53 protein-coding genes, 1 pseudogene and 1 riboswitch (1 of these 55 cut by a window edge) are annotated in these 57,671 nt (G+C 49.8%); of the genes and pseudogenes, 36 read left to right on the top strand and 18 right to left on the bottom strand.

From position 1 onward, the window contains the following. The 10 genes in view from C2M34_RS10565 to C2M34_RS10520 are tightly spaced (at most 3 nt apart) and all read left to right on the top strand, a layout consistent with a single transcriptional unit that may run on beyond the window. Nucleotides 1–199: the 3' portion of a hypothetical protein gene (locus tag C2M34_RS10565; protein WP_105258740.1), read on the top strand. The gene continues 155 nt to the left of window position 1, outside the view; 199 of the gene's 354 nt are visible here — the last part of the coding sequence; its start codon lies beyond the left edge, outside the window; it ends in the stop codon at nt 197–199. A 2-nt stretch (nt 200–201) separates the two neighbouring features. Beyond that, nucleotides 202–2,463: a hypothetical protein gene (locus C2M34_RS10560; RefSeq protein ID WP_105258739.1), complete on the top strand. Its 2,262-nt coding sequence runs from the start codon at nt 202–204 to the stop codon at nt 2,461–2,463. Further along, nucleotides 2,450–3,700: an NAD(P)/FAD-dependent oxidoreductase gene (locus tag C2M34_RS10555; RefSeq protein WP_105258738.1), complete on the top strand. Its 1,251-nt coding sequence runs from the start codon at nt 2,450–2,452 to the stop codon at nt 3,698–3,700. Before C2M34_RS10560 ends, C2M34_RS10555 begins: the two co-directional genes overlap by 14 nt. Next, complete coding sequence (locus tag C2M34_RS10550; protein WP_105258737.1) at nt 3,700–4,269, top strand: DUF3261 domain-containing protein; 570 nt, start codon at nt 3,700–3,702, stop codon at nt 4,267–4,269. The genes C2M34_RS10555 and C2M34_RS10550 overlap by 1 nt, the downstream gene beginning before the upstream one ends. Beyond that, a complete protein-coding gene (locus C2M34_RS10545) occupies nt 4,266–5,486 on the top strand; it encodes a beta-ketoacyl-ACP synthase (protein ID WP_105258736.1) in 1,221 nt (406 codons plus the stop codon). Before C2M34_RS10550 ends, C2M34_RS10545 begins: the two co-directional genes overlap by 4 nt. Further along, nucleotides 5,479–5,934 carry an ApeP family dehydratase gene (locus tag C2M34_RS10540; RefSeq protein ID WP_105214172.1) on the top strand — a complete coding sequence of 152 codons (456 nt, stop codon included), beginning with the start codon at nt 5,479–5,481 and terminating at the stop codon, nt 5,932–5,934. The genes C2M34_RS10545 and C2M34_RS10540 overlap by 8 nt, the downstream gene beginning before the upstream one ends. Next, nucleotides 5,931–6,656 carry a 3-oxoacyl-ACP reductase FabG gene (fabG, locus tag C2M34_RS10535; protein ID WP_105201458.1) on the top strand — a complete coding sequence of 242 codons (726 nt, stop codon included), beginning with the start codon at nt 5,931–5,933 and terminating at the stop codon, nt 6,654–6,656. Before C2M34_RS10540 ends, fabG begins: the two co-directional genes overlap by 4 nt. Next, on the top strand, nt 6,656–7,873 hold the full coding sequence (locus tag C2M34_RS10530) for a beta-ketoacyl-ACP synthase (RefSeq protein WP_105201457.1): 1,218 nt from the start codon (nt 6,656–6,658) through the stop codon (nt 7,871–7,873). The genes fabG and C2M34_RS10530 overlap by 1 nt, the downstream gene beginning before the upstream one ends. A 3-nt stretch (nt 7,874–7,876) precedes the next feature. Next, the gene (locus C2M34_RS10525; protein ID WP_234398800.1) at nt 7,877–8,758 is read left to right on the top strand and encodes a MipA/OmpV family protein; all 882 of its coding nucleotides are present in this window, start codon (nt 7,877–7,879) and stop codon (nt 8,756–8,758) included. Between the two features lie 2 nt (nt 8,759–8,760). Next, nucleotides 8,761–9,189, top strand: a complete 429-nt coding sequence (locus C2M34_RS10520; RefSeq protein WP_105201455.1) for an excinuclease ABC subunit A — start codon at nt 8,761–8,763, stop codon at nt 9,187–9,189. A gap of 171 nt (nt 9,190–9,360) precedes the next feature. Here the strand turns inward: C2M34_RS10520 and C2M34_RS10515 are convergent, their stop codons facing one another. From C2M34_RS10515 to C2M34_RS10500, 4 genes are all read right to left on the bottom strand, one after another. Further along, on the bottom strand, nt 9,361–10,740 hold the full coding sequence (locus C2M34_RS10515) for a DUF2254 domain-containing protein (protein WP_105258734.1): 1,380 nt from the start codon (nt 10,738–10,740) through the stop codon (nt 9,361–9,363). A 34-nt stretch (nt 10,741–10,774) separates the two neighbouring features. After that, nucleotides 10,775–11,725: a Solitary outer membrane autotransporter beta-barrel domain gene (locus C2M34_RS10510; RefSeq protein ID WP_158681426.1), complete on the bottom strand. Its 951-nt coding sequence runs from the start codon at nt 11,723–11,725 to the stop codon at nt 10,775–10,777. 80 nt (nt 11,726–11,805) lie between these two features. Beyond that, nucleotides 11,806–13,404 carry an AbgT family transporter gene (locus C2M34_RS10505; RefSeq protein ID WP_105201452.1) on the bottom strand — a complete coding sequence of 533 codons (1,599 nt, stop codon included), beginning with the start codon at nt 13,402–13,404 and terminating at the stop codon, nt 11,806–11,808. A 135-nt stretch (nt 13,405–13,539) separates the two neighbouring features. Next, nucleotides 13,540–13,797, bottom strand: coding sequence for a DUF3081 domain-containing protein (locus tag C2M34_RS10500; RefSeq protein ID WP_105201451.1), 258 nt, complete (start codon nt 13,795–13,797; stop codon nt 13,540–13,542). A gap of 77 nt (nt 13,798–13,874) precedes the next feature. Between C2M34_RS10500 and C2M34_RS15930 the strand changes: the two genes are divergently transcribed. The 3 genes from C2M34_RS15930 (at nt 13,875) to C2M34_RS10490 (ending at nt 18,650) form a co-directional block, all read left to right on the top strand. Then, entirely contained in the window at nt 13,875–14,420 is a 546-nt protein-coding gene (locus C2M34_RS15930) for an MBL fold metallo-hydrolase (protein WP_234398799.1), read from the top strand. Then, nucleotides 14,417–14,839, top strand: coding sequence for a hypothetical protein (locus C2M34_RS15925; protein ID WP_234398798.1), 423 nt, complete (start codon nt 14,417–14,419; stop codon nt 14,837–14,839). The genes C2M34_RS15930 and C2M34_RS15925 overlap by 4 nt, the downstream gene beginning before the upstream one ends. Nucleotides 14,840–15,367: 528 nt before the next feature. Further along, a riboswitch (cyclic di-GMP riboswitch) is annotated at nt 15,368–15,454 on the top strand. 88 nt (nt 15,455–15,542) lie between these two features. Then, nucleotides 15,543–18,650 (top strand): NEW3 domain-containing protein, encoded by a 3,108-nt coding sequence (locus C2M34_RS10490; protein WP_199878787.1) that lies wholly within the window; start codon nt 15,543–15,545, stop codon nt 18,648–18,650. A 200-nt stretch (nt 18,651–18,850) separates the two neighbouring features. Here the strand turns inward: C2M34_RS10490 and C2M34_RS10485 are convergent, their stop codons facing one another. The 7 genes from C2M34_RS10485 to C2M34_RS10455 all read right to left on the bottom strand — a co-directional run bounded on the left by C2M34_RS10485 (nt 18,851) and on the right by C2M34_RS10455 (nt 29,030). Next, the gene (locus C2M34_RS10485; RefSeq protein WP_105258731.1) at nt 18,851–21,319 is read right to left on the bottom strand and encodes a hypothetical protein; all 2,469 of its coding nucleotides are present in this window, start codon (nt 21,317–21,319) and stop codon (nt 18,851–18,853) included. Between the two features lie 615 nt (nt 21,320–21,934). Continuing rightward, on the bottom strand, nt 21,935–22,744 hold the full coding sequence (locus C2M34_RS10480) for a thioredoxin domain-containing protein (protein WP_105258730.1): 810 nt from the start codon (nt 22,742–22,744) through the stop codon (nt 21,935–21,937). A 33-nt stretch (nt 22,745–22,777) separates the two neighbouring features. Continuing rightward, complete coding sequence (locus C2M34_RS10475; RefSeq protein ID WP_233999524.1) at nt 22,778–24,148, bottom strand: sigma-54 dependent transcriptional regulator; 1,371 nt, start codon at nt 24,146–24,148, stop codon at nt 22,778–22,780. A 301-nt stretch (nt 24,149–24,449) separates the two neighbouring features. Continuing rightward, a complete protein-coding gene (locus C2M34_RS10470) occupies nt 24,450–25,253 on the bottom strand; it encodes a DUF1338 domain-containing protein (protein ID WP_105201444.1) in 804 nt (267 codons plus the stop codon). 39 nt (nt 25,254–25,292) lie between these two features. After that, complete coding sequence (gene astD / locus C2M34_RS10465; protein ID WP_105258729.1) at nt 25,293–26,753, bottom strand: succinylglutamate-semialdehyde dehydrogenase; 1,461 nt, start codon at nt 26,751–26,753, stop codon at nt 25,293–25,295. A gap of 9 nt (nt 26,754–26,762) precedes the next feature. Beyond that, the gene (astA, locus tag C2M34_RS10460) at nt 26,763–27,797 is read right to left on the bottom strand and encodes an arginine N-succinyltransferase (RefSeq protein ID WP_105201442.1); all 1,035 of its coding nucleotides are present in this window, start codon (nt 27,795–27,797) and stop codon (nt 26,763–26,765) included. A 24-nt stretch (nt 27,798–27,821) separates the two neighbouring features. Next, entirely contained in the window at nt 27,822–29,030 is a 1,209-nt protein-coding gene (locus C2M34_RS10455) for an aspartate aminotransferase family protein (protein ID WP_105258728.1), read from the bottom strand. A 160-nt stretch (nt 29,031–29,190) separates the two neighbouring features. Here C2M34_RS10455 and C2M34_RS10450 point away from each other — a divergent pair, with 160 nt between their 5' ends. Next, nucleotides 29,191–29,619: an Lrp/AsnC family transcriptional regulator gene (locus tag C2M34_RS10450; RefSeq protein ID WP_105201440.1), complete on the top strand. Its 429-nt coding sequence runs from the start codon at nt 29,191–29,193 to the stop codon at nt 29,617–29,619. Here C2M34_RS10450 and C2M34_RS10445 read toward each other — a convergent pair. The 3 genes from C2M34_RS10445 to C2M34_RS10435 all read right to left on the bottom strand — a co-directional run bounded on the left by C2M34_RS10445 (nt 29,616) and on the right by C2M34_RS10435 (nt 33,748). Continuing rightward, nucleotides 29,616–30,488 carry a mechanosensitive ion channel family protein gene (locus tag C2M34_RS10445; RefSeq protein WP_105201439.1) on the bottom strand — a complete coding sequence of 291 codons (873 nt, stop codon included), beginning with the start codon at nt 30,486–30,488 and terminating at the stop codon, nt 29,616–29,618. The genes C2M34_RS10450 and C2M34_RS10445 overlap by 4 nt on opposite strands. Before the next feature lie 53 nt (nt 30,489–30,541). Beyond that, on the bottom strand, nt 30,542–31,450 hold the full coding sequence (locus C2M34_RS10440; RefSeq protein WP_105214140.1) for a hypothetical protein: 909 nt from the start codon (nt 31,448–31,450) through the stop codon (nt 30,542–30,544). Between the two features lie 144 nt (nt 31,451–31,594). After that, a complete protein-coding gene (locus C2M34_RS10435; protein WP_105201437.1) occupies nt 31,595–33,748 on the bottom strand; it encodes a M3 family metallopeptidase in 2,154 nt (717 codons plus the stop codon). A gap of 451 nt (nt 33,749–34,199) precedes the next feature. Between C2M34_RS10435 and C2M34_RS10430 the strand changes: the two genes are divergently transcribed. The 5 genes from C2M34_RS10430 (at nt 34,200) to C2M34_RS10410 (ending at nt 38,688) form a co-directional block, all read left to right on the top strand. Continuing rightward, nucleotides 34,200–35,375 (top strand): DUF418 domain-containing protein, encoded by a 1,176-nt coding sequence (locus tag C2M34_RS10430; RefSeq protein ID WP_158681425.1) that lies wholly within the window; start codon nt 34,200–34,202, stop codon nt 35,373–35,375. 50 nt (nt 35,376–35,425) lie between these two features. After that, entirely contained in the window at nt 35,426–36,580 is a 1,155-nt protein-coding gene (locus tag C2M34_RS10425; protein ID WP_158681424.1) for an ABC transporter substrate-binding protein, read from the top strand. Nucleotides 36,581–36,622: 42 nt separating this feature from the next. Then, entirely contained in the window at nt 36,623–37,678 is a 1,056-nt protein-coding gene (rluF, locus tag C2M34_RS10420) for a 23S rRNA pseudouridine(2604) synthase RluF (protein WP_105258725.1), read from the top strand. A gap of 10 nt (nt 37,679–37,688) precedes the next feature. Further along, nucleotides 37,689–38,276 (top strand): GDSL-type esterase/lipase family protein, encoded by a 588-nt coding sequence (locus tag C2M34_RS10415; protein ID WP_105201433.1) that lies wholly within the window; start codon nt 37,689–37,691, stop codon nt 38,274–38,276. A gap of 76 nt (nt 38,277–38,352) precedes the next feature. After that, nucleotides 38,353–38,688: a 5-carboxymethyl-2-hydroxymuconate Delta-isomerase gene (locus C2M34_RS10410; protein WP_105258724.1), complete on the top strand. Its 336-nt coding sequence runs from the start codon at nt 38,353–38,355 to the stop codon at nt 38,686–38,688. Between the two features lie 112 nt (nt 38,689–38,800). Here the strand turns inward: C2M34_RS10410 and C2M34_RS10405 are convergent, their stop codons facing one another. The 3 genes from C2M34_RS10405 to C2M34_RS10395 form a co-directional block, all read right to left on the bottom strand. After that, a complete protein-coding gene (locus C2M34_RS10405; protein WP_105201431.1) occupies nt 38,801–39,904 on the bottom strand; it encodes a glycosyltransferase in 1,104 nt (367 codons plus the stop codon). 266 nt (nt 39,905–40,170) lie between these two features. Further along, the gene (locus tag C2M34_RS10400) at nt 40,171–43,227 is read right to left on the bottom strand and encodes an efflux RND transporter permease subunit (RefSeq protein ID WP_105258723.1); all 3,057 of its coding nucleotides are present in this window, start codon (nt 43,225–43,227) and stop codon (nt 40,171–40,173) included. Next, entirely contained in the window at nt 43,228–44,313 is a 1,086-nt protein-coding gene (locus C2M34_RS10395; RefSeq protein ID WP_105201429.1) for an efflux RND transporter periplasmic adaptor subunit, read from the bottom strand. It lies immediately after the preceding gene. Nucleotides 44,314–44,435: 122 nt separating this feature from the next. On the opposite strand from C2M34_RS10395, the gene C2M34_RS10390 reads away from it, so the two are divergent. Together C2M34_RS10390 and C2M34_RS10385 are read left to right on the top strand one after the other, a co-directional pair. Further along, complete coding sequence (locus tag C2M34_RS10390) at nt 44,436–45,320, top strand: LysR family transcriptional regulator (protein ID WP_105258722.1); 885 nt, start codon at nt 44,436–44,438, stop codon at nt 45,318–45,320. After that, nucleotides 45,307–45,615, top strand: a complete 309-nt coding sequence (locus tag C2M34_RS10385) for an MGMT family protein (protein ID WP_325042614.1) — start codon at nt 45,307–45,309, stop codon at nt 45,613–45,615. The genes C2M34_RS10390 and C2M34_RS10385 overlap by 14 nt, the downstream gene beginning before the upstream one ends. A gap of 3 nt (nt 45,616–45,618) precedes the next feature. On the opposite strand, the gene trhA is transcribed toward C2M34_RS10385, so the two are convergent. After that, on the bottom strand, nt 45,619–46,245 hold the full coding sequence (gene trhA, locus C2M34_RS10380) for a PAQR family membrane homeostasis protein TrhA (protein WP_105201427.1): 627 nt from the start codon (nt 46,243–46,245) through the stop codon (nt 45,619–45,621). Nucleotides 46,246–46,550: 305 nt separating this feature from the next. Here trhA and C2M34_RS10375 point away from each other — a divergent pair, with 305 nt between their 5' ends. From C2M34_RS10375 to C2M34_RS15920, 15 genes and pseudogenes are all read left to right on the top strand, one after another. Beyond that, nucleotides 46,551–46,823, top strand: a complete 273-nt coding sequence (locus C2M34_RS10375) for a hypothetical protein (RefSeq protein ID WP_105214120.1) — start codon at nt 46,551–46,553, stop codon at nt 46,821–46,823. 471 nt (nt 46,824–47,294) lie between these two features. Beyond that, nucleotides 47,295–47,852 (top strand): sigma-70 family RNA polymerase sigma factor, encoded by a 558-nt coding sequence (locus tag C2M34_RS10370; RefSeq protein ID WP_234398811.1) that lies wholly within the window; start codon nt 47,295–47,297, stop codon nt 47,850–47,852. Next, a complete protein-coding gene (locus tag C2M34_RS10365; protein ID WP_105201424.1) occupies nt 47,845–48,534 on the top strand; it encodes a ChrR family anti-sigma-E factor in 690 nt (229 codons plus the stop codon). The genes C2M34_RS10370 and C2M34_RS10365 overlap by 8 nt, the downstream gene beginning before the upstream one ends. Further along, nucleotides 48,534–49,484: a YbgA family protein gene (locus C2M34_RS10360; protein WP_105258720.1), complete on the top strand. Its 951-nt coding sequence runs from the start codon at nt 48,534–48,536 to the stop codon at nt 49,482–49,484. Before C2M34_RS10365 ends, C2M34_RS10360 begins: the two co-directional genes overlap by 1 nt. Next, nucleotides 49,484–50,881, top strand: a complete 1,398-nt coding sequence (phrB, locus tag C2M34_RS10355; RefSeq protein WP_105258719.1) for a deoxyribodipyrimidine photo-lyase — start codon at nt 49,484–49,486, stop codon at nt 50,879–50,881. The genes C2M34_RS10360 and phrB overlap by 1 nt, the downstream gene beginning before the upstream one ends. Then, complete coding sequence (locus C2M34_RS10350) at nt 50,874–51,302, top strand: nuclear transport factor 2 family protein (RefSeq protein WP_105258718.1); 429 nt, start codon at nt 50,874–50,876, stop codon at nt 51,300–51,302. Before phrB ends, C2M34_RS10350 begins: the two co-directional genes overlap by 8 nt. Beyond that, the gene (locus C2M34_RS10345) at nt 51,299–52,006 is read left to right on the top strand and encodes an SDR family NAD(P)-dependent oxidoreductase (RefSeq protein WP_105258717.1); all 708 of its coding nucleotides are present in this window, start codon (nt 51,299–51,301) and stop codon (nt 52,004–52,006) included. The genes C2M34_RS10350 and C2M34_RS10345 overlap by 4 nt, the downstream gene beginning before the upstream one ends. Continuing rightward, nucleotides 52,003–53,259, top strand: a complete 1,257-nt coding sequence (locus C2M34_RS10340; RefSeq protein WP_105201419.1) for an NAD(P)/FAD-dependent oxidoreductase — start codon at nt 52,003–52,005, stop codon at nt 53,257–53,259. Before C2M34_RS10345 ends, C2M34_RS10340 begins: the two co-directional genes overlap by 4 nt. Before the next feature lie 58 nt (nt 53,260–53,317). Further along, nucleotides 53,318–54,031, top strand: a complete 714-nt coding sequence (locus tag C2M34_RS10335) for a DUF1365 domain-containing protein (protein WP_105258872.1) — start codon at nt 53,318–53,320, stop codon at nt 54,029–54,031. Beyond that, nucleotides 54,031–55,296: an SAM-dependent methyltransferase gene (locus tag C2M34_RS10330; RefSeq protein ID WP_105258716.1), complete on the top strand. Its 1,266-nt coding sequence runs from the start codon at nt 54,031–54,033 to the stop codon at nt 55,294–55,296. Before C2M34_RS10335 ends, C2M34_RS10330 begins: the two co-directional genes overlap by 1 nt. Further along, nucleotides 55,268–55,777 carry a DUF2878 domain-containing protein gene (locus C2M34_RS10325; RefSeq protein WP_105258715.1) on the top strand — a complete coding sequence of 170 codons (510 nt, stop codon included), beginning with the start codon at nt 55,268–55,270 and terminating at the stop codon, nt 55,775–55,777. The genes C2M34_RS10330 and C2M34_RS10325 overlap by 29 nt, the downstream gene beginning before the upstream one ends. A gap of 14 nt (nt 55,778–55,791) precedes the next feature. After that, a complete protein-coding gene (locus tag C2M34_RS10320; RefSeq protein WP_105258714.1) occupies nt 55,792–56,292 on the top strand; it encodes a chalcone isomerase family protein in 501 nt (166 codons plus the stop codon). After that, complete coding sequence (locus C2M34_RS10315) at nt 56,289–56,807, top strand: DUF3833 domain-containing protein (protein ID WP_105258713.1); 519 nt, start codon at nt 56,289–56,291, stop codon at nt 56,805–56,807. Before C2M34_RS10320 ends, C2M34_RS10315 begins: the two co-directional genes overlap by 4 nt. Nucleotides 56,808–56,929: 122 nt before the next feature. Beyond that, nucleotides 56,930–57,205: an HU family DNA-binding protein gene (locus C2M34_RS10310; RefSeq protein WP_105201414.1), complete on the top strand. Its 276-nt coding sequence runs from the start codon at nt 56,930–56,932 to the stop codon at nt 57,203–57,205. Between the two features lie 256 nt (nt 57,206–57,461). Continuing rightward, nucleotides 57,462–57,671 (top strand): annotated as a pseudogene (locus C2M34_RS15920) (transposase); the annotation flags it as partial.

Below are 57,671 nucleotides of genomic sequence, written 5' to 3'. Positions count from 1 at the left end.
GCTACCGGCATCTTTGTTAGAGAGCGCCTATTCATGTCAGCAACTCACGCCCATCACACAAGAGCTCAAAGGTCTGTTTAGCTACTTTATCAGTTGCCTGGATAGCCAAGAACGGGTGCGTTTTATTGGCTTGTATGAGCACAGCGGCACGGTCACTGAAATCAGCCTTAACTTTGAGCTCGGTGTAAGCCAAGAGTAGCTATGAAACATTGGGTTAGCCGCGCCTTGGTCCTGACTTTAATGCCTCTGCTGCTGGTAGCAGGCATCGCCTTGCTGTGGCAGCTCAAACCCATTGCCATTAAAAGCGATATGCTGGCCTTGTTGACACCCGTTTCAAATGAGCAAAGCCCAGGCAAGCAGGCTCAAGACTTTTATCGAGCCCAGCAACAGCTGCTTGGTGAGCAGCAACAGCGTCTGGTTTTTTCGCTGCAAGGTGCAAACAGTGCGCAAGCTTATCTAGAGTTGGCTCAGGGTTTGGCGCACGCTGGCCTTAAGGTGCAAGAGCAGCAGCCGCAGTTAACGCAAATTATCGACTTTTATGCGCCTTATCGCGGCGCTCTGATGAGCCCTGAATATGCTCAGGCCATTGCCGACCCCGCGCAATTTAATCACTACTTTCAGCGCCAGTTGGTGCAAACTGCCTCGCCCTGGTTAAGCCAGAGCCTGAGCCGGGATATGTCCTTGGCCACCTACAGCTTTGTCAGTGCCCTCAGTGGCGAGCAAGCCCTGACCCTGGTGGATGGTAAATTACAAGGTCGGGATGAGCAGGGTGAGCCGGTGTGGATTTTGCTGGCGCAAACGCATGAAAGTGTAAGCAGCATCAGTGCCACGGAGCGTACCGCCGCGGCCATAGATGAGCTTTTAGACCAGTTGCAACTAAGCTACCCCCAGGTGCAAGTGCGTTATTCCGGTTTACTGTTTCATAATGCCGAAAATGCCACTCAGGCAAAATGGGAAATGAACCGCTTTGGTATTGCCAGCGTTGTCTTGTTGTCTCTTTTTGTATTCTTGTCCTTGCGCGGTGCCTGGCCCTTGTGGGTGAGTATGCTGACGGTGAGTACCGCCATACTCAGTGGTCTTTTGGCGCTGTTATTGCTGCGCCAGGAGATCCATCTACTGACCCTGGTCTTTGCCACCACCTTGATTGGGGTCGCCATAGACTATGCGTTTCATGCCTTAGCGGACAAAGCCGCGCAGCAAGGCCGATATTCCCGTGCCCTTAAACGTGGCCTGCTGTTGGCGCTGTGTTCAACCGCCATCGGCTATTTGTGTTTTCTTAGCGCACCCTTGGTCTTGCTGCAAGATGTAGCCATCTTTGTGGTCGCCGGCTTAGTAGGTGCCTGGGTGTTTACCCGCTTCTGTCTGGCTCCTGTGGCCATGACCTTGAGTTTTCGTGCTTCTGTAGTATCGGGTGCCGATCTTGGCCTTAAGTGGCAAAGCCAGGCTAGATGCCACAGTGGCAAGGTCTACCTGGTCCTGGCGCTGCTGTGCGTGCTACTGAGCTGGTGGCGTATGCCTGCCAGTAATGACTCCATCGCCAGCTTTAATGCCAGCAGCGCCAAGTTGATGGACACCCAAGTTAAGCATCAGATGTATTTACAAGGCGCCGAGCCGATACAGCGCTTAATCCTTAAGGGCGAGGATGTGCAGCAGCTGCTGAGGCGCGAAGAGCAAGTTAGCGCCTGGTTGGAAGAGCAAGGTGCTCGGGCGCAAGGCCTTAGCCGTGCCTTGCCCAGTCTGACTCGTCAGCAGGAGAATGCAGCGGCCTATAATAAGGCGGTGGCAAGCGGCGTATTTATGCCATTGCAAGCCTTTAGCGGCCAAGCCATTGCACCGACGAGCGCAGCACTATTGGATTATGATGCCTTTGTCAGCGGCCCCCTCAATGAAGCCTTTAGCGATGTGGTGCACCTTGATGGCGCTGTCTATTCCCTGCTCAATGTCAGCTCCGTCAGTGCAGCGCAATTACAGCTCCTAGGTACCCATTATGATTATGTGGCGATTGTCGATGTGCCGGGGCAGCTCAGTGCCATGTTGGCGCATTTTCATCGTGGAATTCACCTTGCCTTATTATTGGCGGCAGTGGCCATTATATTGATTTTCGTATTTAGCTTTGGCTGGCGTCATGGCCTTAAAATGGCGGCTTGGTTGGCTTTGGCCACGGCGCTGATCGTCAGTGTGATTGCCCAGTTCAGCGCCATATCCGTGTTTCATACCCTGGGACTTATTCTGGTGTTGGCACTGGCAGTGGATTACTTTATTTTCTATCGTCAGGGCGGCCACAGTGCCCATACCCTGGTGGCAATTAGCCTGTCGGCACTGTCGTCGCTGGCGGTCTTTGCCATGCTGATTTTTTCCAAAACGCCTGCGATAAGCCAATTTGGTGGTGCCGTATTACTGGGGCTGCTGGTGGTTTACTTTTTGGCACCTTTAAGTATCGAGAATAATAATGACAAACAATGATTGTACAGTGGATGTAGTAGTGATAGGTGCGGGCCCATCAGGCGCCCTGGCCAGTGCCTTGTTACAGCAATTGGGTTGGCAGGTAAAGGTCTTGGAAGGGCAGCATTTTCCGCGATTTTCCATAGGTGAGAGCCTGTTACCTCAGTGTATGCACTTTCTCGCCGAGGCCGGCATGGACAAGGTGGTGGACGAGCATGCCGAAACTCAGGCATTTCAGTTTAAAAATGGCGCTGCCTTTCACTACCGTGGTACAGACACCCAAATCGACTTTACCGATAAATTTAGCCCGGGTCGCGGCACCACTTATCAGGTAAAGCGTGCTAATTTCGACAAGCTGCTTGCCGATGCCGCCGCCGCCAAGGGCGTGGATATCTGTTACGGCCATAGAGTGCAGACGATCACCGAGCAAGAGGATGGCATGCTGTTGACGGTAACTCAGGGCGAGGAGCAATACCAGCTGCATAGCCGCTTTGTCCTTGATGCCAGTGGTTTTGGTCGGGTGTTGCCGCGTTTATTGGATTTGGATAAGCCCTCAAGCTTACCATCGCGCAGCGCCTATTTTTGCCATGTTAAAGACGGCATCAAGGCCAGTCGCTTTGACCGTAATAAAATCCTTATTAGCGTGCACCCCGAGCACAGAGATATCTGGTATTGGTTGATCCCTTTTGCCGATGGTACTGCAAGCCTGGGCGTGGTGGGTGAGCCTCATCATTTTGATACCTCTATTATCAATGAGGACAATCTCTGGGCCAAGGTGAAGGCTGAGCCAAATCTGGCCGACCTGCTGGCTGATGCGCAAGCGGTTAACCCGGTGCAAACCCTGGGCGGCTATTCCGCCGATGTATCCAGCCTATACGGCAAACACTATGCCTTGCTGGGCAATGCCGGAGAGTTTTTAGACCCGGTATTTTCATCCGGGGTGACCATAGCGCTAAAATCCGCCTCCTTGGTGGCCCCGGTGGTCGATGCGCATTTGCGCGGTGATCAGGCGGACTTTGAAGGCGAGTTTTCTACCCCGCTTAAACGCGGAGTTGAGTGCTTTAAAACCTTTGTTAATGCCTGGTATGACACCCGCTTTCAGGACGTGATTTTCTATCCCGAGCAAAGCGATGAAGTGCGCCGTATGATCAGTGCTATCCTCGCCGGTTATGCCTGGGATGCGAACAACCCTTATGTGGTGCAAAGCGAGCGCCGATTAGATGTGTTGGCACAATTGTGCCAAATGGAGCCCTGTTAATGCGCTGCTTATGTCTGCTGCTACTTTTAGTGCTTAGCGGTTGCGCCAGTTACAGCCCCGTGGAGCCGGAGGTAAAGGATAAAGCCGTGATGTTCAGTGCCGAGGTTGGCTTAGCACTGAGCGCGCCGCCTTCTGAGCTGCTTAACAGTCAGTGGCAAAAGCGTATGTTTGTTACCAAGGCACAAACTCAGCAGGCTCTGCTGAGTCAAGTGGCCATCAATGGCGAAGGCGAGCTGCGTTTAGCCTTGATGAGCGCTGCCGGTTTACCCGTTTTTACCTTGAGCTACAACGCCGAGCAAGGCGTGGCGGCCCAGCGCTTTATTGCCGCCGAGGATATGGATCCAAGTTATATCCTGGCCGATATTCAACTGGTACATTGGCCTGTGGCCCAATTAAATAAACATTTAAAAGGGGCGCACTTGATTGAATATCGCCAAGGCGGCGAACTTATCCGCGAGCTGCGCCAAAATGATACCAGCTTGCTGGATATACGTTATGGCGGCGAGGTGATCATATTGAACAATAAAATTCATCACTACGAGATCCGCTTTGAAGAGGTGAAGCCATGAGGGCATGGTTAAATGATTTAGGCATAGTCAGCGCCTTGGGCACGGATAAGGCGCAGCATTTACAGGCGCTATCCAACCAGGAGTTAGCCGGCGATGCTATCACTCCCCTAACACAGGGCAGTGGTTTACATTACGGTGACCAAACGGATCAGCAAGACCCTTATGTGGGCCTGGTGCAGGCAATTCCTTTAACTGCCAAGCAGCGCAATAATCGCCTTATAGACCTTGCGTTGCAGCAATTGGCACCGACGCTGGCGCGTATGCGCGAGCGCTATAGTCCGGCGCGCATTGCCGTGGTTGTCGGTACCAGCACCGCCGATATTTACGACGGTGAGCGGGCCCGCAAGCATAAAGCACAAACCGGCAATTGGCCCGAGGATTACCATTATCATCAGCAGGCTCTTGACGCACCCGCCGCCTATATCAAGGAAAAGCTAGGTTTAGAAGGTATTGCCTACAGTATTTCCACGGCCTGCAGCTCCAGCGCCAAGGCTTTAAGCAGTGCCAAGGGTTTATTGGCCGCCGGTTTAGCCGATGCGGTGATCTGCGGAGGCGCCGACAGCTTGTGTCAGCTTACTATTAATGGCTTCAGTGCCCTGGCGTCGACCAGCAGTGGCCTGTGCCAGCCTTTTGGTGGTGAACGTGATGGCATTAATATAGGTGAGGGAGCCGCGCTCTTTGTGATGAGCCGCGAGCGCGATTTGGGCGAGAGTTCTTGTGCCCTACTAGGTAGCGGTGCCAGCTCGGATGCGCACCATATGTCAGCGCCCGAGCCTAGCGGCAGCGGTGCTCTTGCGGCCATGCGTCAGGCTTTGGCACAAGCCAAGCTAAGCCCAGCCGAGATAGATTATGTTAATGCCCATGGCACGGCGACGCCGAAAAATGATGAAATGGAAGCCAAGGCCATCGCCGAGTTGTTTACCGACGCTGTGCCTGTAAGCTCGACCAAGCACTTAACCGGGCACACCTTGGGCGCTGCCGGCGCCATAGAAGCGGGCTTGTGCTGGCTGCTTATCGAACAACAGCGTTTAGGGGCGCAGGCACCGCCATCGGTAACACCTTTGCCTTGGCACAGTGGTTATGCGCTGGATGCCGACTTGGCACCAATCCATGTATTACAACAACCAATAATGAAAATTCCAACAATCTGTATGAGTAATTCTTTTGCCTTTGGTGGCAATAATGCCAGTTTAATTATCGGAGCAGTCGATGCGTGAGATAAGCATGACGGAACTTATCGCTCATCGCCCGCCCATGGTGTTGATCGACTCTCTCGTTGCGTTTGACGACGACAGTGCCCATTGTCAGGTGCGCATACGTGAAAATAGCCCCTTTTATGATGCCCAGATGGGTGCGGTGCCAAGTTATATCGGCAGCGAATATATGGCGCAGGCCATTGCCGCCTATGCCGGCGCCCATGACCTGGATCAGAGTCGGGAAATTAAAATTGGTTTTCTTCTCGGCAGTCGTAAAATTCGCTGTCATAAACCGCGCTTTGACAAGGGCATCTTGTTGGATATTCTGGTCGAAAAGGTGATCCAGGACGAGTCCGGCTTAAGTGTATTTGCTTGTCGTATTGAAGATCAGGGTGATTGTTTGGTCGAAGCCAAAATTAATGTTTTCCAACCCGCCGATCCAATGAAATTTATTAAGGAAAATCAATGAACAGACGTATTTTAGTGACCGGCTCTAGCCGTGGGATCGGCAAGGCCGTGGCGCTGCAATTGGCAGAGCAAGGTTTTGATATTACGCTGCATTGCCGCTCGCAGGTGGCCTTGGCCGAGCAGGTAGCCGAGCAAATTAGCGCCTTAGGTCGAGCGGTTAATATTCTTGTTTTTGATGTCACCGACCGAGCCCAGGCCAAGCAAGAGCTGGAAGCGGATATCGCTGCCAACGGCGCCTATTATGGCGTGGTGTGTAATGCAGGCGTTACCCGAGACACTGCCTTTCCGGCGATGACAGACGAGGAATGGGATACTGTGATAAGCACAGGCCTTGATGGATTTTATAATGTCGTACGCCCTGTGGTTATGCCCATGGTCAGTGCCCGCAAGGGGGGGCGTATTATTACTTTGGCTTCCGTGTCGGGTATCGCCGGAAACCGTGGCCAGGTAAACTACAGTGCCGCCAAGGCCGGTATTATAGGTGCTACAAAGGCGTTATCGCTGGAGCTGGCCAAGCGTAAAATCACGGTAAACTGTGTGGCGCCAGGTTTGATTGAAACCGAGATGACCGCCGAGCTCGATACCAAGATGCTGCTTGAACATGTGCCGATGCGACGCATGGGCAGTGTCGATGAAGTGGCTGCAACCGTGGCCTTCTTGGCCTCGGATCAGGCGGGTTACATTACCCGTCAGGTTATTTCCGTCAATGGTGGATTAGTATAATGAAACGTGTGGTGATTACGGGCATGTCCTGTATTACGGCCTTAGGTGATGATTGGTCGAGCTTCCGTACAGCCCTTGAGCGTGGCGAAAATGCCGTGCAAACCATGGGGCAGTGGGATGATATCAGCGATCTCAATACCAAGTTGGCGGCGCCTGTCACCCATTTTGAGCGCCCAAGCCATTATAAACGCAAAATGGTGCGTTCCATGGGCCGTGTGGCCCTAATGGCCACAGTGGCCACCGAACGTGCCTTGCAACAGGCCGAGCTGCTGGGGCATCCGGCGTTGACCAATGGTGATACCGGTATTGCCTATGGCTCATCTACCGGCTCAACACCACCGCTCATTGCCTTTGCCGATATGATGAAGTCGGGACAGATGAGTGGCGTGACTGCCACCAGCTATATTCAGATGATGGCGCACACGGCGCCGGTGAATATCGGTGTATTTTTCGGTCTTAAGGGCCGGGTGATCACCACCAGCTCCGCTTGTACCTCGGGCTCTCAGGGCATAGGCTATGCCTATGAAGCCATTAAGTACGGCCGCCAAAAGCTGATGGTGGCCGGGGGTGCCGAAGAGCTGTGCGTTACCGAGGCGGCGGTGTTCGACACCCTGTACGCCACCAGTTGCAACAACGATAACCCTAAGGCAACGCCGCGTCCTTTCGACAGTAAACGGGACGGTTTGGTCATAGGCGAGGGGGCCGGGACTCTGATCTTAGAAGAATATGAGCACGCCAAGGCGCGCGGTGCCACCATATTGGCGGAAATCGTCGGCTTTGGCTGTAATTCTGACGGTCAGCATGTCACCCAGCCCACCAGTGAGACCATGCAGGTGGCCATTGAAATGGCGCTGCAAGACGCCGAGCTTAGTGCCGATCAGATAGGTTATGTTAACGCTCATGGCACCTCCACGGATCGCGGTGATATCGCCGAATCTCATGCCACCTTTAATGCCCTGGGCGCCAAGCCCATCAGCTCGTTAAAGAGCTACCTCGGCCATACCTTGGGAGCCTGTGGCGCCATTGAAGCCTGGGCCAGTATCGAGATGATGCGTGATGGCTGGTTTGCGCCCACCATCAACCTAGACTCGGTGGACGAGCAATGCGCGCCGCTTGATTACTTAACACAAGGCACAGAACTAGATTGTGATTACGTGATGAGTAATAACTTTGCCTTCGGCGGTATTAATACCTCTTTGATCTTTAAGCGAGTTTAAGCCATGCGCAAGGGATTGATGGTTTATGTGCTGCTTTTGCTATGCTCTTTGACCCCCGCGTTTGCCGAGGGGGTTAATGAGGACAGTGTTCAAAACGTCGAAGACAAGGCAGGGAAAGACGCAGTTAAAAGCAGCCGTGAGCTGGAATTGGGCGTGGGAGTTTTTACCACCTCCTTACCTCATTATCTCGGCTCGAGTGAGCATAACAAGTATACCGTGCCCTTGCCCTATGTGCGTTATCGCAGTGAGCGCATGAGTGTCGACCGCAACAGCGCTGTAGGCTATTTGTGGCAAAGTGATAACTGGCACCTGGATGTGTCAGCGACCGCCAGTTTGGCGGTGGACAGCAAGGACAATCAAGCCCGCTCGGGTATGGACGACTTGGATTGGGTATTTGAATTAGGTCCAGCCTTGGATTATTATTTTGCCGGACAGCCACGTAGTGATAACTACCTGAAAAGCGGTTTGTTTGTGCGAAAGGCGCTGGCTACTGATTTCACTTCCATTGATGATATCGGCTTTCGTATGGGCCCTTATATGCAATGGCAGCAATTACTTTGGCAAGAGGCTGAGCAAACGGTGAGCATCACCGCCCGCGGTGCAGTTAACTATGCCAGCAGCCAGTATGTTGATTATTTTTACGGCGTAGGTGAGCACCAAAGCACGGTGCAGCGCCAAGCATATAAGCCGCAATCCGGCTACAGCGGCAGCGAGTTGTCCGTGGGTGTCAATTACGACAGCAAGCGCTGGTGGCTTGGTGGCTTTGTAAAGTATTACCGCATTAAGGATGCGGTGTGGCGCGACAGCCCCTTGGTTGAGCGACATCATAATCTTGCCTTTGGCATCGGCCTGGCATGGAAGTTTTATAACGTAGAGGGAAATTAACGATGAAAAAATCAGTATTTTTAGCACTGGGACTGGCACTAACGGCAAATACGGCCATGGCTCGTGACGATATAGGCCAATACAATATCGCCGAATTGCTGGAAACTACTAAGGCTAAAAATGCCCTGCTTGATGTGCCGCTGTATTTCGGTAATCAGGCTTATGGCGAGGTGCAGGAAACCTACGGCGAGGTGACCACTAACCAAAAGACCAATGCTTTTAATAAGTCCGACAAGGAAGCCTGTCAATGGGTGATGCTGAGCGCCCTAAAGGCCTTGCAGGAGCGCGCCAAGCGTGAGGGTATGAATGCGGTGGTGAATATCCAGTCTTATTATAAAAAGCGTGAATTTGTCAGTGAAACCGAGTTCGAATGTGGCGCCGGCTTCTTAATGGCGGGCGTTTCCCTAAAAGGCACACTGGTTAAACGCTAAGTACTGGTTAAAGGCTAAGTACTGAAGGCTGCCAGTTCCTATTCTGAACAAGGCAGCTTTTTCATTTTCCAGTTATCACACGTGCGCTCGCAACTCTTAACTCTCACGCTCGTAACTCTGAGCAGCAGCCCATGCGCCTCCCCTGAAACAGCAGTCTGCCTGAGGCCAAGCTTAGTTGTGCAAGGTAACTCTGGGCTCGGCGTCTTTGTCGCTTAGGCTGAAATGAATATCGTCGCCACGCTTGTTGGCGACCTCATTCATACGGGTAAGCATGCGATTAATGCGCTCGCGCTCATAGGGGTTGTCAATACAGTGCTCGGCGTCATAAACCGTGGCCTGCACATAACGATACAGTGCCTGGGTATATTCTCGGTTGTGCTCACAAACAAACAGAATATTCTTTAACGCCTCAATCAGGTTGACCAGTACCGTGGTGTCATTACAGCCATAGTGGCGGATGGGGTCGAAATTCTCTTCCAGCAGGGATGCCAGACTGGGCTCATAAAACCAGAGCAAAGGCGACTGTTGCTCTTCGGTATTGAGTAGGGTGTAGTTATGATCCGCCACATGCAGGCGGGCAATGGTCAGTATGCTAAGCATGTCTATGGCCTTGACCGCTGTGCCTGGGTCGTTAATGCCCGGGCTGAGCGCCTTAATGGCAATTTCGGCAATTTGCCGCAGACCATAACTGTAATGATCCCCTATGTATTCCTCGATATAAAATACGCTGCATTTATGAATTTGCTCGCAGAGCTCTTCATCGGCGCTAATATCTCTGTCGAGCGCCAGATAGGGAAAGCCTTCAACACAGAAAAACCCCGGCTCCACCTCGGTCACCATACGCAGCTCATGTTGTGCTAACAGTTTACACAGTTGATGGGTATGCACGCCCTTAAAATAGCCAGCCCGCGGACTTTTGAGGCGATACCAATCGCTGTAATCTGGCACCGCCGCAGCAATTCTCGGGTCTTGATAGGCGATCAGGTTTTGCAACTGCTTATTGGTTTGCGCAAACAAGGTATTCAACACGCTGTCGACCTGGATGGAGCGAGAGATGGAATGGATAAAGAATACAAAGAGCACCAGATTGTAAATGCCAATGGCCAAAGCGAAAAAGGTGCCCAGAGCCGGAGTTTGCAAGGTCTCCCCCTCGGTGTGGATATTCATCAGGGTAAGCAGGGTAAAGACGATGCTGCCGAGATACATGCCGAGCACATACTGGTGCGCCTTGATGGAGATAAGCCCGGGCAACACCCGTGGCGACAAGGTAGCGGCGGCATTGTTTAACACCACCATAACCATGGAAAAGCTAAACACGGTGAGCGAGATCAGGCCGCCGGCGAGGATACCGAGCAGGGTTTTGGCGGTATCAACATCGGTAACAAAGAGCACCGGCCAGGCCTGTTTTATGCGCATTACCCAGCTTTGGTATTCTATATTGGCCAGTACCATGGCGAACAACATAAAGAGGGTAATAATAATCGCAGGGTAGAAGCCAATGCTGCTGACAATGGCGCGGTATTGATCTGCTATTTTCCGGGGCGTGCGCATAAATACCTCATTATTCTATGTTATTGTCAGCGAGCTACTCGTTAAAATACAGTACAATGCTGCCCCCTTCGAGGGCGCTGCCATGATGATAGTTTAGGCCAATGCCGATATTTTCCAACCAGGAAGACCAGGTGCTGGTATCGAGTAATACACCTACGCCATATTCATAAAAATGATTCGTAGCAAAGGCGCTGGCGCTGTCACCCCCTAGGTCGACGCGATGGGCCTTAATATAGATGGCCTGAGTAAACTGGCCTATATGCGCGGTATCGAAACGCGCCTTAATGCCATTTTGGTAGCGCCAGCCTTCCGGCCTTATTTTACCCAAGGCCGAAGGCTCCACCAGTGTGGTGCCGTAGTAATAACTATAACTGGTTTTGTATTCATAGTAGCCCCAATGTCGAGGTAGGCGGTACATCATCTCTACATGCGGACTGGCAACAAGGGCGTTGGCGCTGATGTTAACTGCGCTGCCATCGAGGGCGGGCGCCAATACCTGCCTGCTGAGCTGAGAGTTATAGTCGTAGTCGTTGTAATAACGAAAACCCTGCAGACGAGCGCCAAAACCGAACCACCATTTAGAGCTGATTGGCCGCTCAAATATCCAGTTGGCGCCAAACCCATAGATGCTTTCTTCGAAGCTATCGGCGCGCTCTTGGTTAAAAAGATTTAGGCTGTTTTTTTGGTCTATGTAGCTGCCTTGCAGATGCAACTCACTGTTATATTGACTGAATATTTCCGGGCTGGTGGTTTTGATACCAAACGGCACGTTAAACACATTGAGGTCTTGGCGTAATTCATTGCCGCTTTGCGAGTCGTCATCAAACAGTGCCGCCGGACTGCTGAAATGACCATAACCCAGGCTCACTGACTCGCCATTGGTGAGCACCATGGCCGTGGCAAAGTTTTGCTCCAACAGCTTTGCTGCGCCGGCGATGCTGCAACAGGGAAGGCAAACCAGGGTTATAAGGAAGAAAATACGCACAGTTATCTTAATAACTAATTGAATAGTAACACTATAGCAGCTAACAAAAAGCCGGCAACTAAGGCCGGCTGATGATGTTATTAAGGTTGGTAATAGATTGGTGAGCCCGGGCCCACCGGCATACCCAGTACGAATACCCAAAGATAGAATAAGCACACCCAACCAACGAAGAAGATCATGCTGTACGGCAACATGGTCGCGACCAGCGTGCCTATGCCCATGTCCTTCTTGTATTTACAGGCCACTGCGAGTATTAGGCCGAAGTAACTCATCATAGGAGTGATCAGGTTGGTTACCGAATCACCGATACGGTAGGCCGCCTGAATGGTCTCCGGCGCATAGCCAATTAGCATCAGCATGGGCACAAAAATAGGTGCGGTGACCGCCCATTGTGCCGATGAAGAGCCCAGGCTAAGGTTAACAAGCGCACACATCAGGATAAAGAACACGAACACCTCGGGGCCGGTCAGATTCAGCGCCTGTAACAAGGCTGCGCCGTTTACGGCTAATATGGTGCCAAGGTTGGTCCATTTAAAGAAGGCAACAAACTGGGCGGCGAAGAATACCAGCACAATATACATGCCCATGGAGCTCATGCTCTTGCTCATGGCATCAATGACATCGCGGTCATTCTTCATGGTGCCAACCACGCGGCCATAGACAAAGCCCGGAATGGCGAAGGTGATAAAGATGATGACCACTATGCCTTTTAAGAAGGGTGAGCCCTTAATTTCACCGGTGGCTTGATGGCGCAAAATGCCATCGTCCGGGATAACGGTAAAGGCAAGTAGTACACCCAAGGCCAGGAAGGTAAGGCCGGCCCATTTTAGGCCGCTTTTTTCGCGCTGGCTAAGGTGCTCAATTTTGTTTTCACCGAGGTCGATACTGGCTTCGCTCGGGTCGTATTTGCCCAGGCGCGGCTCAACAATTTTCTCGGTCACCCAGGTGCCAAGGATGGCGATTAGGAATACGGACACGAACATAAAGTAGTAGTTGGCTTCGGCGCCGACCTGATAATCTGGGTCGATCATTTGTGCCGCTGGTGTGGTAATACCGGCCAATAGTGGGTCAATAGTACCCAGTAACAGGTTAGCGCTGTAACCGCCAGATACACCGGCAAAGGCGGCAGCCAAACCGGCTAAGGGGTGACGGCCAAGGCTATGGAAAATCATCGCCGCCAGTGGAATAAGTACCACGTAGCCGAGCTCAGAAGCAGTATTAGAAAGAATGGCGGCAAACACTACCATAAAGGTAACCAGGCGTTTTGAGGCGCCCATCACCATGCCACGCATGGCCGCAGAAAGCATACCTGAGTGCTCGGCAACGCTCACGCCGAGCAGGGCAACCAGTACGGTACCTAAAGGGGCAAAGCCGGTAAAGTTGGTAACCAGGCCTTCGAAAATACGTCTGAGGCCTTCAGCGCTCATCAGGCTCACTACCTCGATAACACCATCGGGATCGCGGCCTTTGGCGCCTTCGGGGCGAGGGTCAATGGCGCTAAGTCCGGCCCAGTCGGCGATGCCGCTGATCACCACGATGGCAACACAGAAAAGTGCAAATAATGTAATGGGGTGTGGAAGCAGGTTACCGAGAAACTCGACGGTCGCTAGAAAGCGATTAAACCAGCCTTTTTGTTGTTCTTGTTGTTCCGGTACGGCGGAGGATACAGCCTTGGTCATACCTTTATTATCCCTTGGTGTCACAAATTCGGACAAAGATACCATTAATGGCCCTTGGGATCATGGTGTTTCGGCAAACTCGCGCCTATAAGCGGTGAATAGCGGTGAAAATCAGCACGGCAAGCACAAGCAAAATTAGGGCTCTTTGCCTATGCTCAGTAGCTTGTTCATAAAGTCAGATTTGTTCTTCTCACTTTGATAATCAAGGTGATAGGTGTTATGAAAGCCAAAGCGTAAAAGTACGCCGCTGCCTTGCAGGTACAAGGTATAGCCATCAAGATCAGAATAGGCGTACAGGCCTTGGTAAAACTTGCCTTGCTCGGTTTGTTCGCCATGTTGTTGAATGCGCTCATAGGCACGGAGCAGGGTTTTACTGTCGATTTCATTTTTCATAAGCTAGATCCTTGCGATAAGGGACAAGTTATAATCTTTGGGTATGTGGCGTACAGCACAAAAATAGGAGTAAACAGGTGCAAGTTCAAGTATTGGGAAGCAGCTCAGGAACACCGACCAAAAGCCGAAATGTATCCGGCTATGCGGTGTTTCGTGACGATCAAAAGCCCTGGTATCTGGTCGATTGTGGTGAGGCAACCCAGCATCAGATATTAAAAACCAAGCTGGCGCTATATCACCTTGAGGCTGTGTTTATCACTCATAAGCATGGCGATCATTGCTATGGCTTACCGGGTTTAATTGCCTCGGCAGGTTTATCGGGACGTACCCAGACACTACGCATAGTGGCACCGACAGAGGTGCTGGAGTTTGTCCGTGCCGCCATGGCGATGAGCGAATGGACCTTGCCCTTTAATCTTGAGCTTGTAGATTTTGAGGAACTGAGTGGGCAAATCTTTAGTTGGGTTAAGGTTCAAATCTGCCCGCTGCAACACAGGGTGCCAAGCCAGGGCTTTAAATTTATCGAAACCCAAATTCCGCGCAAACTGGATATTGAACGCCTGAGGGCAGAGCAAATAGCCAGCGGCCCCCTTACAACCTTTTGCAGCGTGGAGAGGATGTGAGCTATAAAGGCGTCCTATTGCGCGCTGATGACTATACCTATTTCGCCTGGCAACCCAGGGTGCTTGTTATCTGTGGCGACAATGAGACGCCCAGTTGTTTAGACCCAGTAATTGCCGGTGTGCATTTGCTGGTTCATGAAGCTACCTTTCTCGCCGCAGACTTACAAAAGGTGGGCCCCCATACAGGGCACAGCGATGTGCAGCGTATCTGCGCCTATGCGCAAAAGCAGGCGCTACCGGCGCTGTTACTGAGTCACTTTAGTGCCCGATATGGCCTGGGAGAGGGCATGTCGGCAATAGCCGATGAGGCTAAAGGTGAGTATTGCGGACGCTTGTTTTTGGCAACCGACGGCATGGTAGTCGCGGTGGATAAAAACACCCAAGTGAGGCTAGTGCAAAGTGACTTTAACAAGGAATAACCTAGTATGAGTTCACTAACTTTGTCTTTTGCTGAATTTCAGAAAGTCATCATTCTAAAATAGTGCGTATACCCGAAAAAGGCTTTGCCAATAGTTAGTTAGCTGTATTTTATAGTCTTTTGGAAGACTAAGCATTGTACTGTTTAAAAAGCACACAAGTCCATTAATAAAGCACAGAAATACAATAGGTTGAAAATTGCATACATGCACTTTTGTGCTCAAATTTAAAACTGGGAAAGCATGGATAGTGCTTTGATCTGCTCCGAAGTAAAATAAAAAATCTAGCTAAATCCGCTGTTCAGTTGGCATTAATTGATATTTTTATCTAAAAAGAGCTGTTTCTCCGCATTTTTATCCTGAACGCCTTGTTCAGTTACAATTTTGTTCGTTTCTTGTCCATTGATTTATAAAAAGTTTCAAAAATAGCTCAAAAAAAGATCAGTTTTATCATTGAGAATCCTTAAATCACCTTGTTAGAATGCGCCTTCGCTTGGGCCCCAATGGTCCATGAAGTAAGATTCGAAAGCACTCTCGAAACGGCAAACATTAGGAAACTAATGTACGCAAAATCACAGGCCCTAACTGTTGAAGGCAGTGGGCAGCTGGATTACCGAAAGAGGCGCGTTGATAGAGCTCGGTTATTGACTTGGTCATAAAACTGGGAGCTTTCGAAGTGATGTACAAACTTTGAGAGGTTCTAGTAGTGACTATAACGAAAGGCGTCGTAACGCCTAATAAACTTTCTTCATCTGTTTTAAAAGCCTGTGGCCTAGGACTTTTGGCAACTACTTTGGGCTTTACCTCAATGAACTTGTACGCTGCAAACGGTAACGGCGTACAGAGTGCGATGCAGAATGAGCATACGGGCCTTGGACAAGTGTTCAAACAAAATCAAGCTGACACTCAAGCTAAGAAAAATCAATTAGAACAGCAAACCCTAGCGCTTGCCGCCACCATGGGTGAGCTTCGCCGTGCTAACAAGGGCGCCGGCAAGGGTGGCAAAGACAAATTTTCTCCTGCCTTTGAGCAACAACTAGAAGAATTAGTGACTGCCCGCCAGGCCAGCCAATACGCCTTATTACAGTTTGATGCCAATGCCGCATTGCGTACAGTGATGCCAAACGCCAAGCGTAGCGGCATGCCTGCGCATATCGAAGCCAAACTAGCCCAACAAGCGGAGCTGGTGGGTCAACTGGAATTCGTTTATGAAGATCACCATGACACCAGTAAAGACCGCCTGCGTCATTTCTTGGTTACCGAAGATCAGCGTGTTGAGCTGCACTTAGCTAACCAGGCACAGGCTGAATCACTACGCAATGGCGCTAAGGTCAAGGCCAATGGCTGGTTATTTAAGCATGAGCAAAATGACGCCACTGAAAGCTCCCTCGTGATCAGCGAAGAATCACAAATTATCATGCTGCAAGGGGGTGAGAGTATTGTTGACGCCGCTGCTACCAGTACCGCAGTTGAGCCTTTACCTAATACCCTGGGTGAGCAGCGCACTTTAGTGGTTTTGGTCAACTTCCAAGACAATGCAAGTGAGCGCCCCTGGTCCGTTGAAGAAGTTCGCGACATGGTATTTGGTAAAGTCAGCGATTACTATCGTGAAGCATCTTTTGGTAAAACCTGGTTAAGTGGAGAGGTAACGGGCTACCACACGCTGCCGATTGCCAAGACATGTGAGACTCGCGACATTAACACTTATGGACAACAGGCGGCACGCGATGCAGGTGTTGACGTGGGCAGTTACGATCGCTTTATATACTTATTTCCTAAAAATGAAGCCTGTCCTTGGACTGGTAAAGGTACATTAGGAGGGACTCCTTCTCGCGCTTGGATCAATGGTTCATTTACGCTTAATACCATAGGCCATGAGTTTGGCCATAACTTGGGTTTGCATCACGCTAAGCGCCTTGAATGTCCGAGTGATATTATTGGTGGTGATTGCCGTTCGGTGGATTACGGAGATACCCTGGATATGATGGGTAAATACGGAGTTGAGGGTCATTTCAACACCTTTAACAAAGAATTACTGGGCTGGCTTTCTCCTGAACGCGGCGAGATTATCACCGCCCAAGATGATGGTAGCTACCAGCTGGAACCCTATGCGCAAGCCTCACAAGGTCAAGCCAAGGGTCTAAAGGTGCGTCGTGGTACAGATGCGACCACAGGTGAACCCTTATGGTACTACCTTGAATATCGTCAGCCAGTTGGCTTTGATAGCTTTTTGGAAGGCAAAACCGGAATTACCGAAGGCGTGGTGTTGCGTTTAGCAACTGGCTCCGATGCCTCAAGCAGTGAAATGTTGGATTTGACACCTTCAAGCAGTATCTGGGACTTGGATGATATCGCTTTAGTTGTTGGTAATAGCTATACCGATAATGAGGCCGGCGTCACCATTACTACTGAGTGGGCCAATAGTTCGGGTGTGGGTGTGAATATCAGCTATTCAGCACAGCAAAGCTGTATTGCAGCGCAACCAAGCATCGCGCTGGCGTCTAACAGCAGTGTTTGGGCTGCGCCGGGCGAAACCGTTTCTTATAGCGCGACCTTAACCAATAACGACAGCGCCGAGTGTGGCAACAGCAATTACAGCGTTTCTGCGCAAGTACCGTCGGGTTGGAATGCTACGCAACAAACGGTGAGCTTGGCGCCGGGTCAAAGCACCACGGTAAGCTTAAACGTTACTTCAAGCACAACCGCTACAGATGGTTTTTATGATGTCGCTATCAAGGGCGTGAATGCCAGCGATACTCGCTATCAAGCCAGTACTACTGCGTCTTATGTGGTTGAAACGCCAGTGGCGGCCTGTGTTTCGGCAAATCCACAATGGACCTTGTTAAACACGAGCTCAACTCAGGTAGCAGCGGGCACAACGGTGACTTATCAGGGCACACTGACCAATAAGGATGCGGATAGCTGTGCGGCTTCAACATTTGATGTGAAGGCAAGCCTGCCTGCGGGTTGGCAAGCAACTAGCCCAAGTGCGAGTTTGGCGCCGGGTCAATCACAAACCCTAAGTGTCAGCGTTACCTCGGCTGCGGATGCCAATGCCGGTGTGTATGACTTTAGTCTAGTTGCACTAAACCGTGATAATGGCGGCTATCAGAGCTCGGCCAGTGCTACTTATCAGGTAGCGGCGCCGGTGGCCAGTTGTCGTTTGGCGGCACCAAAACTAGTTGTGGCCGATGCGCTTGGCAGCGAAGTTGATGCCGGCACAGTACAACGCTATAACGTCGAGATCACTAACCAGAATCAGGACTGCGGCGATGCGACCTATAACTTGAGCATTGCTACGCCAAGCGGTTGGAGCGCTAGCAACAGCTCGGTTACCCTGGCCAGTGGCACGACTACGACGGTCAGTGTCAGTGTAATGTCAGCGACCAGCGCCAGCGCCGGCAGTTATAACCTGACCTTAACGGCCAAGGATGTAGCCAATACCGCTTATAACAGCACCAATACCTTGGTTTACCGCGTGGCACAGCAACAAAACAATGCGCCGGTTGCCTATAGCGACAGTGTAAGCATGGCGTCTAAAACAGCCATTTACATTAATGTGCTTGGTAACGATAAGGATATCGATGGCGATACCCTAGTAGTTAAGAGTGCGACTCAAGGTGCCAAGGGGAGTGTGCAGGTGCTCAGTGATGGTCGTATCAAGTATACGCCGGCCAAAAGCTTTAAAAGCAGTGACAGCTTTAGCTATACCATTAGTGATGGTCAATTGCAGTCTACTGCGACGGTAAATGTTACTCTTGCCAGCGACGGTGGCAGCGGCAACGGCGGAAATAAGGGTAAAGGCAATAAATAATGCCAGCGCCCAGCTTAGTTCGACAACAGGCAATACCGTTTAAAGGCTAAGTTATAAAAAAAGCGACGGCGGTAGCCGTCGCTTTTTTTTATTAACCAAATTCAATTTCCTCTTTTTATTTGCAGTCACAGTGTTGCAATATTGTCTTTGCTTGAAGCTAACCCCTTTTAGGGCTAGCTTCGAAGAAAAGACAGGGTTTATTACTCTACTGTCACCACAGATACATCAACGATACTTACATCGACCGCTGCGGTATCACCGTCGGTGACATTAACAGTCAGAGAATTAGATATCATGTTGATGTTTTGTACATTGAAGCCAGGTAATAACCGCAGAGGAATAGCGCACTCTGCAGTTGCACCTACTGCAATAGAGGTAACATCACCACAGAAGGCAAAACCTGAATTGAACTCATCGTATTCATAGCTTGCTTCATCATCTAGGATAGTGAAGTCGGCTGTACCATTACCGGCAGCTACGGCTTGGCCTGCAAGCTCAAAGCCATTCACAGTTACTGTATCTACGCCGCCGTTAGCAAGGCGAACGAAAATAGTCGCTTTCATGGCCACTTGAGGTGTAATTTGCAAAGGTACATCTAAGAATTCAACCGTTGCAGTATCGGTGAGTGAATTCAGATTTGATTCGCCATCGGTGATGGTCACATAGGCTACATTCACTAGGTCCTCGCCGGCATCACCGATAACGGCAGCGTCAATGGTACATTGATACGCGTTGGCAGGGCCAACCGCTATGGTCTGGGAGCCATCAAGTACACAGGTGTTAGTACCTGAGGTCGATCTTGGGCCATCTAGTTGATCGTCGGTCAAGCTAAGCAGGGTAATGTCCTCGCCCGAAGTTGACTGATTCTCAATGGTAAAGCGATACACCACATCACCACCGGGTTCGTCTACTTGAGCTAAATCACTATAAGAGCTGTCATCGGCACCCGCTACCTTAACTTCTTTGGTAAACATCACCGCCGGTGGTACATCGACGATATTGACCGTTTCGCTATCGTTGTCGGTGGCGCTATTGCCTTCACTGTGGTCGGTACTTTCGACGGCTAAAACGGTTGCCGTATTGGTTACCGCTATCAGCCCACCGCTTACATCGCGTACAAATTGACAGGTTAAGGTATCACCCACTTCACCAGCTATGGCGAGATCGAGAGACTGGTCGTCACAGGTATTGCCGGATAGATCGGTTAGCAAATCATCAATGCTGCCATCCACATCATCCTCAAGAGACGTAATGGTCAATGGGTCAACGGTACTGAGGTTTTTAATGATGAGCTTGAAGGTTACATCACCGCCAGGTTCATCAATGTAGACCGCATTGTTACAAGCGCCATCGCTGTCGAATGAGTTGCCCATACATTCAAATCCAGGGCCATCTATTGCAAATTTCTTGATATCGATCTCTGGATCCACATCGCGGATTTCCACTTCAACTATGCCGCTACAGGTTCCTGCTACTGGAGGCATGGCTGTTGGATCGCAGTTTGGTTCGCCAACTACATCGTCATTTTTATCCCAAATGAGGGTGCGAATATAGTCTTGATAGAGCTCTGCAGTGCCATCATCTGGGCCGTCGTCATCGTTGATTCTCATCACCGCTATACAGTCTACGGAAGAAGATGTAGGCGTAAGTTGTACAGGCAAAGATGCAAATGCTTCATCACAAGTATGATCTGCATGTTGTGCGAGTAAAGTTAGGTTACCTATGGTTGTATTAACCTGAGTTGATAAGTCAAAGGTGGCCGACACTGTGCCATCTGTGGTTGAGCTGACCTCGTCATAAACTTCTTTAACAAAAACATCAGCTTTTTCGCTTACACTGGTAATTTCTACTTTGTATTTAAATGTGCCCTCAGGCTCATTGGCGAAGTTGTCACCGACAATAGTTTTGGTAATTGTAGGTGGCTCAGGTTTGATAAAGATAGGAATATTCAAAGTGTCGCAATTACACTTGGATTTTGTATTAGGAACTTGTCCTGGGAAATCGCCATCCAAGGTACAATTATCTCGCTCCTGGTTATCCCAGGCTGCACAGTAATGAAAATCGGCCTGGCCGTCATCATCGTTATCCTGACACAGCATGGTCATAGGTTGTTGTAACAAGGTGTAAGAATCACTGCCATACGCCTTGGTGATGTCGGCACAAACGTCGCCGTCAAGTTCGGCATAGGTTTGCCCTGTAGCCGTAGCATACTGAGCATCCGGTAAAACAATCGAGCAATAATTAGGGAAGACCAAACTATTGGGGTTTTCACCGGCACCTAGTTCTATAGAGACATCATCTGGCGACTGATCGGTTAGGGGCAGATAAAAGGTGGTGTCATAGCGTTCATTGGCATTGGTTCTAATGGTGACATCCGCATTAAACATCACCAAGTCGCCTTCAGCACATTCTGCAACGCTGGGGTTTTCTACCGCTGTGATCTCCACATCATTTGCTTGACAGCCTAACGTGTCCTGCGGCAGTGAATTTTTAGGTACCTTAAGATAGGCATCCGCCATACAGAGCTCTCTGTCTAGCCCTCCGAAAATACCATCATTATAAACTTCCTCGGCGTGTGCGGGTGTGGTGCTAATGCCATAAAGGCTAGCGGTGCTTATCAGGGCGACACCCAGGGCTCTGACAAGCTGCTTACAGTTAAATCGTTTCATAATCATGACCTCAGTCAATCGTTAATATTGATAAAACGTATGTAAGTGCGGCACTTTTAACTGCGGAATAAGGCTGGATTTCTCTCAAGTGTCCACTTTGCTTTTTACTACTTGTTTCGGCGTTTTTGCCGTGTCTAGCTACTGTCTATGGCGGCCCATATTTAAGTGGTGTCCATAGCGCAGAACCTTATCTAGTAGCGATATAGAGCATGCTTTGTGCCAGTGTGTTATCTAATTGTTTTAAAAGGATTTTTATCTTGCTTACGGGGGCTTTTCCGGGGTGGGTGTTGCGCAGGTGTAACACTTTGCTTAAAAAACCGCCTGACAAAGTCTCACAAAATTAAATTAATATTATAAATATCAATATGTTATTTTTTTTGTGATTGTTCAACAGCGGGTGAACAGATACGAACACTTTTTCGCAAAGCGTGGGACTCGATTGCAGCGGGTTGATATCGACAATTAGGCCTTTGTAGCAAGGCCTTGGCATAAAGAAAGAGAATAAAATACAGAGGGCTTATGCAGGCGTGATGTGATTATTTTCAGGTAAGGCAAAGTAAAGCAAAAATAGCGCGACCTTGGCCTGAGTTGCCTAGTCGCGCTATCTGGGATGGATTATTCGCCGGACTCCTCGGCAGGGGCGCTAGCCAGTTCGTTCAGTACCGCGGCAAAGGTTTCATAACTTTGGGCACCGACCAACAAGGTGGGATTGATAAGGCGTTCGCCTTCAATTCGGCCAATCAAAAAGCTGGGTGTACCGCGAATGCCCAAAGACGTGCCATAACTCATGTCCTGCTCTACCTTGGCCAAGATAGCCTCATCCGCGAGGCATTTAGCAAACTTATCCATATCCAGCTCAAGTTGCTCGGCGCTGCTTTGGTATAATTCATCGCCAAGCTGGCGCATATTGTTAAACAGCTGTTCGCGCATAGGCCAATAGGCGCCTTGTTGCAAGCTACAGTTGGCTGCTACCGCCGCGCCTTTGGCCTTATCATGAAAACCTAGTGGGAAGTCGCGAGCGACATATTTAACCTTGCCATTTTCAATGAAATTGGTTTTAAGCTTGCTAAAAGTATTGTCTACATAGCGCTTACAATAGGGGCATTGAAAGTCTGAAAATTCAATGATGGCAAGGGAAGCAGTGGCTTCACCGAGCTCAGGTAAGGTCCCGTCGATATTGAAGTTTTCCTGATCCGGTAATGTTTTATGTCGCGGTTTTCGTGCATCTTTAGCTATGGTGTGAATTTCACTAACCTGAGCGCCTATGGTCGCGAGTTGTTTTTTTAACTCACTCACTTCTTGTTTTAGTGCACTTAGTTCCTGCTCAAGCTTACTCTCTTTGGTGTTTTGTGCCTCAGCATCACAGCCATTGAGTAAGAATAAGGCAATTATTAAAACTATATACTTGGGTATAAATGTTGACATTGTGTGGTCCTCTGGATTGCAACTTAGGTTTAGTTACAGCTTTATTTTGCACTTCTTAATTAAGCGATAAAAAGTCGTTCGCGAAATATTCAGCTCTCTTGCCGCTGCTGAGATGTTGTAGCCATTATTTCTAATGGCCGTAAGTATTAACTCTGTATCTATCTCTGATCTATGTTTTACTAAATCTATTACCTCTGACTTTGAGTCAGATTTTTTTGGCAGCCTTATACCCAGGTCTTGCTCGGTGATAATATCGTTTTCACTCATGATAATGGCACGTTGGATACGGTTTTTAAGCTCCCTGATATTGCCAGGCCAAGAGTAGGCTTCCATTGCCTGTAATGCCTGATCACTAAAGCTGAATTGATGATTCGGGGGCGTCAGTTTTGTGAGGCAGTCGTTGGCAAGAAGGGGGAGATCACTAATGTGTTTTCTAAGACTTGGGATCTCCAACTGAATAATGTTAATTCGATAGTATAAATCTTCTCTAAAAAGGCCTTCTTCGATGGCATTTTCTAAATTTACATGGGTGGCAAAAATAATGCGACAATCTACCTCGGTCGTTTGATTACCACCTATGCGCTCAATATAATTTTCCTCAAGAAAATGCAGTAAATTTATCTGTAATTCCAATGATAAATCGCCTATTTCATCGAGAAATAAGGTGCCTTTATGGGCCCGTTCTATACGTCCTATATATTGCTTATTGGCACCGGTGAACGCGCCTTTTTCATGGCCAAAAAGCTCAGAGTGGATCAGGGTGGGCGGCAGTGCACCACAGTTTACCGTGATAAAGGGGCCATTGCGGCGTGGCGACAAGGAATGTATATATTGGGCGCACAAGCCCTTACCTGTGCCGGTTTCACCGCCGATTAATATGGTTTCATCGGTACAGGCAACCTTATCCAGGGTCTCTTTTAGTTGCTGCATTTCTTTGGATTCGCCAAAGCAGATGCTGTTGGCTTTGCTCGCTGCCGTACCTAGTTTTGAGCGCAATTTAAGTTGCGCCATGCCATAAATATGACCCAAGGTGTGATCCAGCCGTGCCCAGTCTACAGGGAGGTGATGATAATCAAGAAAGTAGTCGGTAAAGCAATAACTGATATTGTCTAGCAGATTGTCGCCGTCGCGAAACAGCGCTAACCATAACAGTGAGTCCTGGCTGGCCGACAGCTGTTTTACGGCTTTGAGCACCGCTTGCTGTTGGCTATGTCCGACCAAGGCTATAGCAACGTAACAGTTATGCTGCTCGAGGATTTTATAGGCACAATCCAAGCTGTTGGCATGGATAAAATGCCAGTTGGGTAAGTTCGTCCGTGAGTTATTTAAGCATGTTTCATCGGTAAAATTTAATACCAATACATCACGCTCCATGTGGATCGTTGTTGTATTGCGCTTACTCACACTAAACCCTTAGCTATGAGACCATGCATTTGTGAGGTGATTAGCTTAAAGTCTAGAAGAGCTGGGACTATTCGCAAGCCAGCTTTGATGGGCGTTAGCGCATTTTTAAGTTTCTATAATGGGTATTAAAGTTAATACTTTCTCCTTAGGCTTTGTTTATACTGACTTACAGAGGATTTATGCCCAGGATGAGGTGAGCACCTTGACACAAGAAGCTGTAATACGGTGTAACAAATATTGATGTAGATCATAAAAAAAGCCCCTAATGGGGCTTTCTGAAGTCTGCATATTACCGTCTTAATTAACGAGCGTTGGTGCTCTCAAAGATTTTGTCCGCAGAAGCGGCAACAAAACCCGTGTAGATTTCACCGTTTGGCTGCAAATAGCGCAGCGCGAACTCGTAGAAGCAGCTTGGCACCGCGAACTCACCATCGCTGAACTGCACCTTGGCATCATCGGCAAGGGTGGATGATTGCTCAAGTAGCACTTCCGGAGAGCCTTTGATCTCGCCACCTGAGGTGTTAAGCGCAAAGCCTGCATCTTTTAGTTTCTGGTTCACCTGTTCAATGGTGTCGAACTGAGCCAGGTGGTTAATGCTGACGGTGAAGTGGTTGGCACGATAGCCCCAGGCCGCCATCCAGGCCGCATACTCACTTTCGGCAAGCAGCGCCTTGTAGGTTTCATGGCTTACCTGCCAATGAGTGCCCGAGTACAAGAAGTTATCGGCGGTCACGGCGGCTTCATCGATTTGCTCAACCATCTCATGAACGACTTTTTGTAGCTCTTCAGAGCACTGTTCAACTAATAGCTCAGAGATAAACACCTTAGGTTGAGTTGGGTCTTCATGTTCGAAGTGCTTAGCGTACAGCTTTTTCGCTTCGAAGTGATACTCACCACACTCTTTGTAACCCACGGCTAAAAAATGGGCGGCTAGTTTTTCTAGGCCTACTTTAGGCAGGTTGAAGGTACGCAGGGCAATATGATCGTTGATCACATCATCTTGCTGCGTTGAACCTAATAGCTCGTGAACCTTTACCGCTGAAGGCGTTACTTCTAAGTAGTTGTCCCACAGCTTTTCAAATAATGTATTTACATCGTTATGCATGTTTTTTCCTTAACGCATGTGCGCGTGAATTATTCTCTATTAAAGCATTAAGCCCGGCGCTAATTTTTCTGGTAGTGTGCTTTTCGGCGCTTCCACAGAAGCCACAGGATAAGCACAGTAATCTGCTGCATAGTAGGCACTCGCACGATGGTTGCCACTGGCACCGATACCACCAAACGGGGCGGCACTTGAGGCCCCAGTGATTGGACGGTTCCAGTTAACAATACCGGCGCGAATGCGCTTTAAGAAATAGTCATAGTCGGTTTGTGAGTCGCCAAGCAGACCCGCAGATAGACCGAATGAAGTGTTGTTGGCCTCATCAATGGCCGCATCGAAATCACTGTAGCGATACACTTTTAACAGTGGGCCAAAGTGTTCTTCATCGGCCAGGGTGATGTTAGAGACATCGACAATACCCGGGCTGACAAAGCCGGTGTTCTCATCTAGATGTTTCATCTCTAGTAGTGATGTTGCACCTTGAGCTACCAGCTGCTCGTAGGCCGAGCGCATGCCCGCCGCCGCTTTTTTGCTGATCATGGCGCCCATAAATGGTTGCTCTTCGGCAAAGCTGTCGCCAATTTGGATGTTTTTAGTCACTGCTACCAAGCGCTCAAGAATTGCATCGCCTTGGTCGCCTTGCTCGATAAACAGACGACGCGCACAGGTACAACGCTGGCCTGAAGTAATAAAGGCCGATTGCACAATATCATGCACCGTAGCGTCGATATCGCTTACGCCTTTAATGATCAGCGGGTTATTGCCGCCCATCTCGAGTGCCAGAATTTTGCCCGGATGACCGCCAAACTGCTGATGCAGTAAGTGACCGGTTTGCGAGCTGCCGGTAAAGAAGAGGCCGTCGATATCCTGATGTGAGGCCAGGGCCTTACCCGTTTCTATCTCACCTTGAACCATGTTAATCACACCTGCAGGAAGGCCGGCCTTGAGCCACAATTCAAGCGTGTGCTGTGCAACCTTGGGAGTCAGTTCTGAAGGCTTGAACACCACGGTATTGCCCGCAAGAATAGCCGGTACAATATGACCGTTTGGCAGGTGGCCCGGGAAGTTATAAGGGCCGAATACCGCAACCACACCATGAGGCTTGTGGCGGATAAAGGCTTGAGCGCCAGGCATGGGGTTTTCAACCGTACCGGTACGCTCGTTATAAGCCTTGATTGAGATAGCAATCTTGCCTGCCATAGCACCCACTTCGGTGCGTGTTTCCCACAGTGGCTTGCCGGTTTCTTCGGCTATGGTGGTCGCTAACTCTTCGCTGTTTGCTTTAAGCTGATCGACAAAACGCTCTAGTAGCGCGATACGCTCACCAAGCTCGGTTTGTGCCCAGTCGAATTGCGCCGCACGGGCGCTTTTTACCGCTGCGTCTACCTGCTCGGCACTGGCGCCTTGGCCTTGCCAAATCTCGGTATTTTTACTTGGGTTGATGGATGAAAACGCCGGGCCTTGACCCGCAACCCATTGGTTATTAATTAATTGCACTTGCATAGTCATTCCTTAACGACTAGAGAGCGCGAAAAAGCGCACTGAATCACCTTGGGACACCCCAAGCGCTTGTGCGGTTTGCGCATTTAAATAAAGTTGATGTTTGATATCGCAATACTGTACGGCATCGCTAAATATAGCCCTGAACTCGCTGACTTTGTCATTACATATCGCCCAGGTAATGCCTTGCGGTCGCAAATCTTCTTTGATCAATACCGGACACACCTTGGATTGGCGCACCGTGGCTATATTGCCTAGCTTGGCTTCTACCGTTGGACCCGCATCGAACAGATCAACATAGCCGCGGTGCTCAAAGCCTTCACGCTGCAATAAGCGCAGGGCAGGGGCTGTGTTTTCATGCACTGCACCGATCACGGCTTGTGCTTCTGGGCTTAACAGGCTGACATAAATCGGATATTTCGGCATCAGCTCACTGATAAAGGTTTTATCCCCTAAGCCCACCAGGTGATCCGCCTGAGGAAACTCAATGGAGAAAAAGTGCTGTTGTAGCCATTGCCAAAACGGCGAATGTCCTTGCTCGTCGCTCACCCCGCGCATCTCGGCGATTATGGTGTCGCTAAAGCGGTCACTGTGCTCGGCCATAAATAAGAAGCGAATTCGCGATAGAAAACGCCCGGTTAAGCCTTTGCGGTGGTCTTCGCGTAAAAACAGCGTACAAATTTCCGAGCAGCCGGTGTAATCGTTACACATGGACAGGGTTTCAACCGAGTTGTAAACACCTAGGCTGGGGCTGTGATGCACTGAGGTTGACAGCCGATAGTGGTATAAGGGCACAGACATGCCCACCGCAGCTTCAATGCCCGTGGTGCCAACTATCTGGCCGCTGTAGGTATCTTCTAATACGAACAAATAGCCTTCATCCCCAGGGCCATTGACCTGCTTGTTGAAACTGGCCTCGGCACGGGCGATTTTAGCCTGTAACTGCTCATCATCCACTGGCAGGGAGGTAAAGCCGTGCCCTGACTCGGTGGCAATTTGTTTTAAAGCGGCGAAGTCATCGCCGCATATAGGTCGTAAAACTAGCATAAGATTAGTCGTCGCCAGCTACTGTTATTTAGCAGCAACAACCTGAGCAACCGCTTTTTCAAAGCGCGCCAGACCTTCTTTGATATCCGCTTCTGGAATAACAAGAGAAGGAGTAAAGCGTACTACATCCATGCCAGCGACTAGGCTCATTAGGCCATTGTCCATAGAGGCATTAAGGAAATCACGGGCGCGTCCCTTGTAATCTTCGTTCAGTACTGCACCTAGCAATAGGCCCTGACCGCGTACTTCACTGAAGACCTTGTATTTGTCGTTGATGGCAGCCAAGCCGTCACGGAATAGTTGCTCACGTACTTTAACGCCTTCGAGCACTTCTGGGGTGTTTACTGTGTCGAATGCGGCTTCAGCAACGGCACAGGCCAGCGGGTTACCGCCGTAGGTAGAGCCGTGTGTGCCTGGCTTTAGGTGCTCGGCGATGGCCGTGGTGGTCAGCATGGCGCCGATAGGGAAACCACCGCCCAAGGCTTTTGCCGTGCTTAGGATATCAGGCGTTACACCTAGACCTTGGTAAGCGTATAGGTGACCTAAGCGGCCAACACCGGTTTGTACTTCATCGAAAATAAGCAGGGCATTGTGCTTATCGCACAGTTCACGCACGCCTTTAACGAAATCTGCTTCAGGGGCAATGATGCCGCCTTCACCCTGCAGTGGTTCCATCATCACCGCACAGGTGTTGTCATCGATAAGTGATTTGAATGTTTCCAGGTCGTTGTAATCACAGTGCACTATATCGCCCGGCTTAGGACCGAAGCCGTCAGAGTAAGCGGCTTGGCCACCTACGGTTACGGTGAAGAAAGTACGACCGTGGAAGCCCTTGTTAAAAGCGATGATCTTAGATTTTTGTGCGCCGAATTTATCCAGTGCCCAACGACGAGCCAGTTTTAGCGCCGCTTCGTTCGCTTCGGCACCTGAGTTGGCGTAATACACTTTTTCGGCAAAGGTGGCATCGGTTAGCTTTTTAGCCAGGCGCAGCGCAGGCTCATTGGTCATCACGTTAGCCAGGTGCCAGATTTTCTCGCCTTGCTCTTTTAAGGCGCTAACTAAAGCTGGATGACAGTGGCCTAAACAGTTAACGGCGATACCACCGGCAAAGTCGATAAACTCGTTACCTTGCTGATCCCATACGCGAGAGCCTTCGCCCTTAACCGGGATAACCTCAGACGGGTTGTAGTTAGGTACCATTACTTCATTAAATAGTTCGCGGTTTACTTGCATGACACACCTTTAAAATGAGAGAGCGGCTCGAAAATGGATGGCCGCTAATTATAGTCGATTATTATGGCCCTTATATTGACTACTTAAGCATTAAATTTGCAGTGTCATATTGATAAATTTGCGTATAATCTCTATCAAAATGACGAAATCGGCAACCATAATGATAAATAAACAAGATGAAAAGCTCCTGGCCATGCTTAGAACCAACGCCCGTGCCAGCATCTCAGATCTCGCCCGTGCCTTAGATTTGTCGCGCTCTACGGTGCAAAGCCGTATGCAGAAGCTTGAGGAAAGCGGGGTAATTAAGGGCTACAGTGTCGAATATGGTGATGCCTATTTATCGTCCATGGTGTCCGCCCATGTGTCTATCAAGGTCAAACAAAAGCTCACCACCAAAACCAATATCGAACTTAAGCATATTGATGCCATTACCGAACTCTATGCCATCAGTGGGGAATACGATCTTATCGCCCTGGTGCAGGCGCAAAGTTTAGAAAAACTGAGTCACCTGCTTGATGATATCGGCAATCTTGATGGTGTAGAGCGCACCACCTCCTCGGTGATTTTGGAGACCAAGTTTAAGCGCTAATGGCGTTTGAGGGTTAGCTCACCGTCGATATGCAGATCCCTTTGTGGGAAGGAGATCACTACATTATGGGCCGCAAAACTGGCGCAAATAGCAAAACGAATATCGCTTTTTACCTTGCGTACACTGGCCTCGGCCTCGGCGTTAACCCAGAACACCGCATCGAATATCAAAGCGCTGTCACCAAAGTCTGCAAAAATTACCGTGGGTTTTGGGGTTTGCAGCACCGCCTCGGTTTCACTTAGTATTTCATTGAGCAACTTGGCGACCAGAACCACATCGCTGCCATAGGCTACACCGACTCGTACATGGGTTCTGGCCATGGTGTCGATCAGCGTCCAGTTGGTCACTGTATTTTCAAGCAGTTGGCTATTGGGCACCAGCATGTGCACGCCGTCGCTGCGACGAATACGGGTAGAGCGGGTATTGATGGTTTCCACCACGCCCTTGGCATCACCCACCTCTAGAAAGTCGCCGATGCGTATGGGGCGCTCCCAAATCAAAATCCAGCCGCTGATAAAGTTGTTAATGATATTCTGGGCGCCAAAACCGACGCCAATGGCCACCGCACCTGAGACAAAGGCGAAAGCGGTAAGCGGAATGTTGAGCACTTCCAAGGTGGTGAAAACGATGATAACAACGCACAGCACCAGGTAGATACGTTTAAACAGCAGTGCGGCATCCGGGCCGATACGCTTATTGCTGATTTTTCTCTGTAGCAGCTTGCCGATATAGCGTACCAAAACCCACACCACTAAAATAATCAGTGGAATTTGGATCAGCTTGGCCAGAGTGAATTCTGAGCCGCCGTAACTAAAGACTACGGTCTCTAGCGCCTGTGTGAGCTTTTCGAAAAAAGGGCTATTTAACAAAGTCGTATCCTTTTATTTTTGTATTATAGGCCAATAAGAGCCAAGCCGATTTATTAGTCTATATCCATGGGTTCAAGTTTTTGCTCATCGAGCTTAAATATATAGATATTACGGCCTATGCCCTTAAACTCTTCGTCGGCTATTACAACCGTGTTGTTGTCGTAAAAGGTGACTGCTTCTTTTTGTGTGACTATGCCGAGGTTTACTTTTTCTACCTCGCCGGAGAAAAAATTATCTCCCTGCCAGTTTCTAAACAACCAAAGATCGGTCGAGTCGAGCAGGGCCAGGGTAGAGCGATCCGGGCTCATGGCCGCCGAGGTGACCCAACAGAGTTTCTCCGCCGTGGTGCAGGTTTTAAAGGAGCCGATAAACTCAGCCTCGTAATTGTCGGCATGATTGCCGATGCGATAGAGATTGGTTTTACCATCGAAAGGCTGGGTACGGTTTTTGGTAAATAAGTAGAGCTTATGTTTGTATTCGACAAATGCCTCTAAATCGAAGTTTTTCCGCTCCGGGGTCAGCGGCTCTTCCCACAGCTCCTTGTAGGTGAATTTAATGATCTCCGCAAAGGCCTTACCGGATTTGATGTCGATAGGGTTTTCAATTTTATAAATGGTCAGCCAACGACGGTTATGTTCGTTATTGCCAAAATCCCCTAAAAAGAAGTGACCAAACTCGTTTTGAGTCATGTCCTCCCAGTCGATATTTTTAGCATTGGTGACTTCGATGCGTTGCTGCACCTTACCCTGTTCATCGACCTGATATAAAAATGGGCCGTCGCCGCCGTCATTGATGGCCCACAAGCGTCCACGCTTATCGAATTCGATGCCGGAGACTTCTCTTAATTGCGGATCTAGGGTCACAAATTTGTGCTGATAAAGATAATAAATCAGATACGAGGCAATCATCCCCGTGACCAGTACGGAGATAATGCTGATAAAAACGAACGACTTTTTAAGCATAACAACACCAGAAGAATCAACGCCCTATAGTATAACAACAGGGTGATGGATATGCTTGTGGGTAAATACAAAAAAACGCGGCCGGGTGGCCGCGTTTTGTAAATTTAGCTTGGCTACTTGTCAAGCTAACATCTGAGCTAGGTCTTATTCGGCGTTGCCATCAACCAGGCCACGACGTTTAAGTAGTGCGTCAGTGGTTGGTTGTTGACCACGAAACTCAATGTAGCTTTGCATCAAGTCGCGGCTGTTACCACGTGATAGCACTTCTTTACGGTAGTGATCACCGTTTTTACGGCTTAGGCCACCTTCGTTTTGCATATGGGCGAATGAATCGGCCGCAAATACTTCGGTCCACAGGTAGGCGTAGTAACCAGCGCTGTAGCCACCGGCAAAGATATGGCTGAAGTAACAGCTCTTATAACGTGCCGGGGCCGGGTAATAGTCGATGCCGTGACGGGCCAGTGCATTTTTCTCAAAGGCGGCCACATCATCGATTTTGGTACCTGGGGCGATTGAGTGCCATTCCATATCAAGCAGGGCTGCAGCAAGGTATTCTGTGGTATCGAAACCTTGGTTAAAGGTGTGTGATTCCAATAGCTTATTTAACAGCTCTTGAGGAATTGGCTCACCTGTTTGGTAGTGCTTGGCATAGTTGGCCAACACGCTAGGCTCGATATTCCAGTCTTCGTTCGCCTGTGATGGGAACTCTACGAAATCGCGCGCGGTCGCTGTACCGGCCAATGACGGGTATTTCACGTCAGAAAATAGGCCGTGAATAGCGTGACCAAATTCATGGAACATGGTGGTTACTTCAGAGAAGGTCATCAGCGTAGGCTGGCCTTCGGCAGGCTTAGGAATATTCTGCGCGTTGTAAATAACTGGCTTGGTGCCTTGCAGGTGGTTTTGACCTACGTAAGCACTCATCCAGGCACCGCCACGCTTACCTTCACGCGCATAAGGGTCAAGGTAGAATAGACCGATAGAGCTGCCGTCTTCGTTGAATACTTCCCATACGAACACGTCTTCGTGATAGGTAGGTAGGTCGTTACGCTCTTTCATGGTGATGCCGTATAGCTTGTTCATGGCGAAGAACAAACCATCGTTGATCACTGTATTCATTTCAAAATACGGTTTAACCAGGCTGGCATCGATATCGTACAATTCGGCACGTACCTTGGCGCCGTAGTATGCCCAATCCCAAGGCTGTAGTTCAAAGTCTTTACCGTCTTTCTTAATTGCCGCTTGAATTAGCTCGGCTTCTTGTTTGGCTTTGGCCACAGCTTTTGGTGCCAGGTCATCCAGCATGGTGAACACGGCTTCAGGTGTTTTTGCCATGCGATCGTCAAGCTGATAATGCGCCCAAGATTCAAAGCCAAGTAGCTGAGCCTTTTCTGCGCGTAGCTGCGCTTCTTCGATGGCGATAGGGCCATTGGTTTTTTGTGCACGTTCAGACGAAGTACGCCATACTTTTTCACGTAGCTCACGGTTTTCAAGGCTGGTAAGGATAGGCTGGCGTGTGGTGTTTACCAGGGTGATCATATAGCCTTCTTTGCCGGCTTTTTCCGCTGCTGCTTTAAGACTGGCGATATCATCTTCGCTTAAGCCTGCAAGTTCGGCCTTGTCGCTCACCAAAATGGTGTCTTCTTTAAACGACTTCATGATGTTTTGCGAGAACTGTGTGCTTAGCTTAGATAGCTCACCGTTGATTTCACGCATGCGCTGCTTTTGCTCTTCGTTTAGCTTGGCACCGGCGCGTACAAATTGCTTGTAGTAGTAATCAACCAGACGCTGATCTTCTTTTGAGAGTGCGTCTTTAGCGTCGTGTACAGCGGCAACGCGATCAAACAGGGCTTTGTTTAGGAAGATGTTGTCGCGGTGTTCGGCGAAAATAGGCGCCATTTTGGTGTTGATACGCTGATATTCGTCGTCAGAGATAAGGCCAGACAGGTTAGAAAACGCAGCACGGGTGCGCTTTAGGATAGTACCCGATTGCTCCATCGCCACCAGTGTATTTTCAAATGTAGGCGCATCAGGATTGTTAGCAATGGCATCGATTTCAATGCGTTGCTCTTTGATACCGGCATCGAAAGCCGGCTCGTATAACTCGGTGCCAATTTTATCAAATTCCGGCGCCATGTAAGGCAATGGGCTTTTGCTTAGGAATAGGTTTTCTTGAGCTACCTGCTGTGTTACCGGAGCTTTAGCCGCGGCTTGAGTTTGGTTGTTGCTAGGTTGCTCGCTACAGGCGGCCAATAATGTTGTCGCGCTCAGGGCGGCAGCAATAACGGATAAACGCATTGTTTACTCCAAATGTTGTTAAGGTTGTGTTGTTATGGTGCGCTGGTACAGCGGTGCATGGCGGTAGGCGATAAATCGCGATTAAGGCCAGGTTATGCCCGCAATAATGACCGTGTCAGTTGCGTGAGGAAACAGCTAAGAAAGCATAGTTTCGATGGCGCCGACATCCATGCACTAAAACCACCACATTACTGCGGATAACGCCCAACAACAAGTGACTTGGCCGTATTTACGGGCATTTTGTCGTAAATACCTCGGCTCTGTGTCACTTTTTAGCTCTTTTAAAGACAATTTTGCGCAAGGTTAGGCATGAGTTGAGGCTAAATAGGTGGTTTTATGCACTGCAAGACGCCACTTAATATCACCACTAAATTTAACTACTGAATAGGCATAAGCCTATGTTAGCCTTAGTTTAATTCTTATATTCAAGATAATGGCATCGGAGTTAGCCGTGTTTGCATCGAGTTTATTTCAATCCCTCGGGCCCTATCATGCTCTGGTGGGCGAGGGGCGCCGCCCCGATTTGGATATCCTCAGGGGCATTGCGATTTTGGGGATCTTCTTTCTTAATGCCCCGTATTTTATCGACTTTGCCAATGGTTATGTACCACCGCTGCCACTGTCCGAGGGCGATGCGATACTGACTCGACTTTCAGATATCGCGCTGGAAGGGCGTTTTCGTGGCCTGTTCTTAGTGTTGTTTGCTTTAGGGTTAGTGATCCAGTGGCAACGCTGTTATGAACATGAAGCGCCCATTCCTAAATTACAGCGCCGCTTATTGGTGTTGCTGGGTTTTGGCTTCGCTCACAGCCTGTTTATTTGGGCCGGCGATATTCTTATCGGTTATGCGATTGCCGGTTTGCTGGCCCTGCCCATGCTGGCTAACCCAAGAAATAAACTCACTCTACAGGGCATTGCATTTCTGGCCTTTGGCAGTGCCATGCTGTTGGTGCTGGCCGCTTTAAGCAATGAGCCCCAGGTGCAGTTTACCGATTCTCACTATCAGGCCTATTTAGCCCAGTTCGATGGCAACTTTTGGCGCACGCGGGGAACTAACGCCGGCAACAGCGTCTTGATGCTGCTAGCGTTAATGCTGGCGATTCTTTGGCAGCAACTGGGCATGGTGTTGTTAGTCGTCGCCGCCTGGCGCAGCGGGTGGCTGGTAAGACCCTGGCCGCTGGTGCATACCCTGGCATTAATCAGCGCTCTACTTGGCTGCGCCTATTTAAGTTCGCGGCAATGGCATGACGTCAGCGCCTTTAACGATGTGTTGGCTCTGGTTGCCAATTCTTTTAGTGGTTTTTGCACCGCGCTGATTGCGGTGCATCTCTTGTACCTTTGGTCGTTTGCCGATAATGTTTTGACTCGGGCGCTGGCCAGTGTTGGGAAAATGTCCCTGAGCTGTTATTTAAGCCAGTCGTTGTTTATGGTGGTGTTGATCCACTTTTTCGGGAGCGAAATGGCAACCGAATTTCAGTTGCAGGATTATTTGTTGTTGTCCGCCTTAGTGAGCGCGGTCAGTTTGATAATTTGCCCCCTGTATCTGCGCGCCTTTAAGCAAGGCCCTGCGGAGTGGCTGTGGCGGCATTGGTATCGAGATAAGAATAAGAAAATAAATACTAATTAGTATGGCAAGGAATGCCAGCCATACGGCGCAAATCGACTAGGGAGGGTGAGATGAACTGGCTAAAATCAGTGTTATGGGTAACGCTATGGCTGACAGCTATGGTGTTTTCCGCGCAGGTATCTGCGCAGTTATTGAAACAATCACCGATGCAACACGCGGCAAAGCCGCAAACCAGAGTCTTGCTGATCAACCCGTCTACAAAAACAGATCCTTTTTGGCATCAGGTGCAAACCTTCGCCCAGTATGCCGCAAGGGATTTAAACATACAGCTGAATGTGATTTACGGCGATGCCCATCGTGAATATCAACAACAAAACCTGCGCCTTTACCTCAAGCGTGATGCCGCCCCGGATTATGCCATTTTAATTAATTACCCCGGTGGCAACGGCGAAACCATGCGCATTCTAGAAGCCGCCAAGGTGCCTTTTATTACCTTAGAGCAAACGTTATCGGTTAGCGAGCGTGCCGCCTTAGGCGAGCCTGGCAGCTCTTTTAAATACTGGTTGTATGAGATCAGCCATGATAACCGGGATGCCGGTTACCAATTGGCGCAAAGCTTAATTGCCATGGCTCGTAAACGTGGGATAGCCAGACCCGATGTGCTGGCTATAGGCGGTCATTATGGTGCCGAAACCGACCACAGGGTGCAGGGATTAAATGATTATCTTGGCGCGCAACAAATAGCGCTGCAGCAACTGGTGCATGCGCAGTGGCAAAGTGAGCGGGCGGCGCAGCAAACGGCGCAACTACTGCGTCGTTATCCTTATGCCAAGGTGATTTGGAGCGCCTCGGATGGCATGGCCATGGGTGCGGCCCAGGCCGCCGTATTGGCCGGGCGCAGTATTAATCGCAATGTTTTTATCGGAGGTTTCGACTGGTTACCCGAGGCCTTAGAACGCATTGAAACCCAGCAGTTAAGTGCCTCGGTAGGCGGTCACTTTTTAATGGCCGCCTGGGCGTTGGTGGTGATTTACGACCATGAGCGGCTCGCCGAGCCGCAGCTGCTTGAGCGTCATATTCGCTTTAAGCTGGCCATAGCCGATGAAACCAATGTGGCGCAAATTAAACCCCTGGTCGATCCGAGCAATTGGCTGCATGTAGATTTTAAGGATTTCAGCCGCAGCGAGCATAAGGAGTTGGAAAGCTATCCCTTTGCTGTACAAAGCCTGCTTGAGCACTACTTTAATTCGGATTTTTCGCGGTGAGTCGATTACAATAGGGGCAATATCAGCTAGATTGAAGTAAACATGAGCCAAGCTACCCGCCTTAATAAATACATTAGTGAAACCGGTTTTTGCTCGCGCCGTGAGGCCGATGCGCTGATCGCCGCAGGACGCGTAACCGTTAACGGTCGGCAGCCGCAAATGGGCGATAAGGTCAGTGATGCCGATGACATATTGGTGGACGGTAAGGCGCTTAAAGCCAAACCTAAGCGGGTCTATCTTGCCTACCATAAACCGGTGGGAGTGACCTGCACCACAGAGCGTAAGATCAAAAGCAATATCGTTAGCGCCATTAATTATCCCGAGCGCATTTTTCCCATTGGCCGCTTGGACAGACCCTCGGAAGGCTTGATCTTTTTGACTAACGAGGGCGACATAGTCAATAAGATTTTGCGCTCGGGCAACAATCATGAAAAAGAATACGAGGTGGTGGTCGACAAGCCACTGAATAAGCGTTTTGTCGAGCGTATGGCACAGGGCATTCCCATTCTTGGTACTGTGACCAAAAAGTGTAAGGTGGAGCAAACCGGCACTCAGAGTTTTCGTATTATCCTCACCCAAGGCCTGAACAGACAAATTCGCCGTATGTGTGAGTACCTGGGTTATGAAGTGACCAAGCTTAAGCGCACTCGCATAATGAACGTGACTTTGAGCGGTCTTAAGCCCGGCCAATGGCGTCACCTAAGCGAGAGCGAAATGGCGACAATCAATGCCCTGATCGCCGACTCGGGTAAAACCGAAGAGCATTCACTGCATGCTTCAAGTGTTCACCAACAGCCAAAGCAAGAAGTAAGAGCCGAGTCAGGACAAAGGCCTGCGCGACAACGCCAAGAGCAGCGCCGCGAGGGAGAAAGAGCCCCGCGTGCAAAGTCTTCTCACGATACAAAGCCCGGTGGGAAAAACAGATCTCAAGGTAAGCCCTATGGCCAATCGCCCAGTAAGCCTCTTGGTAAGTCATCTGGCAAGCCAACAGGCAGGCCTACCGGAAAGCCAGCAAATGGCGCCAAAACCAATCAAGGCGGAGCGGGCTCGGCGCCGAAAAAGCGTCGTGTAGGCGGCACGCTCAGTTTAAAGAAATAAGGATATAGACATGAAACCTTGGCTCGTCCCCTTATTTTTATTACTGCTTAGCGCTTGCTCCGAGCCGGCGCGACTCGAGCTAAACAGCGATGCCAAGGTGTTGGCCTTTGGCGATAGCCTCACCGTGTCGGTGGGAGCCAGGCACAGCAGTTATCCTGAGCAATTGGCGCAACTTACCGGTTTAGAAGTGATAGCCAGTGGCGTCTCCGGTGAGCAAACCCATCAGGGTCTGGCTCGCCTTGGTGATACCCTGGCTACACATCAGCCCCGGGTTTTGGTGTTGCTCGAAGGCGGTAATGATTTTCTGCGTAATAAACAGCCGCATTCGGTTAAAAGCAACCTGGCGGCCATGATTGAATTGGCACATCAGCAGGGTATAGAGGTGATCTTGGTAGCGGTGCCACAAAAATCGCTCTTTCTTAGCGATGCGCCCCTGTATCAAGAGCTGGCAGAGCAATATCAGGTCGCCTTGGTTGCCGAGACCCTTAGTGATTTGCTCGGCGACAGCCAATATAAGTCGGATAAAATTCATCTGAACGACAAGGGTTACAAGCTATTGGCCGAGGCCATCGCTGATAAGATTAAGGTAGCAAGATAACTTTATAGCCAGCCAAATTGTTGCCTGCATAGCGGCGCAGGAGCCGAAGCCGTTGCATAGATTAAAGGAGAAAAATTTGCCTCATTGCATTATTGAGCATTCTTCTTCTATCGAGGTAGAAGATCTGAATCAAAAAGTATTTTTAGGTGCTTTAGAGTCTCGTTTATTCGAGACGGATGGCCGCGATATAAAAGTTAGAAGTATTGCTTATGAGCATTATCAGACCGGAACGGCTAAAGACGCGTTTATCCATGTAACATTACGCATCCTTTCTGGGCGCAGCGACAGTGATAAAGAATTGCTATCTAGCAGTGTGATGTCTAAGTTGGAGTCCATACCATTAGTTAATGCGTCTATAACAATAGAAGTGGTAGATATAGACCGAAATAGCTATCGCAAGAAAGTAGTTTAAATACAACAGCTGCTTTGGCATTTTTGCTTTATCAAGACCTGCTAAAGCCATCGCTGGACTTTGCGATTCATAGACATCAAGTGCATTGCCGTGATGTCTATGAAGGGCACTATTAATCTTCCAGTAGGCTTCGATAAATCTCCAGTGTCTTATCGACACCTTGCTGCACATTAAACTTTTCAATAACGCGCTTTTTCGCCTCAACACCAAATTTGCTACACAGAGCGCGATCTTTATACAGGGTCATAATGGCGTCCGCCAAGGCTTGCGGCTCCGACGGCGGTACAACGATTCCGGTAACGCCATCTGCTACCAGCTCAGCATTGCCGCCGGTATCCGAAACTATCGCTGGCACGCCATAGGAATTGGCTTCTAACACGGCGCGGCATAGGCCTTCGCGCTTGGTTGTTGGCAATACCACAGCATCACAGGCTGCTGCTACTTCGGGCGCATCCTCACGATAGCCTAGAGCATGGACTCTTTGCGGCTTTCCACTTCGTTTTATCATCTCTTGAATCGCTTGCGATTCAGGGTCGGCACCCACCAACAGGATGTCTAGATTACAGTCATCGGGCAGTAAGTGAACCGCATCCATTAAAACATGCAATCCTTTTCTAGGTCTTAGGTTGGCGACCAGAGATATCTTAAAACTGTCGTCATGCAATGGCAGGCCACTGAGATCCGCCGGAGTGTTTTGATACCAGGACTGGTCATGACCCTTATAAACCGTGATAGCCTTGTCTTTATTTCCCCATACATGTTGCTGTAAATCTTCGGTCACCGCATTCGCGACACAGATAATTTTATCCAGCCGAGGGTGAAGCATGGTGAGGTAGACAGTCGGATCCCAACGTGAAACGTTGCCCGTCTGACCGCGATAGGCTATCACCTTGGCCTTAGTGCCAATGGCTGCTGTGGCGCCATTACTACAGGCAATATTGTTAAACAAATGCAATATATCAATATCGTTAGCCTTGATATATTCCCTGATTAACTTGATAGTCTCTAAAGATACTTTTTTATCTAAAGCGTTGGTTATGACCTTGATCCCGTGCTGTTCAAAGTAAGGGATTAATGTTGAGCCTGGGTTGCACAGAACCGTTACATCAACGGCGCCACTGTGGTGCAGGCCAATTATTTGTGACGCTTCAGGGCGAATAGGATTAATGTTTTTTCGATTGTGGTGTGTAACCGCTAACAGTTTTATTTTTTTCATATAAATAAAAGTAATTTATTTAATTTAGGCTTAAATCTTATAACGTCAATTAAACAAATAATCCTTGATGAAATTAATTGGCTTAATGTCTGAATTATATAGCTCTTATACAACAAGAACACCTGTTTAATACAAGAATATTGTGTATTTTTTTGTAAAAATGCTGGCTGGGAAGGGTCATTGCCGCAGGGCTGAGCCAGCTCAAGTAACGCCGGAAAAACGCCAGCGCAATTAAAAAGCCAGCCCGAGGGCTGGCTTTATCGTGTTTAGCGCTTATGGCTATGGATGCCAAAGAACTTGCAATACAACACGGGGATCACTATCAGTGTGAGTATGGTGGCAAAACCAAGGCCGAACATTATGGTCACCGCCATGGACTTGAAGAACACATCAAAGAGCAAAGGTATCATGCCCAATATGGTGGTGATCGCTGCCATGGCTACCGGACGAACCCTGGAGACGCCGGAGTCAAATACCGCCTGGTAAGGGTCTTTGCCCGAGGCCAGCTCTAAATTTATCTGATCGAGCAGTACTATACCGTTTTTAATCAGCATGCCAGACAGGCTTAATAACCCGAGCAAGGACATAAAGCCAAAGGATGCATTCATGCTCAGCAATCCGGCACTGACCCCGACGATGGCAAGCGGCACAGTGGCCCAAATAACCAGGGGCTTACGCACCGAGTTAAATAATAAAACCGTGATCACAAACATGGCCAAATAACCCAGCGGCAAGGAGCCGAAGATGGCGCTGCGAGCATCGCTGGCAGACTCAAACTCGCCGCCCCATTGCAGTTCATAGCCCTTAGGTAGCGCAATGGCTTCGATGTCGCCGCGAATACGGGTAAAGAGTTTGGCCGGAGTTTCATCGCCAAGGAGATCGTGATCCGCCATCACGGTCAGGGTGCGTTTGCGGTCGCGGCGCATGATCAAGGGATCTTCCCAATGCACCACAAAGTCGTCCACCACCTGGGTGATGGGCACAAACACCCTTAGTACCGGGCTGTATATTTGCAGGTCGCGCAGGCTTTCCACATTAAGGCGTTCCTCCGCGGGGCTGCGGGCAATAATAGGCAATAGTTGAGTGCCATCGCGATACAGGCCCACGGTTTTACCGCTGACACTGGTTAGCAGCAATTGGTCGAGATCGCTTTTGCTAATACCTAGGCGGCGCGCCTTTTGTTCGTTCAGAATAGGACGGATCAACTTGGAGCGCTGACGCCAGTCATCACGAATATGGAAGGCACCGCCATCTGCCGCCAAGATGCTCTTGGCCTGCTCGCCAAGTTGGCGCAGCACTACAGGGTCGGGCCCGGAAAAGCGTGCCTCGATTTTAGCATCGGTGGAGGGGCCGATTTCCATGCGTTTAAGTTTAAGCTTGGCATCGGTAATATGCGCCTGTTCATAGGCACGCACCCTGTCTATCATGGTGAGGACCGCGTCGCGGTCACGCACGCGCACGATTAACTGGGCAAACGCCGGGTATTGTTTTTCCGGCGCATAGGTGAGCATAAAACGCGGCGCACCCTGACCTATGGTGCTGGTAACTTCGCTGACCAGTTCATCGCTGCGCAGGAAATGCTCCAACTTGGCCACCCCTTGGCTTGTGGTGCGAATATCGGCGCCCTGATAGTGCCAATAGTCGATATAGAACATGGGCGTATTCGAGGCCGGGAAGAAGGATTGTTTAACCGATTTAAAGCCCACCAAGGCGGCTATCAGTAAGAGTAACATTAAGACTATGGTGGTTTTACCGTAATGCATGGCGCGGCTAAGAACAAACTTGTAGGCGCTAAAGAGCACACCCTGATAAGGGTCATCGGCGCTATTATCGTCACTTTGCTTTTGTCTAAACATCATATCGGCGAAAAACGGCGTTAGGGTAATGGCGGTTACCCAGCTAAGCAGCAAGGAGATAAACAAGACCCAAAACAAACTGCCGGCAAATTCACCGCTGGCATCCGAGCTCAGCCCGATAGGCGCAAAGGCGGTAATGGCGATTATGGTGGCGCCAAGCAGGGGCCACTTGGTTTGACCGACTATGTTAACCGCCGCCTGCAACTTGGTCTGTCCGCGTTTAAGGTTAATAAGAATGCCTTCGGTGATCACTATGGCGTTGTCGACCAGCATCCCGAGGGCAATGATCAAGGCGCCAAGGGAAATGCGTTGCAGGTTAATGTCGAACAGGGCCATAAAAATAAAGGTGCCGAGTACGGTAAGCAGCAAGATGCCACCGATCAGCAGGCCACTTTTTACACCCATAAACACCAGCAGCACCACTATGACTATGACCACAGCTTCAAACAGGCTGAGAATAAAGCTCGAGACCGAGCTTTCAACCTCTGCCGGCTGATTGTAGATGGCATCGATTTCCATGCCGTGTGGACGCTGGTATTCAAGGGTTTGCAGATGATGCTCAATACGTGCGCCGACATCGACCACATTGACACCACTGGCGAAGGAAAGGCCAATGAGCAGCGCCTGTTTCTCGTTGTAACGCACTATATGGTTGGGCACTTCGGCATATTCGCGGTACACCCGGGCGACATCGCCAAGATAAATAAGCTCACTGGCACCTGGGCTGGAGATAAGCAAATGCTCAAGCTCGGCGACATCATCGAATTCGCCGGTGGGGTGCAGGCGAATAGACTCCCCATCGACCATAACGCGGCCAGCATTGGAAACGGTATTTTGCGCCTGCAAGAGGGAGTAAATATGATTGGGGCTAAGTCCAAGCTGGGCCAGTTTATGGGTCGACATCTCGACTATCACCTGGCTTTGTTGCTCGCCGGCAACCGTTACCTTGCCCACGCCTTCCACCAACACCAGCTCACGTTTTAGGAAGTCGACATAGTCTTTAAGCTCGTCATAGGAATAGCCATCGCCGGTTAAGGCCAGGGTTACGCCATAGACATCGCCAAAGTCATCGATCACCTTGCTGGGATACACACCCGGTGGCATGGATGAGGATAAGTCATTGATCTTTCTGCGTAGCTCATCCCAAATTTGTTTAAGATCTTCCTTGCGGTAGGTGCTTTTCATCTCCACCGTGATCTGGCTTTTGCCATTGGAGGAAATGGAGGTCACATAATCCACATAGGGCAGCTCTTGAATCGCATTCTCTATGGGGTAGGTTACTTCTTCTTCTACCTGACGAGGGGAAGCGCCGGGGTAGGCGGTGATCACCATGGCTTTTTTCAGGGTGAATTCGGGATCTTCCAATTGCCCCAGAGATAAATAGGAAAAGATGCCGCCAAGCAGCAAAAACAGCGCAAACATCCAACTGATAACTTTGCGCTCAATGGCCAGTGCAACCAGATTCATTTACAGCCCTCGCTCTTTTTGCCAAGGGCGTACCTGCATGCCTTCTTGCAGGTAGTGCACGCCTGCGGCGACCACCTGCTCACCGGATGCAATGCCAGAGCGAATTTCTATGCCGTCGCGGTGCATTTGTCCGACTACTACGGCACGCTTATGCACTTGTGCGGTTTCGCTGTTATAAACCCAAACATAACTGTTGTCCTCGGCTTCCTGCTCAGGGTCTGAGAACACCGCCTCAGCGGGCAGTTTATGCCAGGCTTTCACTTCTTTGGTGATCTTGCTGACATCGATATACACGTGCCCCGTCATGCCCGCCAGCAGATTAAAGTCTGTTGGCACCGGCAGTGAAAACACCACCTTGTAGGTGAGGGTGGCAGGATCCGCCTGAGTATCGTATTCCTTGATGCTCAGTTGATAGGATTTATCCGGGAAGCCATCGAAAATCACCGTTGGCTGATAGAGAGTGTCTTTATTGACTCGCGCGACCAGTTTCTCCGGCACCTGAATTTCCACATCCATCAGATCCCGAGTTTCCAGGCGTAAAATATTCTGTTTGGCCTGAATGTTTTCAAAGTTTTTTACGAACACCTTGGCCACTGTGCCGGCAAAGGGCGCCCTTAACTCGGAATTCTCTAAATTGGTTTTGGCAATATTAAAAGCCGACTCGGCCACCCGGGCGTTGGCCACGGCCTGATCCAGCTCGGCACGACTGGCAATGTTTTTGTCGAATAAGGCCTGCACCCGCTCTAATTGCGAAGTTGCCAGATCATAACGGGCTTTGCGTTCATCGTATTGCAGTTGGAAGTCTTGAGGGTCGAGTTTGGCCAGCAACTCACCTTTTTGCACCTGTTGACCAGCCAGCACAGGAAACTCTAACAGTTCGCCGTTTACGCGAAAGGCCAGATAAGAGCCCTGGTGTGCCACCACCTCGGCGGGGAAACTGCGCATCATGCTCTCATCGCTGTGACCCACCGTAAGTAGTTTAACTGGACGCACAGGCGCGGGTTGCTTGCTTTGCTCGGTCGGTTCGCTACAGCCAACAAGTGCTGCGCTAAGGGCTAGCAGGGTGAAAGAAAGGATACGCCGCATAAATTTTAGACTCCCAGTATGATCTTAATGATTGGAATTGTGGCCATTATTGCTACACAGACTACTGCAGGATAAGATAAAATTAAAATTATAAATATCTTTGAACAAGATTAGATTTACTTATGAAGTTAGCATGGCTCCAGGTTCTTGACGTACTCTCGCGCAGCCGCTCTTTAAGCGAGGCGGCGGAACAATTACATAAAACCCAACCAGCCTTGACCATGACGGTCAAAAAAATTGAAGAAGCGGTGGGCTTTGCCGTGGTTGACAGAAGCGGGTATAGGTTTTCTCTGACCGAGCAGGGACAGGCTTATTGTCGCCGCGCCCAGTACCTGCTGCGGGATTTACAGGAGCTCAGCGCATTTGGCAGTGAGCTGGCCAATGGCAATGAGCCCTTGCTTCGTTTGAGCTACGAGCAGGTGTGTGTCGGCAAGGAGCTCAGTGCCATACTTAAAGCCTGTTACCATGAATTCCCCCACACCGATTTTGCCATCGACAGTGGTAAGCGTTTCAGTGCCCTGGAGCAGGTCAACAGCGGTCAGTCGGATTTGGGTATCGGCCCTTGGTTCGATATTTTCCATGCCACTGGCGATTTGGAAAGCATACCCGTGGGAGAAATTCAGGTGGGGCTGGTGGCCTCGCCACAGCTTATCAGCGAGCCGCGCCTTAGCTACAAACAATTACAGCAATACCCTTGTGTCGCCATGTATGAAAGCGATATGCCCTTTGAGCATGGGCGCATGCCGTTTTTAAACCAGGTCGCCAAGCTTAAGGTTGATGACATTTTCGCGCTGCGCTCGCTCTTGCTTAACGGCGCAGGTTGGGCGCTGATGTGCTTGGATTTATGCCGTCAGGAAATAGATTCAGGGCAACTACAGGTGTTGACGCTCAGTGACAGGGAGCACTCCTTTAGAGCGCAGATCCGCGCCTTTCGACGTCACTCGGCGCATCATGGCCCGGTGGCTCGCAGTCTATGGCAACGTTTGGAGGCCATTGCCCATGGATAAAAAAACCATGATCTATCAGGTGGTGGCTGCCATTCCAAAGGGCAAAGTATGCAGCTATGGCGAGGTAGCGAAAAGGGCGGGTTTACCCGGTTATGCCCGCTTTGTGGGTCATACGCTAAAGACATTACCCTCTGGTTCACGTATTCCCTGGCACCGGGTGCTCAATAGCCAGGGTAAGATTTCATTTCCAGAAGGCAGCGATGGTTTTATGCGCCAACAACAAGCGCTATTGGCCGAAGGTGTGCTGGTTACTAATGGCAAGGTGAGTATGGCCAAATTCGCCTGGAAGCTATAACCCCTAAATCACATATAAATAAATGGCGAGAAAGTGGCACAGGCAGGCGGCAAGCACAAAAACATGCCAAATAGCGTGGCTGTATTGGCGATGCTTGGCGCTATAAAATACCGTGCCCAGACTAAAGATCACCCCACCCAGTACCAGCAACCAAAGTGCCGGTCCCGGCAAGGCCAGATACAAGGGGTAGACGAAAGCCAGTGCTATCCAGCCCATGATCAAGTAAGTGGCCAGTGACACTCGAGGGCGCGGCACCTTGGCGCAGAGCTTAAAGATCACCCCGAATAATGCCAAACCCCAAATACACAACATTCCCGCCCAGGCCCAATAGCCACCCAGCGCCAACAGCAAAAAGGGCGTATAGGTTCCGGCAATTAATAGGTAAATGGCGCTGTGATCCAGCTTTTTTAAAATTGCCTTAATGCTGCTGCGACTGATGGCGTGATAGCAGGTGGAACTGACAAACATCAACAATAAGCTGGCGCCGTAAATGGTCGAGGAGATGATTGCCGTGGTGCTTTCACTGATCATCAACATGGCCACCAGGGCGCCCAAGGCTAACAGGGCGCCAAGTCCATGACTAAGCCAGTTAATTTTTTCTTCTGCTGCTGAGTAGCTGCTTATTTGCATAGGGCTCACTTTGCTTTTGTTCGCTGGGTTCTATGGGTACAAGCCAGACTATAACTATTGAGCGTACACTTGTACACCGAAAATTTATTGCAAATCCACTGTGGTTAAAAACACAAATTCACCTGTTAAAAAAGCTATTTTTTGGTCAATTCAGTTTGATTGTCAATTCCGCGCATTTAGAAAAGTAAATTTAAATTATTAAAAAACAACAAGATAAAAAATATTTTTACCTTGGCACAACCTTTGAAATAGATATTGCGACTAACTTAATGACACGTTAACAGGCACACAACAGGACAACCATTATGAACACATTTACTAAAGCAGCAATCCTAGCAGCAAGTTTAACCCTAAGTATGGGCGCTCATGCCAACAGCCTAACCGACGATATTGAACGTGCGGTTAAAGAGGCGGCCAACGAGGCATTTGCAACTCTGATCAGCACGCAAAAGGCGGCGCTGAGTAAAGCAACTCAAGCCATGTTTGAAAGCAATGTGCAAGAGCTGCAAAGTCAAGGCGAAGCTAAATCACAAGCGCAACCTGAAGCGCCAAAAAAAGGTGATGACCATGACGCTTAATTTGGCACTGTTAGGCTTGATGTTATTGCCCGTAGCCAGCTTATTTGGCACTTACCTGGGCTTAAGCTTCTGTCGTCAACTCGGTTGGTGGGCTAAGTAGTACCTACCACCGAGCCCTTTTCGGTAAACCCTTTGTGTCCTCTATAGGCCGGCCCCTTTGCCTCTAGGCCGAGCACAATTATAGTCAAACCAAGCCTTACTCACATCCTTTCTAAATTTCCTACTTATTGATTACTAACAATAAACAATGGATTTTTTGTTCATTGCCTTTGCTCAATATCAGCTTCTTCGCCATACTGGTAAGTATCTAATAAATAAGTGATCATTGCTCGCCAGTGGACGTATTGGTAGCTATCAATCCTTTAACTGAGATAGCAGATGGCCTTGCAAATAACGTCCAATGTCCCGAATCGGCGGCAATATTCACTGCTTTCCCACAAGGTGGAAGAAAGCCAAGGTGAAGGACAAAACATGATGTCGTCAACCGAGCATCTAAGCGATGCCTTGGTCAAGGTAGCCGTTGAGCGCGATAAAGCCGCGTTTGCCAGCTTGTTTGAATATTTTGCACCCAAGATTAAGCGGTTTGGCTTTAAACAGTTTAATAACGAGGCGGCGGCTATGGAATTGGTGCAGGACACCATGACCGCGGTGTGGCGTAAGGCGCACTTGTATCATCCAGACAAGGGCGCGGCGACCACCTGGGTCTATACCGTCATGCGTAACGCGTCGTTCGACGCTTTGCGTAAGATGCGTAGCAACAAGGAAGATAACCTCAGTGAAGACATTTGGCCGACCTTGCAAAGCACCGAGCCAGCTGAATTTGATGACCACCTCGAAACTCAGTTGTTACTAAAACACCTGGACAAACTACCGCTGGCGCAGCGCGAAGTGGTGCAGGGGATTTATTTTCAAGAGCTCTCTCAAGAGCAAATGGCGCAGCAGCTAGGCGTCCCGTTGGGTACCGTGAAATCACGGTTACGATTGGCTTTAGCTAAGCTTAGAACTTACCTTGGAGCAGAGCATGATTAAGTATCACCCCAACTCAGAATTACTCCTGCAATATGTGCAAGGGGCGTTACCGGCTTCCATCAGCGTTGCCATTGCGGCGCACCTGGAGCTCTGTGCTCACTGCGCCGAACACACTGACACCCTTGAGCAGCAATGTGCCCACAGTGCATTTGCCGATGAGCAAATTGAGGCGTCGGAGCTCGCGTATGAGCAAAGCCATAATGAGGATGCGCTGGGCGACGAGTACGCCGCCATGCTAGCGGACATCACCGCCGACGATCTGCGTGACGATTTCAGTATTGCCAGCTCCAAGGAGCTGCGCTTTGGCGACAAAACCATCACCTTGCCGCGGGCATTAAGCCATATTGGCATGGGTCGTTTTATGCAAGCGGGCAAACTGGCGCGCTCTCGCCTGGAACTGGACGAGGGCAGCATGCGCACCAGCCTGTTGTATATCGCCCCCGGCGGCACTATTCCCGAACATACCCATACCGGGTTCGAGCTGACCTTGCTGCTCGATGGCAGTTTTAGCGATGAGCAGGGGACTTATGAGCCCGGCGATTTTATGTGGCTTGATCACCGGCATCAGCACACTCCGTACACAGAGCACGGTTGTTTGTGTCTGGCGGTGGTGAACAGTGCGCTGCACTTCAATAAGGGCCTGAGTAAGTTATTGAATCCTATTGGTGAGCTGATCTACTAATGAACCAAGACATAAAAATTGGCATCAGTGCCTGCTTAAGCGGCGAAAAAGTCCGTTTCGATAGCGGCCATAAACGTTCTAACTTTTGTATGGATGAGCTGGCCAGGCATGTGCAATACGTGCCTTTTTGTCCCGAGGTTGCCATTGGTCTGCCCATACCCAGACCGACGATCAGGCAGGTGCGTAAAGGGGACGTAATCACTGTGTGCCGTCCCGACGGCACAGGTGATGTAGGCGATAAACTGACCGAGTACGGTCAGCGTATCGGCGCCAAATATGGCTCTGCGCTCGACGGTTTCATCTTTTGTGCCAAAAGTCCGAGCTGCGGCATGGAGCGCATTAAGGTGTTTAACGAAGAGGGAACAGGCAACACCGCTGAGGGCGTGGGCTTTTTTGCTGCGCAAATAATGGCAGCAAATCCGTTACTGCCCTGTGAGGAAAATGGCCGCCTTAATGATATGCACCTGCGTGAGAATTTCGTTATGCGCGTTTATGTCTATCACAGCTGGCGGCAGTTATGCCGCGAGCCCTTGAGCGTGCACCGGCTGACGCGCTTTCACGGCATGCATAAGTATTTGTTGATGAGTCACAACTATCAGGCCTATCGTGATTTAGGCCGACTGCTTGGGCATCATCAAGGTGAAGGGCTGGAGTCCATCGCCGAGCAATACATCAGTGGTCTGATGGCGGCGCTGAAAAAGCCAGCCAGTCGCAAGGCGCACACCAACACCCTGATGCATTTGCAGGGTTACTTTAAGCGTCATCTCAGTAAGGGCGAAAAAGAAGAGCTACGTGCTGCCATTGAGGATTACCGCCAGGGCTTGGTGCCCTTGTATGTGCCATTGACGTTATTGAAACACCAGCTTAACGTGCATCCCAACCCCTATTTGGCACAACAGGTGTACTTTAACCCTCACCCCAACGACTTAAAACTAAGATACGGGATCTAATGACACCTCTTTTTTGGTTTCGGCGCGACTTGCGCCTATTTAGTAATGAAGCACTGATAGCCGCTCTCGAACAAGGTGCCGAGCATGCGGTTTTTTTTGTCACCGAACAGCAATGGCAAGCACATGATATGGCACCCATACAGCGTGACTTATTATTACGTCGGGTCGATTACCTGGGTCAGCAACTCAGCGGCTATGGCGTGCAACTGCATGTATTGGCCGTTCCCGCGTTTGCCGAGGTGCCATCGGCGTTAATGGACCTTTGCCAAACCTTGTCTTGCAGCAGTGTGTATGCCAATCGCGAGTATGAAGTGAATGAGCGCGCAAGAGACAAGTCTTGTGTTGAAGTCGCCGCGCAGGAGAATGTGGCATTTCACTTGTTTGATGGCGATGTGATTGCCCCGCCGGGCACGGTCACGACGCAAAATAATGAGATGTTTAAGGTGTTCACGCCCTTTAAACGCCAGTGGTTACGGCAGTACGAATGCACTCAGTTTAGCTTACCCGCTTGGCCTCGCACTAAGACTCAAGGCCAATGGCAGCGACCCGAGTGCTTAACTTGGGATGGCAGCTCGCACAAGTGGCCGGTGGACGATGAGGCGCTTGCCGGAGTCGTCGAACGTTTTATCGCTGAGAAGTTACCACACTATAGCGAAGACAGGGATTTCCCCGCCATCAAAGGCACCTCCGGACTGAGCCCCTATTTAGCCCTGGGCATAGTGGGCATTAAGCAATTGTTGGTGCAACTGCAATCACGGCACCCGGATATTTTGCAAAGCGCTAAAAGTAATTTGTTTAGCTGGGTGAACGAGTTGATTTGGCGTGAGTTTTACCGCCATTTACTGGTCGCCTTCCCACAGCTCTGTAAGCATAAAAATTTCAACACCAAGTATGACTCACTGCAATGGCAGGATGATGACGCCGGATTTAAGGCCTGGTGTGAGGGCCGAACCGGTTATCCCCTGGTCGATGCGGCGATGCGCCAGTTACTGCGTACCGGCTGGATGCACAATCGCTTGCGCATGGTGGTGGCAAGCTTTTTAACCAAGCATTTGTTAGTCGACTGGCGTCGTGGTGAGGCCTTTTTTATGCGTCATCTGATCGATGGCGATTTGGCGTCCAACAACGGCGGCTGGCAATGGGCGGCCAGTACCGGCTGCGACGCACAGCCTTACTTTCGTATTTTTAATCCCATAACCCAAAGTAAACGCTTTGATCCAGACGGTGAGTTTATTCGTAACTATCTACCAGAGCTAGAAAAGGTGCCGACTAAAGAGATCCATTTCCCGCACCAGTATATGGCAAAAGTGGGAGGGATTGATTACTGGCCGGCAATCGTCGATCACCAAAGTGCGCGTGCGCGTGCACTCGCAAGGTTTAAGGTTGAGCATGAGTAAGCGCATTGCCGATTTTATCGCCATGTACCAGCGTCTGGATAAAGATAACCTGGCGTTACTCGATACGATTTATCATCAGGATATTCATTTTATCGATCCGCTCCATGAGCTGCATGGCCGCGACCAATTACATCAATACTTCGCCAATCTGTACGCCAATATCAAGGACTGCAGCTTTACCATCAGCGACAGCTTTGAATGCGAAGAGCAGGCCTTCCTGTACTGGACCATGGCGTTTAGCCATCCCCGTATCAAGGGTGGGCGCGAGGTGTTGGTAAATGGTCATAGCCTGCTGCGATTTGAAGGTGAGCAGGTGATTATGCATCGCGACTACTTTGATGTCGGCCAGTTGCTTTATCGCAACCTGCCGGTCTTAGGCGGTTTGATTAAGTTTATTGAAAAGCGAGCGAGCGGCGTATGAAGATATTGATCACCGGTGCTACCTCGGGAATTGGCGAAAGCCTGGCGCTGTTATATGCCAAGGAGCATCAGGTTTATGCCTGTGGTCGCAACGCCGAGGCACTGCAACGTTTGGGCGAGCATGAATCGATTACGCCGCTGTGCTTCGACGTTACGGACTTGGCGCAAATCACCGATGTCACCACCGACGTCCAAGATCTGGATTTAGTGGTGCTCAATGCCGGGGTATGCGAATACATAGACGATGCCCGACATTTTGATAGCGCCCTATTTGAGCGGGTGATCCGCGGCAACTTGCTGAGCCTGGGTTATTGTTTGGAGGCGCTGCTGAGCAAGATTAAATCCGGTGGTCAGCTGGCCATCGTCTCTTCCAGTGTGACCTACTTGCCCATTACTCGCTCCGAGGCCTACGGCGCCGCCAAGGCCGGGGCCACTTATCTGGCTCGCACTCTGGCCGTTGATTTACCAGATATTGATGTAAGTGTGGTCCACCCTGGGTTTGTGCATACGCCCTTAACGGCCAAAAACGACTTCGCCATGCCCATGGCCATCAGCTCCGAAGAAGCAGCTAAGCGCATTGTTCGCGGCCTGCACAAGCGCCAGGCGGAGATTCATTTTCCCAAACGTTTTACCCTTATTTTGAAAGCGCTGCGGGCCTTGCCCACGTCGCTGTGGTTACGAATAGCAAAAGGAATGGTACGGTGAAAAATATCGCCATCATCGGCAGTGGTATTGCCGGATTAACCAGTGCCCACTTGTTGGCAAAAAAACACCAGGTAAAGGTGTTCGAAAAAAATAACTACATAGGCGGACATACGGCTACGGTGGATGTAACCATTGACGGCCAAACGCTGGCCGTTGATACCGGGTTTATCGTATTTAACGACCGCACCTACCCAAAATTTGAAAAGCTGCTGGCTTCGATAGGCATTGGTCGGCAGCCGACGCAAATGAGCTTTAGCGTGCATCATTGCGACACGGGATTTGAATACAATGGTCACACCCTGAGCACCTTGTTTGCACAGCGACGCAATCTGTTGCGCCCCAAGTTCTGGCATTTGTTATGGCAAATAGTGCGCTTTAATCGCATTTGTAAGGACATGTATAAGTCGGGCGATTTTCAGCAGGGGGATACTCTAGGGGAGTTTTTGGATCGCCACGGCTTTAATGACTTCTTTCGCCAGCACTATATTTTGCCCATGGGAGCGGCAATTTGGTCCACTTCCCTGAAGCAGATGAATGATTTTGCCATCGACTTTTTCGTGCGCTTTTTCTACCACCATGGTTTGTTGGATATCACCAACCGACCCCAGTGGTACGTGATCCCCGGTGGTTCCCGCGAATATATAGCGCCTTTAACCGAGTCTTTTAAAGAGCAGATAGAACTCGGTGCCCATATAGACAGGGTAGAGCGCAAAGAGCAGGGGGTAGTCATTCACCTTAATGATGGCCGTAGCGAGCACTTTGATGCCGTGGTCTTTGCCTGCCATTCGGATCAGGCACTCGCCCTGCTGGCTGATGCCAGCGAGGCAGAGCAGCAGGTGCTCGGCGCTATACCCTATACCGCCAACTCCGTGGTCCTGCACACCGACAGCTCCTTGTTGCCCAAACGCCCTGCGGCCTGGGCCAGTTGGAATTACCGCTTAGACAATAATGTCGATAGAGCTGCGGTGGTAACCTATAATATGAATATTCTTCAAGGGCTTAGCTCTGAGCAACCGCTGTGTGTCACCTTAAATGGTGATGAGGTTATCGCCGAGGAACATATTTTGCGACACTTTACCTATCATCATCCGGTGTTTAACCAACAGAGTTTGCGTGCTCAGCAACGTCGTGACGAGATCAATGGTAAACAGCACACGTATTTTTGCGGTGCCTATTGGTATAACGGCTTTCATGAAGACGGCGTGCGCAGCGCCGTGGATGTGGCCAAAGCACTAGGAGTCGATTTTGACTAGCGCGCTGGCGTTTGATACGACCGAATTAACGCAGCAAGCTTTGTGGCAAAGCGCCATTATGCTGGGCGATATCCGTCATCGGCGCTTTGAGCCCAAGTCTCATCACTTTCATTATCCGCTTTATATGATGTGGGTCGACCTCGCTCACCCGGAGCAACTGGACGGCGTTCATCCTCTACTGGGATCGGGCAGAGCCAAGTTACTGCGCTTTAAGCAAAGTGATTATGTGCCATTGCAGGAAGGGGATGTCAGTACACGGGCAATTAAGCAGCTGCATACGTTAGACAGTAGCATCGAGGTTGAGTCCGTATACCTGCTTGGGCAATTGCGATGTTTTGGGGTGTATTTTTCGCCCGCCAATTTCTATTTCTTTCAACGGCGCGGCGCCAGTGGGTTTACCCATATGATGGCAGAAGTCAGTAATACGCCCTGGAACGAGCGCCATTATTATTTAGTTGAATTGCATGCCAAAGTGAACTTTAAGAAACGCTTTCACGTATCTCCTTTTATGAATTTGGATATGCAATATCACTGGGTGGTTAAAGTGCTCCCCAAGTCCTTGCTTATCCATATTGAGAACAAGCGTCAGGAAACCCTGTTGTTCGATGCCACCATGCGCCTGCAACGCCGAGCCTTGGAAAAACAGGCGGTGAGTGAATTGCTCAAGCGCTTTCCAGCGATGAGCCTGAGCATAGTCAAAGGGATCTACTGGCAAGCAGTTAAACTATTTTTGAAACGAGTGCCTTTTTACGCTCACCCTGGGAAAGAATGATGGATAGAGTTACCGAGGTAAAAATAAATTCAAATTTAAGCTGGAAAATCAAGTTAGCCAAGCGTCTGGTTTTTGCCGCGTTCAATACGCTGGAACACGGCTGTATTGAGATTCATGAGCGTGACGAGCCGGTGCATGCTTTTGGTGATAAGTCAGCGCAGCCTAAGGCTGTGGTCAAGGTTGTTGACGCCCAGATGTATCAGGCCTTTGCGTTTTCCGGCAGCATAGGCGCGGCGGAGTCTTACATCGAAGGTCACTGGGAATGTGACAATCTCACCAAACTCATTGAAATATTTGTATTAAACCAGGCACAGCTGGACGCTTTTGAGCGTCGCTTTGCGCTGCTAAGTGGACTTGCGTACCGCCTTAAACATGTGCGCAACCGTAACTCCAGTGCTGGCTCAAAACGCAATATTGTCGCTCATTACGATTTAGGCAACGAGCTGTACGAGTCCTTTTTAAGTAATGAAATGCTCTATTCCTGTGCCGTGTATCCGCACAAGGAAGCGAGTCTCGAGCAGGCGCAGCAGCATAAGCTTAAGCTGATTTGCGAGCGTGCGCAGCTCAAAGATGGCGACACAGTCATAGAGATTGGTACCGGGTGGGGCGCCTTTGCTATCTATGCCGCCACGCACTATGACGTGCATGTTACCACCACCACCATTTCCGAAGAGCAGCACGATTATGTGGCGAATAAGATTAAAGCCCTGGGCCTTGAAGACAAGATCACCCTGCTGAAACAGGACTACCGTTTACTCGAGGGGCAGTACGACAAGCTGGTATCCATCGAGATGATTGAAGCAGTGGGCCATCAATACCTCGGTGGTTTCTTCGCCAAATGTAATAGCCTGCTTAAGCCCGATGGTGCCATGCTGCTTCAAGCCATCACCATCAACGATCAGCGTTATCATACTTACGTCAAACAGACCGACTTTATCCAGCAGTATATTTTCCCCGGAGGTTGCTTGGTCAGTATTGATGAGATGAGTCGTCATTTGCGCCAAGGCACCGAGTTGGTGATGCACGAACTGCACGATATTGGTTTGCATTATGCTCGCACCCTGGCCGATTGGCGTGAGCGTTTCGATAAAGCCTGGCCACAATTACAGGGGGCAAAATTTAATGCCCAATTTTACCGTCTCTGGCACTACTACCTGGGCTATTGTGAAGGCGCATTTCGTCAGCGGGCTATCAGCACTGTGCACCTAGTTGCGCGCAAGCAAGGGTTTAAAACCAATGACGCAGCGCTGGCTTTGCATTACTAACTTTTTATTGTTTCAAACCTGCTGGTGGGCAGCTTTTTATGCCCAGCAGCGGGCACTGCCGGTAATGGCGCTGTGTCTGCTCATCATGTTGTGGCTGTCGTCAGAGCGCCGCCGCGACCTCTATTTATGTAGCACCCTGGTGCTGGCCTTTGTCTGTGAGGCACTGGCCCAATGGTTTGGGTTGTTACAATTTGCCGACGCCACAGTTCCGGCCTGGCTTTTATTACTGTGGCTGGCCCTGATCCTCACCATCAATCATTCCTTGGCCTTTATTAAGGGCCTGCCTTGGTGGCAATGCTTGCTGCTGTGCTGGCTCTGTGCCCCGTCCAGTTATATTACCGCCGCGCACTTTGAGATCTTTGCCTTAGGGGTGTCCTGGTGGCAGTTCTATGTTCTTTATGGTGGCCTCTGGGCCGTTACTTTTACCCTTATGATAGTGATCAATCGGCACCTTAAACACGTAGTGACACATACGAGTTGATAAGGAGCACCGTTATGAATGCTTGGAAAAGTGTAATCCTGTTATCAGCCTTTGTGCTTGCGCTTCCGGCCACGGCGACCACAGATAAGTGGCAGGATGTTGGCGAAGGCGTGATGCGCTACCTGTTTTGGGATATCTACCACGCCGAGCTGGCGACAGATACAGGTGACTATCGCCAGGGGCAGCACCCCATGCGTTTGTCGCTGACCTATTTGCGAGATATTGAAGGCGACGACATCACCAAAGCCACACTGGACCAATGGCGTAAGCTCGATAGACCCGAGTATGTGCGGGCCTACAAAACGCTACTCAAAGGCTTATGGCCTGATGTTCGCTCGGGCGATACGCTAAGCTTTGTTACCGATGCCAACGGCCAGGGAGCCTTTTACTTCAATGGTGAGTTATTGCAGCGGGTTGACGACCCAGCGTTTAGCGACGCTTTTACCTCAATCTGGCTATCGCCACAGACAACAGAGCCCGGGCTTAGGGCGCAATTATTGGGAGGGCGTCCATGAGACACCTAGTATTACTGCCACTGTTAATACTGCTAGTGTCCTGCAGCGTTAGCATAGAGGATTATGAAGGCACAGAGCCGCAATTCGACTTTAAGCGCTTTTTTAACGGCGAGCTGGTGGCCTATGGCATAGTCCAGGACTACAGCGGTATGGTCACCCGGCGTTTCAAAGTCGATATGCAGGGCTCATGGGATGGCAATAAGGGCATTCTTGATGAGCAGTTTTATTACCAAGATGGTGAACAGAGCACACGGGTCTGGTATCTGGAACTGGGCGAAAATGGAAAGGTGTTTGGCCGCGCCGATGATGTGGTGGGGCAGGCCGAGGGGAAAGTGGTCGGTAATGCCTTGCACTGGCAGTATAGTTTGCGTATCCCCTATGGCGATGACACCATCACGGTAGCCCTTGATGACTGGATGTTTCTTGTCACCGAAACAAGGTTGATCAACCGTACCGCAATTGATAAGTTTGGAGTCGAAGTTGGCGAAATCACGCTAGTTATCGAAAAACGTTAACAAATAGCCCATTTTTATGAAGTTTTTTCTCAAAAATGTGTGGTTTGCAGTTGCCAAGTCAATAAAAATACTTAAATATAGGTCTTGCTAAGGCAAAAAAAATAACGAATAGGAATCAAACAATGAACAAAGCTCAATTAGTCGAAAAAATCGCCAACGATGCTGAAATCTCAAAAGCAGCGGCGAGCCGTGCGCTGGATGCATTCACTGGTGCAGTAACTGACTCTTTGAAAGACGGTAACTCTGTTGCGCTAGTTGGTTTCGGTACTTTCACTGTAAAAGAGCGTGCTGCTCGTACAGGCCGCAACCCGCAAACAGGCGCGGAAATCCAAATCGCGGCTGCGAACATTCCTAGCTTCAAGCCAGGTAAAGGTCTTAAAGATTCAGTTAATTCTTAATAGTAAAGAATACTGTTGAAAAAGGGCGTTAACGCCCTTTTTTTATGCCTGTTGTTTGGCAAAACAAGACTGTTATGGGTCAGTATTCATATTTATATTCGAAGGCTGCTGAGAGCGAATAACTGACGGTGGCAGATACAGCAAATTAACTAAGACACCCATCTCAAAAAAATTAACTAAGACACCCACTCTAAGATTTCACACTTACGGACTCCTTGACTACACTTTGAGGGTTCTACTCAAGGAGGAGTGAATCATGGCAACGCCTCGGAAAAGCCAAATCAGCCTGGCTGACACCCCTTATTATCACTGTATTTCTCGCTGTGTACGGCGCGCCTTTTTATGTGGTGAAGATGCATTGACCGGCCGCTCTTATGAACATCGTCGCGATTGGGTTGAAAGCAAACTGCTGCAGCTGGCTCGTATTTTCTGCATAGATGTGTGTGCCTATGCGGTGATGAGTAAT

Origin of the sequence: Pseudoalteromonas sp. T1lg88, assembly GCF_002964765.1 — a bacterium.
In the GTDB taxonomy this organism is placed as follows: Bacteria; Pseudomonadota; Gammaproteobacteria; order Enterobacterales; family Alteromonadaceae; genus Pseudoalteromonas.
This window is presented reverse-complemented; position numbering and strand designations above follow the sequence as displayed.

Bases quoted from the DNA above. Each gene is read 5' to 3' on its own strand.
- C2M34_RS10560 (WP_105258739.1), top strand. From the start codon at position 202: ATGAAACATTGGGTTAGCCGCGCCTTGGTCCTGACTTTAATGCCTCTG.
- C2M34_RS10555 (WP_105258738.1), top strand. From the start codon at position 2,450: ATGACAAACAATGATTGTACAGTGGATGTAGTAGTGATAGGTGCGGGC.
- C2M34_RS10550 (WP_105258737.1), top strand. From the start codon at position 3,700: ATGCGCTGCTTATGTCTGCTGCTACTTTTAGTGCTTAGCGGTTGCGCC.
- C2M34_RS10545 (WP_105258736.1), top strand. From the start codon at position 4,266: ATGAGGGCATGGTTAAATGATTTAGGCATAGTCAGCGCCTTGGGCACG.
- C2M34_RS10540 (WP_105214172.1), top strand. From the start codon at position 5,479: ATGCGTGAGATAAGCATGACGGAACTTATCGCTCATCGCCCGCCCATG.
- fabG (WP_105201458.1), top strand. From the start codon at position 5,931: ATGAACAGACGTATTTTAGTGACCGGCTCTAGCCGTGGGATCGGCAAG.
- C2M34_RS10530 (WP_105201457.1), top strand. From the start codon at position 6,656: ATGAAACGTGTGGTGATTACGGGCATGTCCTGTATTACGGCCTTAGGT.
- C2M34_RS10525 (WP_234398800.1), top strand. From the start codon at position 7,877: ATGCGCAAGGGATTGATGGTTTATGTGCTGCTTTTGCTATGCTCTTTG.
- C2M34_RS10520 (WP_105201455.1), top strand. From the start codon at position 8,761: ATGAAAAAATCAGTATTTTTAGCACTGGGACTGGCACTAACGGCAAAT.
- C2M34_RS10515 (WP_105258734.1), bottom strand. From the start codon at position 10,740: ATGCGCACGCCCCGGAAAATAGCAGATCAATACCGCGCCATTGTCAGC.
- C2M34_RS10505 (WP_105201452.1), bottom strand. From the start codon at position 13,404: ATGACCAAGGCTGTATCCTCCGCCGTACCGGAACAACAAGAACAACAA.
- C2M34_RS10500 (WP_105201451.1), bottom strand. From the start codon at position 13,797: ATGAAAAATGAAATCGACAGTAAAACCCTGCTCCGTGCCTATGAGCGC.
- C2M34_RS10485 (WP_105258731.1), bottom strand. From the start codon at position 21,319: ATGAAACGATTTAACTGTAAGCAGCTTGTCAGAGCCCTGGGTGTCGCC.
- C2M34_RS10480 (WP_105258730.1), bottom strand. From the start codon at position 22,744: ATGTCAACATTTATACCCAAGTATATAGTTTTAATAATTGCCTTATTC.
- C2M34_RS10470 (WP_105201444.1), bottom strand. From the start codon at position 25,253: ATGCATAACGATGTAAATACATTATTTGAAAAGCTGTGGGACAACTAC.
- astD (WP_105258729.1), bottom strand. From the start codon at position 26,753: ATGCAAGTGCAATTAATTAATAACCAATGGGTTGCGGGTCAAGGCCCG.
- astA (WP_105201442.1), bottom strand. From the start codon at position 27,797: ATGCTAGTTTTACGACCTATATGCGGCGATGACTTCGCCGCTTTAAAA.
- C2M34_RS10455 (WP_105258728.1), bottom strand. From the start codon at position 29,030: ATGCAAGTAAACCGCGAACTATTTAATGAAGTAATGGTACCTAACTAC.
- C2M34_RS10450 (WP_105201440.1), top strand. From the start codon at position 29,191: ATGATAAATAAACAAGATGAAAAGCTCCTGGCCATGCTTAGAACCAAC.
- C2M34_RS10440 (WP_105214140.1), bottom strand. From the start codon at position 31,450: ATGCTTAAAAAGTCGTTCGTTTTTATCAGCATTATCTCCGTACTGGTC.
- C2M34_RS10435 (WP_105201437.1), bottom strand. From the start codon at position 33,748: ATGCGTTTATCCGTTATTGCTGCCGCCCTGAGCGCGACAACATTATTG.
- C2M34_RS10425 (WP_158681424.1), top strand. From the start codon at position 35,426: ATGAACTGGCTAAAATCAGTGTTATGGGTAACGCTATGGCTGACAGCT.
- rluF (WP_105258725.1), top strand. From the start codon at position 36,623: ATGAGCCAAGCTACCCGCCTTAATAAATACATTAGTGAAACCGGTTTT.
- C2M34_RS10415 (WP_105201433.1), top strand. From the start codon at position 37,689: ATGAAACCTTGGCTCGTCCCCTTATTTTTATTACTGCTTAGCGCTTGC.
- C2M34_RS10405 (WP_105201431.1), bottom strand. From the start codon at position 39,904: ATGAAAAAAATAAAACTGTTAGCGGTTACACACCACAATCGAAAAAAC.
- C2M34_RS10400 (WP_105258723.1), bottom strand. From the start codon at position 43,227: ATGAATCTGGTTGCACTGGCCATTGAGCGCAAAGTTATCAGTTGGATG.
- C2M34_RS10395 (WP_105201429.1), bottom strand. From the start codon at position 44,313: ATGCGGCGTATCCTTTCTTTCACCCTGCTAGCCCTTAGCGCAGCACTT.
- C2M34_RS10390 (WP_105258722.1), top strand. From the start codon at position 44,436: ATGAAGTTAGCATGGCTCCAGGTTCTTGACGTACTCTCGCGCAGCCGC.
- trhA (WP_105201427.1), bottom strand. From the start codon at position 46,245: ATGCAAATAAGCAGCTACTCAGCAGCAGAAGAAAAAATTAACTGGCTT.
- C2M34_RS10375 (WP_105214120.1), top strand. From the start codon at position 46,551: ATGAACACATTTACTAAAGCAGCAATCCTAGCAGCAAGTTTAACCCTA.
- C2M34_RS10370 (WP_234398811.1), top strand. From the start codon at position 47,295: ATGATGTCGTCAACCGAGCATCTAAGCGATGCCTTGGTCAAGGTAGCC.
- C2M34_RS10365 (WP_105201424.1), top strand. From the start codon at position 47,845: ATGATTAAGTATCACCCCAACTCAGAATTACTCCTGCAATATGTGCAA.
- C2M34_RS10360 (WP_105258720.1), top strand. From the start codon at position 48,534: ATGAACCAAGACATAAAAATTGGCATCAGTGCCTGCTTAAGCGGCGAA.
- phrB (WP_105258719.1), top strand. From the start codon at position 49,484: ATGACACCTCTTTTTTGGTTTCGGCGCGACTTGCGCCTATTTAGTAAT.
- C2M34_RS10350 (WP_105258718.1), top strand. From the start codon at position 50,874: ATGAGTAAGCGCATTGCCGATTTTATCGCCATGTACCAGCGTCTGGAT.
- C2M34_RS10345 (WP_105258717.1), top strand. From the start codon at position 51,299: ATGAAGATATTGATCACCGGTGCTACCTCGGGAATTGGCGAAAGCCTG.
- C2M34_RS10335 (WP_105258872.1), top strand. From the start codon at position 53,318: ATGCTGGGCGATATCCGTCATCGGCGCTTTGAGCCCAAGTCTCATCAC.
- C2M34_RS10330 (WP_105258716.1), top strand. From the start codon at position 54,031: ATGGATAGAGTTACCGAGGTAAAAATAAATTCAAATTTAAGCTGGAAA.
- C2M34_RS10325 (WP_105258715.1), top strand. From the start codon at position 55,268: ATGACGCAGCGCTGGCTTTGCATTACTAACTTTTTATTGTTTCAAACC.
- C2M34_RS10320 (WP_105258714.1), top strand. From the start codon at position 55,792: ATGAATGCTTGGAAAAGTGTAATCCTGTTATCAGCCTTTGTGCTTGCG.
- C2M34_RS10315 (WP_105258713.1), top strand. From the start codon at position 56,289: ATGAGACACCTAGTATTACTGCCACTGTTAATACTGCTAGTGTCCTGC.
- C2M34_RS10310 (WP_105201414.1), top strand. From the start codon at position 56,930: ATGAACAAAGCTCAATTAGTCGAAAAAATCGCCAACGATGCTGAAATC.